Raw genomic sequence first — 57,671 nt, 5'->3', positions numbered from 1 at the left:
AGTGAAACAGACCTGCAACACAAAGCACATCTGGAAGAAACGTACACAAATGGCCTTCAACGAAGTCTCGTTCTTATCGACAGCGGTTTAGCAGGGGGCGACTTTGTAGTCATGGGAAATTCGGTAGACGAACATTTGTTTTATCTTGAACAAAGAATGTCAATTTTACAATCGTTAATGAAGCAGCAGCTCGGTGCCAATAGTGTTTTAAATAATTAAAGAAATGACGAACATAAACAAGTTAACAATCGATTTATAGGAGGAAAAGATGAGCGATCTAGATCACAGAGTCGGTGTATCAGAGGCGAATTTAGTCGTACGGCATTTAAAGTTGGTTGGTATTACCGAAGATAACATAGAAGCAATTATTGCTGGCATTGATGGGACCTTTGGAATCGATGCAGTTTCATTTGAGGACGCCAAAAGTACCCTGCATATAGGCTACGATGCAACCCACTGCAATTTAGATGGCATTGAGACAATCATTCGTGACAACGGGGCAGACATTTCGGACGACTTTTGGACAAAAATGAAAGAAGGCTATTACCAATTCGTTGACGAAAACATTCGTGAAAATGCAAAACACAAACCCTGGAGTTGCCACCGTGTTCCTCCTGGGCAAACCCATAAAAAGTAATTGTTTCAATAGCAACGATCAGACTTACGTTACGCCTGATCGTACAGCCATAACAAACAAAAACAGGACAACACAGTAAAAACGAAGCGGACAGAATTAAGTTACTTAACTTGGGAATAATTGAAAGAAACCCAGCTGAGCATGAAATCCATCAAGCGGTACAAGAATTCACAGGTTCCGTTATGCCTAACGCAAAATATTCACTGGAAAAAGCATTAAAAGCGTTTTCTTCAAGCAAAGACGAATAGAAGCGTGGCAAGTTTTAGCCGCTGGAAGGGGCAATTTTTCTATTACCGGCACATGGGTAAATAAAGTGTTAGTGAGTACTTCAATAGGGGCTTTGGTAGCTGTTTTAATAATAGGATTGGCGAAGTTAAATAAATTCGATAAAGACCGAAGTTTTTATCCAACGCTCACTGTTGTGATCGCGAGTTACTATCCATTGTTTGGAGTGTTAGAAAGTCGATTTATATGGCATGAGTTGTGTGATTCATAGACATCATTTCACTTTTCTCAGTTGCAGGTCGCGTTGATAATTTGATATGAATTAGTGTGATTACCAAGGGATTATGTCGGTCTAATTACCGAGCGACTTTGTCGCATTTAAGGTAACAGTTAGTATTATCCACTTCAATAAATATGCAAATATTTCCTTTGAAGCATGAGTTAATTAGACGTTTTGTATATTATTGAATTAACCAGAATATTAAAGGTAGCCAATGTATACAATCAGTAAACTCGCCAAAGAGGCAAATGTTGGTGTAGAGACCGTTCGTTTCTATGAACGCAAAGGCTTACTTGAACAACCCATCAAACCGATACAGGGATACAGGCAATATACAGAACAAGCACTTTCAAGACTATTGTTCATAAAGCGTGCACAGTATTTAGGTTTTACATTGGCGGAAATATCATCATTATTAATATTAAGTGCTAGTAATTGTGAAGATGTTCAGCAACTCGCTGAGCAAAAGCTTGCAGTAATTGAAGATAAGTTAAGAGATTTGCTTAACCTTAAAGACAGCCTTGTCTCGCTCATTTCAGACTGTAAAACTAATCCAAGTGATAAAGATTGCCCAATCATTCAGTCACTTCAACCGTAAAATGACTCATCACTTGACTCCGTACCCATATACGGAGTTTATGCTGTGCTTAAAAGAACAGTGTAATAAACGTAAATATGGCAAAAAGTAGTCAACTATCAATCTTAGGCGGGCTTGCCGCAGCAATCGGTGCAAGTGCCTGCTGTGCCGGGCCTCTTGTTTTACTTTTATTGGGTATAAGTGGTTCATGGATTAGTCATTTAACACTCTTAGACCCTTATCGTCCTATTTTTATATTCGTGGTTGTAGTTTTATTTGGCTTTGCTGGGTGGAAGATACATCAGCCTGTTGAAAACTGTGCGGATGACGAGGCTTGTGCAGTCCCAAAGGTAAGAACACGACGAAAAGCAGTATTTTGGTTTACCACACTGTTGGCGTTTGTTTTTGTTACCAGCAACTACTGGATCATATGGGTCGTGTAGGTGCTACCACTTAACTCTAATTGGAGAGAAAAATGAAGAAGTTATTGATTACAACTTTATTGTTGATAAGCAGCACGGCGACGTTTGCAAAAGATGTAACTGTTACGTTAGAAGTTCCGTCTATGGATTGTGTAACGTGCCCGATAACAGTAGAAAAAGCACTTGAGCGCGTTAAAGGCGTTAAACAAGTGGAAGTGACATTTGAAAATAAACTTGCTGTTGTAACATTTGACGATGAGATAACAAATCCTGATGCACTAACAAAGGCTACAAAGAATGCTGGTTATCCTTCATTAGTGAAGTCGTAAGGCCGTCGCTAGTTGAACGATATTGAAACCCTCAGAGGAACACAAAACTATGGCGAAAATAGAACTCTCATCGACGATTACTTGCCCACATTGCGATTACAGCCAGCAAGAAGAAATGCCAACCACTGCATGCCAATTTTTTTATGAATGCACTAAATGTAAAACACTGCTAAAGCCTTTGAGCGGCGACTGCTGCGTTTATTGCTCATATGGAACAGTGAAGTGCCCTCCAATTCAAGAGGGCAACAGTTGTTGTAATTGAAAAGTAGTCAGTTAAACAACTGGCTATTTATTATGCTGATTCATGCAAAGCTAGTGATCTCTCAATTCTCAGTGCGGTTGTATTCATATCATTTCTCAACCACATACTGCGCACGCCATTTGGGCTAACATCAATGCCTAATGCTTCTGTTAGCTTATGTGCCACCTTCTGCTGACCAAGGTGAGGATGTTCAAGAGAGAACTCGATTACCGCTTTCTCGATTTCCATATCTACACAGTTTTTATGCCGTATGTTAGGCGTTTCTTGCCGTTTTAGCGCATCAGGGCCACCTCGCTTAACCATTCTTAAGTGCCGATGAATAGTGTCTCGTGAGACGCCACTTTGGCGTGATGCAGCACTGACGCTTCCGAGCTTTTCGATTAACGCTAATACTTCAAGTTTCTTCTGTACTGCCAAGTCTTCTGATGCCAGTTTGCTTGGCTCATTAACTTCCGAGATCTTCAGTTTGCGACCAGCGAAGTGAGCGGTAAACCCTTTTTTACTCGTGTTCCTTATCTCGATTTTCTGATTGGCAATGGAGTGCTTGAGCGGTGAATCAATGAGGTAGAATTTGTTGCCATAACTGAAGGTATGGTCGTTACGTATTTTACGATGGTCTTTAATGACGCAGATATCATCAAGGTTGATGTGTTTTGACAGAGGCGTAAATTCAGGTGCTTGCTTTGATTTCACTTGGACTTTCGACTGCCAGAACTGCGGAATGAAGACATGCTTAAGGTAAGCATTGGCAGCGGCGATATCGTTGATATTGTTCAACCTAAGTTCGGGCACCAACCTGTCTTGGAAGGTTTCGAACGCTCGTTCAACGCGCCCTTTACCTTGTGGGGAATTGGCAAAGATAATTTCAATGCCCAGCTCCTCACAAGCGCGTTGCATTTGTGAGAAGTTACAACGCTTAGGCCCACCATAGATTCCGGCTCTGTCCACATAAAGTGTTTTAAACACACCTTTCTTTTCAAGGCAGTCACGCATGACTTTCAAACATCCAACGGTGGTCTCTGATGGGAAGAATTCAGCATAAACTTCACTGGTGGCATCATCTATCATCGCAATGAGACAATGCTTTTTGTTACCAAACCAACGGTGCGGACTACCATCCATTTGCATCATTAAGCCCGGTGCGGCCATACGTTCTCTGCGTTTACGAACATGGCTACGACGACGCTTAGCTCGCTTTACATGATGAATATCGTGCGCCCAACCACGTAAGGTCTCACGCTTAACAACAATGTGTTCATTCTCAGCCAACTGCTCGGCTAAGTGCAGTAAATTCAAATCAAAATACTTATCCTTAATTAACGCTTGAACGGCTTTTTTTATCGAAATAGGCGTTTTATTCGGGGGTGATTTACCGCAATTACCATGCACCACAAACTGAATACCGACTTCTTGATAGCGTTTTATATAGCGTTCAATTGAACGTCGGGATTTATTGAGTAACTTGGTAGCATTGGCAATCGATATTTTACCTTCAACCACTTTAGCTATTATATCAACGGTGAGTTGAGCTTTAGAATCCATCACAATCATCCTCAACATGCCTTCTAGTATTCAAAAAACAAAACACTAACAGGCACATAAAAAAATGACCGACAGAATCGCTTGGTAATTAAGATACGACAAAGTCGCTTGGTGTTAACAAATTTGATATGAATTAGTCTCGACTTAATCTGACACTTCTTCTTGAAAAGATGAGAGTTACCCGTTTTGATAAAGGTGTCGAATCTTCAATCAAAACAAAATAGGTAACTCTCATGTTGCATACTAACAATCCAATCATTAAACACAAAGCAGGTTTGCTTAATCTCGCCGAAGAACTCGGAAATGTATCAAGAGCGTGTAAAGTTATGGGCGTTTCGCGAGATACTTTTTACCGTTACCAAGAACTTGTTGAAGACGGAGGAATTGACTCGTTAATCGATAAAAGTCGCAGAGCACCAAATCTTAAGAACCGCGTCGATGAAGTAACAGAACAAGCTGTCATTGATTACGCTATTGAGTTTCCAGCGCACGGCCAGCACAGAACCAGCAACGAACTTAGAAAGAGAAGTATATTTGTGTCTGGCAGTGGTGTTAGATCCATTTGGCTTCGTCATGACTTGGAGAACTTCAAGAAGCGGCTGAAAGCGTTAGAAGATAAAGTCGCCAATGATGGCATCATACTTACAGATTCGCAGGTTGCTGCGTTAGAGAAAAAGAAGAATGATGACGAGGCTTGCGGTGAGATAGAAACCCTTCACCCAGGCTATTTAGGCTCACAAGACACGTTTTATGTGGGGAACTTGAAAGGTGTTGGTCGTATCTATCAGCAAACCTTCATCGATACCTACAGCAAGGTGGCCTTCGCCAAACTGTATACCACCAAAACGCCGATAACAGCTGCTGACGCTCTCAATGACAAGGTACTGCCTTACTTCGAGCAGCATGACTTACCGATGCTCAGAATACTTACAGATCGCGGTACAGAATATTGTGGGAAGGTAGAGCACCATGATTACCAGCTTTACCTTGCGATAAATGATATCGACCACACGAAAACTAAAGCAATGTCACCGCAAACAAACGGTATCTGCGAGCGCTTCCACAAAACGATATTGAATGAGTTCTATCAAGTTACGTTCCGTAAGAAACTGTACGCGTCGCTAGAAGAGCTTCAAAAAGATCTGGACGTGTGGATGGATTACTACAACAATGAAAGGACTCATCAGGGTAAAATGTGCTGTGGCAGAACACCACTAGAAACATTAATCGATGGGAAACAGACTTGGGCTGAGAAGAATCTAGCTCAAATCTAATCTGACAGCGGCACCTTGAAAATCGGGTAACTGTCAGATCAAGTCTGAGCTAATACATTTGATAGCTGAATGCGCTCGTCCTCAGTTATATAATCCTCGTGAACCTCTTCTCAAAGTGGGGCTTGTTCAAGTCTTTCACAGACAATATCCATTGGCGTTTTTCCCTTTAACGAACCATGTGCCCGTTGCCAGTTGTAGTAATGCTGCCATTCGGGCAATGTTTCGTTTTTTAGTTCGTCTAGATTCAAGTTTACTGTCGAATAAAACTCTTCTTTGTCGGTTCTTTGCGACCTTTCAACCTTACCATTCAGGTGAGGAGAACCAGGCTTGTTAGGACGAAATTTGATGCCATAATCCATCAGCTTTCGCTGAACTTTCTCTGCGAAGAATTCTGTACCACGGTCGGTTTGTATTCGCTGTATTGGAAATGGCATTTCCTCGATTACCTTATCGATAAAAATAAGGGTGTTTGCTGCCGACCTCCGGTTAAACACATCCAGTACGCGATATCTAGAGCAGTCATCAATAGCAGTATATTGGTAAATTCCAGGAGCGATTTTGCATGTATCCATCTGCACTCGATCACCTGGAATGGGTCTTTGGTAACGGATGAAGTCTTTTTTCTTCCGTTGAAATACTATTGGTTTAACGTCATGTCTGGTCAGCACCTTATGTATGGAAGCAAGCGATAATTGAACACTATGCTCGCGAAGAAGTTCATTTTGGATTCTCCGCGCACCAAGCTTCCTGTCTTTTTTCAGGCTTAGAATCCATTCCTCTATCTGATGGTTTATTTTAGCATTTGGCGAGGTATGAGGGCGTTTAGAAACGTCCTGAAGACCGTCTAGACCATTTTCTTTATATCGTTTTAACCATTTACGAAGAGTGGGTCTGGACATACCACACCTGCGGCAAACCAGACCTGCATTTTTAGTTTCTTCGTAAAGCTCAATCCACTTGAGTCGCTGTCTAATTTCTTTGTTCATAGAGTCGTATTATGTTGAAACGATCTCTATGAATCACACACATAAACGTCCTTGTTGTCTTAAATATTCTGACTACTGTCTTCGAAGACCGTAATTAAAGATTCATCCAAATAGGGACCGATCTCGCTAAAATCGTAAATGCTATTTATGTTCTTATTGCTAATGATCCTTCTGCATTTTAATTTAGTTAAAAATGAATCACTACTAGCAACGGTGAGAATATCTTGTTCAAGATCTCCAGCTAGTTTTTCAGCCAATTTAGATTCTAATCTTCGCGAAATATTCTCAATAGAAGGCAAATGCTCTTCGTTAGCGTTATCGACCCAATCTTTGGTCCTCGTTAGATGATTCTCAATTACCTCGAAAGTTTTTTCAATTTTTATGTTTTTCTGCAACCGGTAAGCAAGTATTGGGTCATGTTTTGAAAGCTCTAAAATAGCGCTGTCAAACTGAGAGGAGAAATCTACTCGCAGTTCTTTCTTCATACCAATGATTAACGAATTAAATGCTTTTTCAAGGGCAATTCGTAGCTCTGCTTCGAATGCTGATTTATCTTTAGGCGAGAATGCTTGGTCATTCAATTTCTCTAAATACAGCTTCAAGTAACCGTCAATCGCGCGATCTGTATTAATTACTGAATTGATAAATACATTGCGTAACTCAAGGAGTAAATAAATTATTGTTCGATTACTTTCTTTTTTTCTCTCTGAATTTTCCATATATATGTTGCTAAGGCTACTAAAATAGTTGCACTAGCGGTAATAAAGGATCCCAAAATCTTAAGTTCTATCATGTAACTCTCGTGCGATAAACTCATCAACTAAAGATGCTAACAAATGCAAAATTAGTTTTTGTTTATGAAGTAGATTAATAAGTATCAGCAATTTTGTAATACTGTGAAGATAGCGTTTTGCGCAGACTCTCTAAATTCACGACCAATTCTTGGTGTGTATGAAGGGTGGGGGGCTGATATTACAGTTGTTTTAAAATCGCCTTTTTGCAGGCTACCTACTGAAAACTTGAACGTTACTCTACCTCTCACTTCGTGATGTTGTATGTCCGTTAAGTTTGAAGAGTGTAGTAGCCAATTCTTTGATGATGGGCTATTAAAGCTTTTGGGAACAAGAACAACCTTTGGCTTGAAGTACTCGATTATCTGATTGTTCAGCTCGTAGGAAAACTGAATAGCTCTCTCTAAAAGCGCTTTATCGTATTTAGCCAACTGAGAAGTGAAGCTTTTAAAATCCTTACTTCCCCACAGCACTATGTTAGCCATGAGCGTTTTGTGTTCACCAAACCGCTTATTGAATATCTCTGAGTAGAATTGCCACTTGTTGTTTGGCTTGTTAATAGGATCCCACAATGGGACATTCGCACCGTCGCTATTTTTGTACGCTTCGCTGAAATTGTCGTTCATGGCTTGTTGCACAAACCCCTCGTAGTGAGAAGGGGAGGAAGGAGACAAAATAGCGTCGAGAGATTCAGGAACATTAGGATTTGAGCCTAACCAAATTACATCGACTGATTCGGCATTGAGCTTACTTAATACTTTTGCTGTCTCGATTTCCCCGAAGATAGAGCCTCTAAACGGTATCGAATAAGAGCCTGTACCTCTCTTGAGCGCTTTATTTTCTTGGTTTTCTACAAAGTCAGAAATACTATTGTTTATTTCTTCAAATATATTCAACGTCATGTCCCTATGGTTTGCTTGCGTATTCTTTACTGAGCGACTTTTTAACTTTTTCGTATGCTTTTTATGAACTAAAGATGCGGTAATGCTTATCTTGCTTCCAAGTGCATTGACTCGGTATAAGGTTAAATTTATCACATACCAAGGTTTGAAGCTCAACGCTCTGTACCACTTTTCTGTCTGCATATATTTTAAAGAACTTTGAGTTTCCAGAGTAGATCACTCTACCCCTGCTGACTTCTTGATATTCAACAGCAATGAGCTCAGGAAAACACCGAAGGTATATTCTATGCTCTTCCCACTCTACTAAATGGCTAAAGTCACTGTCATAGAGTGAAAGGCTATCAGGCTCTGCACTATTCAAAGGCATTACTTTAGCAAGTACAGTCGACTTGTAGACCCAAAAAATACCAATATGAGGCAGCTTAGCTTTCATCTTGTATATCTCCAATATGTTGACGTCATCCAACTGTCTTTACAGAGATTTACAACCCTTGAATTATCTAACATTTACTGCTGACGTGAGCGCTATTCGCTTGCATGACATATCGTAGTAATAAACGGAAAGCTAACTTCTTATCTTTACTCGAATAGGTAACGTTAATATAGATTAACGTTACCTGTCTCAATCAATGTTCCGAGATCGATGAAATAATTAGAAACAGCATAAAAGTGTTATTCAATTGATACTAGGGAAGATGCAAATAAGTTCCTAACGTGAGATCATGACTGCATGTTAAGTTACATTCTCTACTGCTCGTGAGCCAACAGTTAATTATTGCCAGTAGTCAGCTAAAGCAAGCGCTGATAGCCCTATAAAGAGGTTTTCCTATCACGGATAGACAACTTATTACCGTGCTCACAATTGATAGAAGTGATTGAACTTTTTTATCCTAAAGCTGATATTAATCGCCTTATTCATATGCAGAAAAATAAGTGAAGCAGAGAGTATCTATAACCGCGGGGCGAGAGTCACTTATCGACCAGCGCTTGAGTGGCACTTAAGTTGAAATCGCTGAAGTTAGTTTGTGCCTCAACGATTTAAACAGAATATCTGATTTCTCTTTCAAGTTACCGATGAATTTATATTTATCGGGTGTGTTTATTTATATAGCTCCTCAAGCCTCCTCAATTTTTTTGTATTTCTGGTTAGCCCCCGTTATAACGTTAATGGAACTGGACAAAAGGGAAGTATTGGGGCGGCTACTTAAAGCGTTCAAGTTCTACCGCAATATCTGAATTATGGAGTTAGAGACGCGCCCAAAAATTTGCATGGTTGTAGGCTATCTCTCTCATCATGACTATTTCCTAAATTCTGCCGATGAACGGGTTATTCTAATCACAAATCAGCCTCAACTGTTTACCAATTCGCGAAAATCAATTATTCTCCATATTGGTTATGTTTAATGCTTAAGAAATGTTTAAATCCATATCAAAACTAGTATTAGTGTTTACAGTGCTATCTGCCCTCGTCGGGCAAGCGATGGCTGTAGATACTATGAGTTTTGAAATGGCTATTGATAACAAACATTACAATAGTAATTCTGAATCGAATTGCTCTACGAACATGAGCAATGGTATGAGAGTAGATTCTAGCAGTTCCGAAAACGCTAGTATTAAAGATTGTTGCAACACTTCGGAATGCACATGCCCACCAGGTGGTTGTACTCATGCTCCCGTCCTTATAGCTTCCATGATGATTGTTCAACACCCAGTGGTGCCGGACGCTTCATTTGGCTTGTTCTTCCAACAGCCAGTTTCAGTAACTTCCTCACTTTTTCGCCCACCGATATTTGCCTAACACAGGATCAGTGCGTCCAAATCTCACGCACAATTTGTTTCAGTTCCTATTTATTATCTAGGTGCTAGTGTACCTATATGTGCCAGCTTTGTCTGGAGGCAAAAATGTTAAAAAAAATCACCTATCAAGCTGCGGTATTACTGCTAATTCTACCTAGCGTTGCCATGGCAAATATCCACCATGGCGCAAACGACGCCTTTGAATTATTGGTCTATAAATCACCATCGTGTGGATGCTGTAAAAAGTGGATAACTCATCTAGAAAGCCAAGGGTTTCAACTACGTACAAAGGACTTTCATAACTTGAGCGACATCAAGAACGAATACGGAATTTCGCCAAATCTTCGCTCTTGCCATACCGCTGTTACAGAAAGTGGCTTTGTATTTGAAGGCCATGTCCCTTCTAAGTTTATAAAACGATTCTTGTTAGAAGAACATCCAAAGGCTATCGGGTTATCTGTTCCAGCTATGCCAGTAGGTTCACCCGGAATGGAAGTAGCAGAGCAGTTTATGCCTTATACCGTTTTCATTATATATCAAGATGGGAGCTACGAACCTTACGCGAAAGTAGAAAGCTACGAAAGTCAATTCGATTGAAGTCAAAGTTAAACAAATAAATGCGCACTTTTGACAATCAAAGCAATTTTAATTTTTAAAAACCAAAGATAGAGGTAATCATGAAAGCACTTGTTAAATCATTTGCAATATTTAGTGTACTGCTAAGCAGCGTGGCATTAGCACATGAGGCTATAGAAATTAAATCTAGCACACCAAGCAAAAATGCAATGCTGATGGAGGCCCCAATGGAACTATCAGTCAGCTTTACCAAGGGAGTTAGATTAATAAAAGTAGTTTTAAAAGATAGTGAAGGTGCAAAAGTTGATTTTGGCTTTGAACCTCCGAAAGAGGTTGCAACGGATTATTCTTGGACCTTACCTAAATTACGTCCAGGTTCATACAATGTTGAGTTCATCATGCTTGGCTCCGATGGGCACAAGATGAAAGATAGTTTTGGATTTATGGTGCACTAAAAAGGGGATTCAGCTGTGGAAATGTATATCTGGAACACTGTAATTGTAGTGACAAAGCTAATGTTTTATTTAGGTTTCGCGGCCACAGCTGGATATACATTTTTCTGGCGAGATATTAACGACAGTAGGACAAGTTATACAACGCCATCTTATAGCGCTGTATGGGTAAAGGTTTGTGTCTTTGTTGCGTTTATTTCTAATGCAGTGTGGTTTATCGCGAACACTGGAGCGATGGTAGAAGAGGGAATTCAAGGCGCACTTGACCCCTTTATGCTTAAGATAATGTTGAGTTCTCCTATCGGTGAAGTCACCTTGTATCGTGCGGGGGGGTTAGCCGTAGCTTTAATAACTATCTACTTATTGAAATTTAAACCTCTTAAACCTTTCCTAAGGTTAAAGTCTTGCTTACTTGTGCTGTGTCTATTCACTCTCTCGTACACATTTACTTTAACCGGCCACGTTTCTGAATTAGGAAGTATTGCTCGAATACTACTTATGGTTCACGTATTTGTTATGGCTTGGTGGTTTGGTGCATTGATTCCGTTAAAGCTCTCCTGCCATTACCAGAGCTACGAAAAGCTTTATAAATTAATGGATAGGTTTGGTACGCAGGCGGCCGTATTGGTTACCTTATTATTATCTGCAGGCATTTGGCTAGCTATTCAATTGGTAGGTAGTTTTGAAGGGTTATTTAGCTCCATATATGGGCAAACTCTTCTTGTTAAAATGTTCCTTGTAACTAGCATTCTAGCTATTGCTATACGGCACAAACTGAAATTAGTCCCAAAACTTAAAAGTGGCTCGGGAAGCGAAGCACTCTCAAAATCCATTTCATTAGAGTTAACAATAGCAGTTGCTATTTTAATCATTACTTCTGGGCTTACGAGTATTGTAGGTCCCGAAAGATAAAACTTAGAAGAGAAATTCAAATGAAAATTAAATTATTAGTCTTACTATTTATCATGCCCGTAATCATGAGTTTTGCTGCTAGTGCCCATGAAAAAGAACATCATGAGAAAGGTATGTTTAGTGGGTTAGATACGCCTGCAGCTAAAATAGTTATTGCATTCCATCACGCGCTTAATACGGGAGACAAAATCACTGCGAAGAGCCTACTGGCGGATGATGTGACTATTTATGAAGGAGGCGGAGTTGAGAGGAGCGCAGATGAATATGCTCAACATCATATGAATTCAGATATGGAATATCTATCGTCAGTGACAAATAAAGCGTTGGAGCATCAAGTCAAAGTTCTGGGCAACACAGCAATCTCCGCATCGCGGTTTCTGGTCAATGGGATGTTTAAGGGGGAAGAGAGAGACTACCAAAGTATGGAAACAATTGTCTTAATCAACACCGAAGGAGAGTGGAAAATCAAACATATTCATTGGTCAAATTGATTCGATTAACTACCCGAGAGAGCTCGTATGAAAAAATTTTTAATCATAATCATTTCGTCTTTGTTATCTTTTTTCACTTTCGCTCATGATAACAATGCAACTGATAAAGATCAGATAAAAGACATTATAAAGCAAATTGAATATGGCTGGGAGAATGGAGACGGTGCCCCCTTTAAAAAGCACTTTTTCGACTTTAAAGGCGCAAGATACTTTGAATCTGGCGGACAGAATGTAGGGTTAAGTGACTTGATAGAGCATCATGTTGAACCAGAAAAGGATGCCTTAGTTTTCTTAAGTTTAGATTTTTCTAACATTCAAACTCATGTAGAAGATGATTTTGCTTGGACACTCGTTGATACAACCGTTCAAGGAAAGGTTAGGAAGTCTGGAGAAACTTTCAACAAAACGGGGTTTCAAACCTTTCTTTTTAAAAAAGTTAACGGTGAGTGGCTGATAGTTCACACGCATTCCTCTAGTAGAAATCGTGCAAAAGACTAGCGAAATAAATGTATTGAAAGCTACTTTGGTAATATCAACGGTAGCTTTCCAGTTTGCTCAATATCAGAACCATCTCGGCTATCCTATTGCCAAAATGCCTTACACTTCATATTGGCACGAACTAAGCTTCCCGCCAGCCAATGAACCCTTATTATTCGTTTTTGCACAGATTTTTAATCAACATCGAATCCTTAAACACTTGTCCTCCCAACCTACATTTTGTTCCACATACGCTATTCTCAAAAGGTGCAGAGAAATATGAAAATCGTTTATTTTGGAAACGACTTATTCTCGAATTGTTTGTTACTTCTAATTAAAAATAGATTGAACATTGAACGCGTTTTTATAAACGATGTTCAGGAAAATGCGAGCTTCATCAAACGAATTTGTCGTAAATACAATATTGTTTATTCCACTGAAAAACCAAGTATCGTGACTCTTAAAGGATATTTAAATGACGAACAGACAGTCTTTGTTGTAGCCGATTACGGATACAAAGTACCCACAAACGAAATAAAATATGCGATTAATATCCACCCATCTTTACTACCCAAAAGTAGAGGCCCAACCCCACTCACCTACATTATCGACAACCCTGAGAACGCGGGTGTTAGCATTCATAAACTCACTGAGAAACTTGATGCAGGTAGCATCCTAATCCAAGAGAAATTTGAGGTCGAAAACAATGAAACGATTTCATCATTGATGGTCAAGTCTCAGTTACTCGCAGAAACTCTGTTAGAAGAATTACTTAATAACTTTAATGAACTTTATAATAACGCCACACCTCAATTGGAAAAGCTAGCGTCATTCCAAAGTCTACCTCCAGTAAAAAGAAGGTTTGTAAATTGGGATCAAAACACCGCTCAATTTAGTCATGCCCTTCGACAGTATGGGCACTTTGGGATTCTTATTTCGTTAGATAACGCGTTATATATCGCAAATGATGTCGAAGTCACAACTTTCAGTCACGATTTCACGTGCGGTAGCATAATCTTTGAGGATGCACTGATTAAAAGCATTGCTATAAATGATGGCTATGTTGTACTTTCTAAGCGTAGTTTAAGGCTATATGAATCAAGAGTACTAAACTAGTTGATTACGGCTTTAATGTTTAAAGGTCCTAAGCACTTTTTTGTGTTGTGTTGATCTACGTCAAAGTAAGAATAACGGAATACCGCTACTATTCCCTTACTCACTGATGGAGTTTATTGTGTCAGGCATTTATAAGTGGTTTAAATTAGTACTAATAGCTGCGCTGCTTTCACAGCACGGCTTTGCTATGACGAACCCAATTAAATGTGATGGTCACGACACATCAGAATCTCATATGTCCTCAAATGATTCCTTATCAAGCGTAGAACATACTACTTTAAATAATCACACACTTCATTCAGAAAAGAACCAGGATGTACAGCACTGCGAAGGAAATGATCAATCGATATGCGCGTGCTGTATAGGTGCTTACTGTGCAACTTCTTTAACCCAATTTTGTATACTTTCAAATATTGAAATTCTGATAAGTGAAAACATTAAGCAAAGCTCATTTTCAGATATAAATATTACCCCTTTAATTGGTATACACTCTCCTCCCTTCCACCCTCCGATTAAGAGCTACACATAAACTCAGTGAGGCTTTTCTCTAAGTTTTCTTTACTAATCAATTGCAATCAAAGAATGTCTTAGACGATCAACTGCTTAATTAATATACATTAAGACACTGTTTGCTATCAGTAAACGAACAGCAAGTATTATCCGCCTCACTTACAAACGCATTACATCTTAGAACCGAAAGTTTCACGAGTTACATGCCTATTGACTCGCGTCCCACACACAGGTTTAGCCTTTAGGTATAAGTAAAATTTTAGGTTAAAGACATCGGAACAACTATGAAAGTAAGAGAGATCGCAAGCGCCTTGGCTACAACGCCAGATACTGTTCGCTATTACACGCGCTTGCAGTTAATAACGCCGGCAAAATCTGACAATGGTTATAAATTCTATTCAACGAAAGATGCTTCCAGGTTGCGGTTTATATTAAGTGCAAGGCATTTAGGTTTTTCAGTTGAAGATATCAAGCAAATTCTCAGAGAAGCAGATAATGGAAAGACCGCTTGTCCCCTAGTTAGAACCTTAATTGCAAGAAGGCTAGCAGAAACAGAAAGACAATTTAAGGCAATGTTGTTACTCAGGCAAAATATGATGCTGGCAGTAAGGAAATGGGGAGCAATGGGTGACAAAGCCCCATCCTCACACGTGGTCTGTCATTTAATAGAAGAGTTTGAACACACCGTCCTGGAGGAAAACATAAATGACAGAACTTAATGCAGGTGTTTCTTCAGAAAAATTGTTGTCCGTCAAAAAACAAGTCTTCTAAAAATAGGAAAAAAGGAGAGCACTATGAGTGCAGAAGTAACACAGCGACAATTAGTGATAGAAGGCGCCGGATGTGCCAGTTGCGTTGGAAAAATAGAAGCTGCCTTGAAGCAGACGCCGGGAGTGCAGAATGCCGAAATGAACTTTGCAGACAGAACAGTACTTGTAACGGGTACAGCGGATTCTCAATTATTGGTTCAAGCAGTAGAGTCCGTTGGTTACAACGCAAAGCCTTTCGAAGATAAGCCTGACACTGATGTAGTCGATGAAAAAGAAGCAGCGGATAGGACCTATTACAAAAAGCTGATGCGAGATACTTTCATTGCGCTTTCGCTAGGTATCCCTCTAATGACTTATAGCATTGTTGTCGACGAAATGACGGTCGAGACTAATGTCGAGAGGTTGTTGTGGCTAGCAGTTGGCCTACTGACGCTGGGTGTAATGTTCTTTTCCGGCCGGCATTTTTACATCGGTGCGTGGAAGAGCTTTAAAAATCATTCTGCCAATATGGATACACTCATTGCACTTGGTACAGGCACAGCATGGTTCTATTCGATGTTGGTAGTGTTGGTACCTGAAGCAGTGCCGTTAATGGCAAGGCACGTTTATTTTGAAGCTACAGCTATGATCATTGGTCTAATTGATCTGGGGCTTGCCTTAGAACTAAAAGCCCGCGGAAAAACCTCAGAAGCAATCAAACGTTTAATTGGATTACAAGCGAAAACAGCCACGGTTATTCGCGACAATAAAGAGGTCCAGGTCGCTATCGAGCAAGTGCTTTTTAACGATGTCATCAAAGTCAGGCCTGGAGAAAAAGTGCCTGTTGATGGTGTGGTTGTTGAAGGCCATACGTCAATCGACGAGTCCATGCTAACCGGGGAACCGATGCCAGTTGAAAAATCACATGACGATGAAGTCGTTGCTGGAACTCTCAACAAGTCAGGAATGTTTCTATTTAAAGCAACTCGAGTAGGTAAAGACACGGCACTGGCGCAAATCATTGCAATGGTTAAACGCGCACAAAATTCAAAGCCGCCTATTGGGCGCTTGGCCGACGTGATATCCGCTTACTTTGTTCCTGTGGTCATGATTATATCTGTGCTCAGTGCGCTAGCATGGCTGAACTTTGGGCCTGAGCCCGCACTGGCATTTGCCATAGTTTCGGCCACCACTGTATTGATCATTGCTTGTCCATGTGCATTGGGCCTAGCCACGCCGATGTCAGTTATGGTGGGGGTTGGAAAGGCTGCTGAAGCCGGCGTGCTAATTCGCAACGGCGAAGCGCTACAAACGGCATCAAAAATCAGTGTGATGATACTGGATAAAACCGGAACGATTACGGAAGGTACACCCAAGGTCACTGACATAATTTTAGCCAATTTCAGTGATGAAAAGACAGTGCTGCAATTGGCAGCTAGTCTGGAAAATGGTTCAGAGCACCCATTAGCAATGGCGATAGTAGAAAGTGCCCACGACCAGGGCATTGAGCTGCTGAAAACCGAAGAGTTTAATGCGATTACCGGTATGGGGGTTGAAGGCCGTTGTGAAGGAAAGGCCTTATTGTTTGGTAACAGCAAGCTTATGGCTTCAAAAGGGGTGGGCATAGGTAATTATTCAGAGAAAGCACAAACACTGGCCAAAGACGCCAAAACTCCCATGTATTTCGCTGTAGATGGACAACTTGCTGCCATCATAGCGGTTGCCGACCCGATAAAACCTGACTCTGTTTCTGCCATCAAGCGTCTTCAGGCTAATGATATCCGGGTCATCATGTTAACGGGGGACAACAAAGAAACTGCTGCTGCAGTGGCAAAGAAAGCGGCAATAAGCGAGTTTTTTGCTGAAGTATTGCCCGAAGATAAGGCCAACAAAGTACATGAATTACAGCAGCAGAGAGAAGTAGTGGGTATGACTGGTGATGGAATTAACGATGCTCCGGCTCTTGCCTTGGCTGATGTTGGCTTTGCCATTGGTACAGGAACGGACGTTGCCATTGAAAGCGCCGATATCACCCTGATGCGCGGCTCGTTGCATGGTCTGGCCGATGCTATAGCGGTTAGTAAAGCCACCTTGCGCAACATTAAGCAAAACTTGTTTGGAGCCTTTATCTACAACGTAGCAGGTATACCTTTTGCGGCGGGCGTGCTCTATCCATTTTTCGGAGTATTGCTAAGCCCAGTTATCGCCGGAGCCGCCATGGCATTTTCTTCGTTAACAGTGGTATCAAATGCGAACCGGCTTCGCCTATTCAAGGCAAAGGACCACTAAGGAGTTTTCTTATGATGATAATTAATATTGTAGGACTTACGGGTATTGCACTGATTATTTGGTGGTTTTGGTTATACAAGCCTGATCAGACAGTTACTGAAAGTAACGAAATACTCATAGAAGTAAAAAATGGCGTGTACTCACCAGCGTCTATTCAGGTAAACGCAAACCAATCTGTTACGTTGAAGTTTTTGCGCAAAGATGAGTCTCCCTGTTCCGAAGTACTGCTAATTCCTTCATTAGATATCAGTGAGCAGCTAACGCTTAATGAGGTAACACCAATTCACCTCGAAAACGTCCCACAGGGCGAACATACTTTTCACTGCCAGATGCAGATGTATCGCGGTGTTCTTACGGTGGTATAGGAGGAGTCATGAAAAACAGTCACCCCAGATTTTGGTCAACACCTACAGGGTGGGCAGCATTAGCGATGATCGCTGCCGTTACTTATTTTTTAATTTTCGAACATGGTCATCATGTCCTTCAGTTTCTTCCCTATTTGATTTTATTGCTGTGCCCATTCATGCATATATTCATGCACAGTAGCCACGGTAAACACGGACACGCCCACGAACATTCTCGCGACAGTGACAATAAGCAGAAAAGTTTTCAGGAATTGAGTGATAACAACGCGGCTTATCGTGATGGATACATTCAGGGGTTGGAGGAAGGCCGAAAGGAGTCACTTAAAAAGGACAACCAAGATGAATGATACATATGATTATGGCTTATGGTCAATGGTGATACTGAACTCAGCTATTTTTATCTTTTTTGCATTCAGTTTTGTAAAGCCAAAATCTTCCACCGACTGGCGAAGTTTGGGGGTATTTTCTGCGTTTATTGTAGCCCTGTTTACCGAAATGTATGGCTTCCCACTGACTATTTATTTCTTGTCAGGATGGCTTGCTGAAACCTATCCGGAAGTAAACTTTTTTGCGCACGAAAACGGACATCTGTTGCATACTTTCTTTGGTTTTAAAGGCGACGCCCACTGGGACCCATTTCATATCGCCAGTATGGTATTTATTGTTGCAGGATTCTTTATCTTGTCCTCAGCATGGAATGTGCTGCACCACGCTCAGAAGAACCATCACTTAGCTAAGACTGGATGGTATGCGCGGTGTCGCCACCCTCAATATTTAGCCTTCATACTGATCATGTTCGGTTTTTTGTTGCAATGGCCGACCATTCCCACACTGGTCATGTTTCCAGTTTTAGTTGTTGTGTATGTGAAACTGGCAAAGCGTGAAGAAGCTCTGGCTATTGCTGAATTTGGCGATGAGTATGTGAGCTATATCAACACGACACCTGGCTGGATCCCAAACCTCAACTTTAAATTAAAAGGTGAAAACCATGAAAAAATTCACTAAATCAATCATTTTTTCAACCACATTAGTAATGGCTGCAACATCGCAAGCTCAACAAATGGAAGAGCATGAGCATAAGGGCTCAGACAAGCCAGAGATTCAAACGGGAATGCCTATGCGTGGCCAAGATATGCATATGATGAATGCAAAAATAAAGTCGATGAAGGAAGAAGTTAACGCTATCAAAGAAGAAAAGAATCCCAGCAAGCAGCGTGAAATGATGAAAAAACACATGCAATCCATGATGGGAATGATGCATATAATGCACGAAAAAATGGAAGGGCAACCCATGCAAAACCAAGTTGATATGGCAGAAAGGCATCTTAAGATGATGGAAGTAATGATGTCGAAAATGGATGGAAGCCATTCACCCGAATCTCAGAAACATTCAAATTAACACCCGAGGAGAAAGATATGAGTGATTTAGACCACAGAGTCGGTGTCAGAGAAGCAAATTTAGTCGTTCGGATTTACGGCTCAGCAATGTCTATGAGGCAAATTGCGAGCCCCTAATTGAAGAGATTGACAAGCTCTTTGGCATTGATGAGGTGAGCTACAACATCAAAGAAGGGGCTATTCACCTGGCATATGATGCGACACATATCGATTTAGACGGTATTGAAGCGATCATTCGAAAACACGGCGCAGATCTTCACAATGACTGGTGGACACACACAAAAGAAGGTTATTACCAGTTTGTAGATCAAAATATAAAAGACAATGCGACGCACAAACCGTGGAGTTGCCACCACTTGCCGCAGGGCGCTCACAGGAAGCGTACATAACCTTATTGTGCTCTACGTTCTCACTCAACAACAATGCTGAGCGATGTCGTTACATTATGATGCTGGCTTTAAGGAGGCGTAAGATGAAAATTCGAGAAAATGTATTTGCGTTCGCGTGCGCCGCATCGTTCAGCTTCGAGAGTGTTGTTAGTTCTTTGTTCATTATTACAATGCCCGACATGATGTCACCCATGGCTGGTAATATAATGTTTTCAGACTGGCAAGGGATGATATGGAACGTGCCTTTATTGGGTGTAGTGATAGGCGGAGCTTTATGGGCTTTGTTCGCAGGTGTACTGGGTTGGCTTATTGCCAGTATTTACAATAGGCAGCTGTAGTAGTGAGGGCTAAATAAATAGTCAGTATTTGTCCTTTTAGCACAGGTACGATATTTGCTGATATCTACTGCCACATAAATTTAAACTAACGGTGAGATATTATGATAACCAATAATTCAGAATTAGCCTTACAGCAAGCCATGCAACTACCCAGTCAAACCAATACAGAGAAGCAGGGTTGTAGCCAGCCACCTGAGTCAAAAGGACAGGAGTTTGCTGAAATAATGAATACACTGAAGCAGCAAAAAAGCGGTTAAAGTGTGCCACGAGTAAAAATAACCGGCACGCTAATGCCGGTTAATTCCTTTCCTATTCATAACAACTGCGCTTACCTTTTAGGCTGCTACTCTGCCTACGCTGAATATTGTCTTACTCCGTCGATGTAGTTCATGAACAGCTTCAATGATTTGCATCAGTTATAATTTTTATCATCATCATCATACGCATGGAGCTTTAGAAACCATTTCTCAGCCGCGAATACGATAAGAAGTCCAGCCACAGAAATCCCAACAATGAAGATATCTGATTTTGCTTTCACCCACATAAAAGATAGAAGAACAATGATATCGAGAATAATTGCACTGACTAGTACCCAAGCTTTAGCTTGCACATCATCTCGTAAATGCTTGAACACTCCCCAGTGGATGAAAATATCCATTACGATATAAAAAACTACACCGATGGAGGCTATGCGGCTCAAATCGAAGAATATGGTAAGAAATATTGCGATGACTAACGTATAAATTAAGGAATGTCTTCTTATATCTCCCGGTAATGAAAAATGACGGTGAGGCACAAGTTGCATTGATGTAAGCATCGATAGCATTCTTGAAACAGCGAAGATGCTGGCAACGACACCGGAAGACGTGGCAATAATCGCGAAAGCTATAGTAAACCAAGCACCATACTGGCCGAATGCGGGTCGAGATGCTTCAGCAAGCGAATAATCTTTTGCCTGTATTATTTCGCCAATTGATAAATTTGCTCCTACTGCAACTGCGACAAAAACATAAAGTACCACACAAATGGATATAGAAATGACTATGGCCCTTCCTACATTTTTTTCTGGTTGTTTGAGCTCGCCTCCGCTGTTTGTGATTGTAGTGAATCCTTTGTATCCCAAAATACCAAGTGCCACGGCTCCGAGAAAACCGGTTGCGCTGGTATCTTGCGGTTGAGCTGAAACGCTCTCAAACGACAAACCGGTTGCCCACAGCCCACCAATTGCCAAAACTGCAAGTCCTGCTATTTTGATAAAAGCCATAATAAATGAGAGGGTCTGTATGAATTGATTACTCAAAATATTAACAATGAATGCCACAATAAGAAGACTCACGCCAAGCGCTGGTATAAGCCACTCAGCGCCCTGAGAGTCAAACAATTGTAGGACATAAGTGCCAAAAGTGCGGGCTACCAAACTTTCATTGATAACCATGGAAAAAAACATTAGCAATGCACAGGCACCAGTCAGCAGACCTCTACCATAGGCTTTTTTCAGAAACATGGCGATACCACCTGCAGAGGGGTATTTCTGTGCCATTTTGATGTAACTGTATGAGCTAAACCCTGCAATTATCGCTGCAACTAAAAACGCAAAAGGAAACCATGTGCCTGCCAGCTCTGCTATTTGCCCGGTTAAAGCAAATATACCAGCACCTATCATTACACCAGTTCCCATCGATACCGCGCCCCAGAGGCTTAACGAATCTTTCCTGTTTGAATGCTCGTGTTCATTCATATTGGTTACTCCTTTATGTCATGTGAGCCTGAGTAACAACAAAAGCAACCTGCAGCAAATATAAGGACACAGGCCCATTACAAAACAAATTCGAAGACGTGTAGAAAGAAATAACTGGCAATGGCATACCAGTTATTTCATTTTTAGCGTAGGGCGTTTAAAACCAAATCCTTGCACCTAACACTACACCAGTTTCACTGGTTGACTTGCCTTCAGCCTTTAATGCATCAGCTGTATTTCCCAAAGCTTTGCTGTAATAAACACCGACATAAGGTGCTACCTCCCTCACTATTTCATGCCGATATCGCAAACCAACACGAATATTACTCAGCCCGCTTTGACGGTCATACTTTTCAGAATCGGTGAGGTTGGCAACAACTTCCAGTCGCGGTTGCAGATAGGAAACTTGACTTAGTTGCCAGTCATATTCGGTTTCATTGATGAACTGCATGTCACCGTCTTCGTTAATACGCAGTGAATTTTCCATTTCAAACCAGTACGGCGCTAGACCTTGATAACTGACCACCGCATAGTTCTCCATATCCGCATCTGATGACAGCTCTCCCTTTGTGCCCACACCAAATTGTATAGACCAAAAAGAAGAAACTAGATAACCGTACAACAGTTCTGCTCGTTCCAGATCAGTAGGCTTTCCATCGTTTTGTGTATTTTCGCCTTCACTTTTAAAAACAAGACGATGGTAATCTCCGCCATACCACGCTTGCATGTCCCAGACCGCTATATTTTGCTGCTCATCAGTGCGAGTATATTCAAGCCGGTCAAATAGAACTTGGCCAAAATATTCATTAGGGATTGGAGATGGCCAGTCATCTCTTGATTGAGCCAGAGCATTGTTAACGCTCAAAGTTAATGTTATGAGTCCTGCTATTAATATCTGTTTCATTTTGATCTCCTATGCGACCTGTACAACACGAAACATCCCTGCTTCCATGTGGTATAGCAGGTGACAATGAAACGCCCACTCACCGGGGGCATCTGCGCTGATTTGTAAAGAGACCTTCTCTCCAGGCTTGAGGCTGATCGTGTGTTTACGAGGTCTTGGATATTGGCCGTTTTCAAGCTCCATCCACATACCATGTAAATGAATAGGGTGATCCATCATAGTGTCATTAACCAAGATCAGACGTAGTCTCTCGCCATAATTGAAACGTACATATCCGTCTACTTCACTAAACTTTTTGCCATCGAACGACCACATGTACCTTTCCATATTGCCTGTTAAGTGAAGCTCAATTTGACGTTCCGGCTCCCTTTCGTCAGGCCAAGGACTTTCACCGACTAAATCTGTATAAACAAGCACACGATGTGGGCTGTCTTCCAAACCGATCCCAGGTTCATCCAGCCTAGAGCTTGGATTTTTAGCTATCATCGCTGCACCAGCGCCGTGCCCGTCTTCACTGTGGACAATTTTTATGCTTTCTACTGGGAGCTTTTTGGAGGATTTCATTTCTCCTTCCATTTGGGTGCCATGCATTGAATGGGCGCTATGCTGACCCATTTCTTTCATATCACCTTTTGGAGTAGCCATGCCCGAGCTATCGACTTTGGACTTATCCATATTCATGCCTTTCATACCAGACATGTCCATCCCCATCGCTGCCATACCACGCTCTGTGATAACTCGCTGTGGGGGAACCTCTGCAGTAAGGCCAATTGACGGGGTTAGGGTGCCACGCGCATATCCACTTCTATCAAAACTTTCCGCAAAAAAGGTATAAGCTTTTCGCTCTTTTGGCTGAACGATTACGTCATAAGTTTCCGCTACTGCAATTCGAAATTCATCCACATTTACTGGTTTAACAGGCTGACCATCTGCAGCTACAACCGTCATTTCAAGCCCTGGGATACGAAAGTCGAAATAAGTCATCGCAGAACCATTTATGATCCTCAACCGGATTTTCTCGCCTACTTTAAACAGGGCCTGCCAATTATCTTGTGGTGTCCGGCCATTCATTAAGTATGTATATGTACTGCCTGTAACGTCAGCAATATCGCGAGGGCTCATACGCATTGCACCCCACATAGCACGCTCTTCCCATGTATCGGCAAGCCCTTTTTTCTTTACGTCTTCTAACGTGTCGAAAATAGTTCGCTTTTGATAATTGTAATAACCTTCCGCTACTTTCAGTTTTCGCATAACGTCATGGGGGTCTGAAAACGTCCAATCGCTTAAAATAATTGTATGTTCCCTATCAGCCCCAATGTCTCCATTTGCAGGGTCGATCACAAGAGGTCCTAAATGACCCAACTGTTCCTGAAGGCCTGAATGACTGTGGTACCAGTAGGTGCCGTTTTGCTCGACATCGAATTCATATTTAAATGTTTCGCCAGGTTTTATTCCGGCAAAGGAAACTCCCGGAACGCCATCCATATCTGGTGGTAAAATTATCCCGTGCCAGTGTATTGAAGTATCTTGGTTTAGGTGGTTAGTTACATTGAGGTGCGCTCTCTGTCCTTCTTTCAATCTAATCAACGGGCCCGGCATTTGACCATTGATCGTTATGGGTGAGCCCATATTTGAGCCTATTGGCAATTGCGCTTTTGACACATTGAGATTTTTAATATCACCTGTCAAAACTTGATCTTTAAAATGGCGACCAACAGGTGCTGCCCATAGAGGACTAACGTTGGTTAACGCAGCCGCAGCGCTCGAGGTTAGGGCACCGAGCACAAATCTTCTGCGACCGTTGTCGATAGAATTTTTCATAGTTTTTAGCCTTTGAATTGATACTAACTGGACGAAGGAAGTTCATCCATTTAAAAAGTATTACTAACTAAGTCAGTGCCTTAGGCTATCGGTGGACGAAAAGGTGGAGTGAAAATTTTTGGGGGAACAGCTAGAGCGATAATGTCATACTGCTCAGCAAACGTTGTTTCAAATTGACGAATGGGAACGTAAAAAAGACTTGTAAAGTGGTAGCAATTGGTAGCTATACACATACAACCATCATTGCAGCAACCTGATTGATCCGAATGCGGGGGTTGTTCATCAGTGTGAGCGCTTTGATGCTTAGAACTAGGTGAACTGCTACGTTTCTCCTCATGAGCGTCTGCTAATTTGTGAGAAACCTTAGTTAATGAGCTATATTCATCCATTTTCATTTCACACGCATCAACTGGCATGGTAAACAATACCAGTAAATATCCAATGCATAGTGTGAAAATAATAAATCTCATAACTTTGTATTTGCTCTCAACCTTTACGCTATGTTATTCCTTTAGACAAGATAAGTCTTAAGGACGCTTTAAGCAATGTCAATTGCTTGTAACTAAGATAAACAACTTCCTGTGAAGTTACACAAGTAGTCTTTTCAACCTTAAAAGCTGAAAGAGTTGCTTTTATTAAGTTTAGTCGATAAGCAGCTCTTGTAACTAATAAGATAGCATGAGTAAAGCGCCTGCAATCATAAAAATGTTTTCTGATAGTGAAACAAAACCTAACGGCACGTTACTGTCCCCACCAACACAAGCACATTTGAGCTCCCGTTTATCTACATATACTGCTTTAAAAACAGAAATTGCCCCAACGGTTCCTATAAATAGTGAAAATGGCGCAACAGTTATGGCAGGCAGTTGCGCTACCATTCCTATCCCAGCGTAGGCTTCGATAAATGGGTAGATGTAACCATATCGGAGCCACCTCATTGCCAACAAGTCGTAGGTTATGAACGAATTTGTAAAACCATACAAATCTTTCAATTTTTGAACTGCAAGTAGCGTCATTGAGAAAGCAATAAAGAGAACCAGTGTTCTTATAGATATGAAGGCTTCAGAAACAAAGAACTGGAATGCAAACGATAGCAGAGCTGCCACCGAAAAAATCGCAATAACAGGTGCATAAGTAGTTCCGTTCTGCCCCGCTTCTCCTTTCCCGAAGTATTTACGAAGCTCATCATATCCACCAATTCGCTTTTCTTCGATGAAGGTTTGAGGCGTGGTTTCTACACCATGCTTTTGCTTGAAATCATCGGTCTCGCTACGTGAAGTAAGATGATTGTCTTCTACTGAATAGCCTTCTCGCTCTAGTAGGTCCTTTGATCTTAAACCGTAAGGGCAAATGTGCTCTTCAGTAACCATTCTATATAGGATAGCTTTCTTACTCATTTTCTTCTCCTTTGTTCAATTTACCTTTAAATTGCGGAATAGGTCGCTGTAGTGCCTGCTTCTGAGTTGTTGCCTTGCCATTCTCATTTATGTCCTCTAACAACCACTCCATCTCCTTTATTTCCTTTCGCTGAGCTTTGATAATGCCGTTAGCTAACTCTCGCACACGAACGTCTTCAAGGTTCGAACGTTCACTAGTCAAAATGGCTATTGAGTGATGAGGAATCATTGCTTTCATGTAGGCGGTATCTGAAATGGTACTTTGTGAACGAACAAGATAGATACACAAGGCGAAAGTAAGTGCCGCTATTATAAAAATGGCTGTATTGAGTTTCTTGTTGCTATACATACCTAACATGAAAGCTAACATTATAATCGCCATGCCTGCCCCCATATAGAGTGCCATATAAGTCCTTGTCTCACTGAACCAGACATGCGAGATAGCGTAGGTATTTAAGTACATCATTAAAAACATCGCTACAGTTGAAGTTATTATCATTGCAGCGAACTTAGAGTATTTCATATGTAATCCTTACTTAAGAAACAGTTAATATTTGTAAATCTTTCTAACAAAAGAAAGCTTGAGAGAGGTTACAAACCAATCAATCTTAACTAGTCAAGTTTTGTACCAACAAGGAAATATTATGTTTTTGTCTATATTAATAGTTTTAACTGCACTGTTGATCTGCGTAGGGCTGCATCTTTTTAATATTTCAGTAGTCGCGGACAATATCAGCGAGAGATTGAAGGGAGCTTGGATAAAAACACTGTCGGTAGTCGTTATTGCCATTTCGAGCCAACTTTTACTAGCAGTCATTTTTACTCTGGCGTATGAAATTGGACTTTATTTCGAGCTCGGCGATTTTAAGCAACCTGCCACTTCCATGGATATTTTTTACTTTTCACTAACTACGATTACTACATTGGGTCTTGGAAGTATCGAGCCGGACGGACATCTACGAATGATAGCAGGAGTTGAATCGGCTACAGGGTTTCTACTAATAAGCTGTTCAGCATCGAAAGTGTTCAAGCATATGTAATGTAAAAACTGTAACCTGAGAAGATGTAAACCTCACCCGTCAGGACTAGTTTTTAATGAAACAATGTTTCGCAAATTATTGTCTTTTTAGATACTAAAAAGCGAACAATAGAGCACTCTTTGCTTCTCTCTTAAAGAAGTTTGAGGGTATAGCTTAGCAAACGTTTCAGAACCAAAAGCACGGTTGAAAGCTGACTTTATTATCTCAAAACTGATTTAAATCTGGGCTATGATCTTGGCGCTTTTATTCGAGTCGCTTATGCAGATATATTTGGGATTACTATAGGAGCATACGCACAACTTCGGTAATTCCTTCATCCCTGATAACTCTAGTTTCCAAAAGCAGTTACAGCTTGAGTTCAAACAGATTCACATTAATCTATTCTATTGATTCAAACCAAAGTCGACTTAAAAGTATCAGTTCTTCTGGAAGCAAAGCAAAAGCCTATGGTTACTTTAACTACGATACTCGTGGCAATATTATTCATAACAGTCACTTTAGTATGAGTTACAACTTGGCGAATCAGATGACTGCGGCGAACGGATTTTCATTTACCTATGATGGATTCAATCGCCGAGTAAAGTCTGCGAAGAGCGGGAGCACGGCATATTATCATTACAGTCAAGATGGAAAGCTTCTCTTCAGTGAGAGTAATGGCGTTTGGAAAAACTACATTTATATTGGAAGTCGTCTCATAGCAAAAGATTCTAGTTCATCAGCAAGTTTTATTCATACTGATATTCTAGGCAGCACTACGGCGCAATCTAACAATAGTGGAACACTTATTAACAATAGTCGACGACACTATAAGCCATTTGGGGATACCTATGAGACTGCTAGTAATGAAATAGGCTATGCGGGACACAAGTTCGATAGTGAATTGGGCTTAAGCTATATGCAGGCACGATACTATGATCCAGTTATAGGTCGTTTTTACTCGAATGATCCTGTTGGATTCAAACTCTCTGACATATCTACATTTAACAGATACTCATACGTAAGCAATAATCCCTATAAATACGTTGACCCTGATGGTAGAGAAAAACATACTGTTAGCGTAACAGGTGAAGCGATAGCTGTTGCTGGAGCGAGAGTCTCTCTTTCATTGTCGTTCGATGATCAGACATTGGAGTTGTCGGCTTCTGTTAGTGCAAGTCCTAGACTGGGGGCTGGTTTATCATTAACACCTAGCTATCAACAGTCACCAAGTGGCGATGTGGCCAAAAACGAAACAATAGTAGAGACTTCAGTGAATGCAGACGCGGCTGTTGGGCCATTTGCGGTTGCACAGGACTTAGTTTCTGAAAAAACAATCAATGGTGACATACAACCGCAAGGAAGCGTCTCTGAACCGCAAGGTGATGCTAAAGGAAAGATTGGTGTTTCTGCCTCTGTAGGAGTGGAGGTTAAAGTCACACAATCAACAACTGCAATAGCGGATGCTGTAAATGCGGTCAAAGAAATTTTGGAGTAACTATTGAAATCAAAACTTTATGCAGTAAACAGCTCGAAATTGATGGCAATTTCGTTTGCTACTCTTGGGCTGTTTAACATTTATTACTATTACAAAAATTTTAGTAGGAAAGCTAAAGTCGAAGAATTCGACTTGGTTATCTTTGTAAAAAGTATTTTATATCCGTATTTTAGTTATTCATTTTTGGTTGATGTAGGTAGCACGACTAAACGTTCAAACTCCTTTGTGAAGTTTGTTTTTGTACTACAACTTGTATTTGTTGTCGGGGGAGTCGCGGTTGCTCATCCACTGAATCTATTGGGCTTTTTAACATTTATTCCACTCACAATAGTAAATAGTATGCTTCTTGAGGGAGATGCAGAAGTGGATGAGCTAAAGAAGTTTCCAAATGTGTTGATTTACTTAGGCTTCGCTATCGTTTCTACAATTGTTCTTTCAAGGATAGTCGATTATTTCTGATTTGAATTTGAAAACCCAAAAAGCTCGAGACTTGAGAGCTGCCAGTGAAGTTTGTGGCCAATATCTACGTCTCTAGTACGCTGAGACTGTAAAATAAATGCTCAGCGTTTTCGATTCAGAGATAAAACTTGTTGGTAAAGAACGGTGCGAATTGTAAAAATCTCTACGGGTCAATGGCAGAAAATCGTACACGGTAGACTACAAACGCTGAATATCAGGCTATTGATTTTTGCCTTATAAATCTATACGCATGAAGAATGTTAGCCGATAGATACACGTTGAGGCGAGTGCGCACAGTGAAACTGTGTGCTTCTTACACTTTTAAGTGTGTAAATAATTTAAAATACCACAGTCCCTAATGGTTTTGTTTTGATCACACTTTGACGCCATATTTTCGAGTGATGACTTTAATGCGTTTAGCTCTTCAATGCGAATAATGACGTCTGATAAATGCTTAGCTATTAACGTATTGATATTTGAACAGCTCTGATCTGGCCTCGAACGACTGTCCATTAGCGTTTTTACTTCCATGATAGACATATCTAATGAACGACACTGTTTGATAAACAGGAGTTGTTCAATAGTCCCCTTGTCGTAGACACGATAATTTCCACTTGAGCGCTTAAGCTCAGGCAAGAGCCCCTTCTTTTCATAAAAACGAATGGTCTGAATACTACAACCTGTCGTCTTTGCGACATCACCAATTTTCATTTTTTTCTCCTAACCGTTGACTCTATACCAAGTATAGACTTTATACTCATACTATTCATCAGTAAAGAGTGTGTTTCTAATGAGCGGATGTGGGTGCGAAGTTGAAATAAAAGACCAGTCTCAACGACAGGTTTTGTATTGGCTTTTGGGAATAAACGCGACAATGTTTGTTATAGAAATGGGGATCGGGTTGCTTGCTGATTCAACCGCATTAATAGCCGATTCACTTGATATGCTCGCCGACGCAGTTGTCTATGGTGTTGCCCTTTATGCTATTGGTAAATCGCTATTGCACAAAGCCAATGCGGCTAGAATTAGCGGCTTTTTTCAGATGGCACTGGGTGTGTTGATTATCATTGATATTGTAAGACGGTCAATTTACGGTAGCGAACCTGTATCGGGACTAATGATGGCTATGGGGGCAGTTGCACTGGTTGCTAATGTCATTTGTCTTGTGATCATACGCAAACAAAGAAATGAAGAAGTGCATATGCGGGCAAGCTGGATATTTTCAGCCAACGATGTGATTGCCAACTTAGGTGTTATCTTTGCTGGCGTTTTGGTGTTTTGGCTCGATTCTCGATGGCCTGATCTGGTTATCGGTGTGATAGTTTCGTGCGTTGTGTTGCGCGGGGCAAAAATGATCCTCGAAGATGCTGGAAATGAAAGACAGCGAGCGCTTAATGCGCAAAGTTGATAAGAAAATGCCAATTTTTAATTGCACATCAAAACTGCGTAGGTTGGCATGGCTACTTATTACTTTGCTCATGTGTCAATCGGGCTTTTCGTTCGCCGCTCAATGCGATGACTACCCTGCGGAGGTATCGTCAGTCCCTGAACAATCAAAGTCGATAGGCACTTATGATGTTCCCGAAAAAAATGTAAATGCTGGTGATAATACGTCGAGTGAAGAGTCTAAGTGTTTCCATTGTGTGCTGTGTCAATGTGGACAGATTAAGTTTCTGGCACAACACCCAATAAATGACGTATCTAAACCGTTATATACCAATCAATACAGTTATTCCCGCAACGTCACTGACGGCCTAGTCGAAGGCCTTTTGCGCCCACCTCAACATTAATCCATTCCCTCCTATATGTTTGCATGGGTGCTTTCCATGTATGTCGTTATCTTATGAACAAAAGGTTCTTTTATGAGTTCTTCACGCCCATTGGGCATAAAAAAAGCTAGCTCAGCGTATCTGAAATTGATATCTGCTGCACTGGTAACCATGAGCATATCTGTTCAATCTGCCAATGCGCAAAAGTCTTCAATCACGCTTGAAAATGCGCTCAAACGCACATTATCAAACAACCCAGATTTAGTTGTGTTCGAATTTAAATCTTCGGCTTTGGATGGTGAATCAAAAATGGCCAGCTTACGACCTGAAATGTCTGTTGGGGTTGAAGTTGAAAATGTGTTGGGAACAGGCGAAGTGTCTGGTATCAAAGATGCCGAATTGACACTGACCTTATCGTCGGTCATCGAGCTTGGAGATAAAGTCAGCGGCCGAATGAATGTGGTGAGTTCAAAAAAAGCACAACTGCTTACACAACGGCGCATTCGTACGCTGGACATCTTGGGTGAAACAACTCGACGATATATCAATGTCATTGTCCAACAAGCGTTGCACAAGACTGAGCAACGAGCTGAAATGCTGGCTCGCACAATGCTTCAGACAGTCTCTACACGGGTTGAAGCGGGGGCTTCTTCACCACTTGAGAAAAAACGTGCAGAGTCAGCGTTGTCGCAGGCGCGTTTGTCGTTATTGATAAGTGAACAAAAACTCAATGAGTATAAACGCGACCTGGCCATCATGTGGGGTGACACTAACGCTGCGTTTGCGGAAGTTGAAGGGACACTGTTATCGTTTCCAAATTCACTATCACTTGAACATATGCTTTCACAGCTTCAAAGCAATCCACACGTTCTGCTTTATGCTGATAACTATCGGGTACAAGAGGCCAGATTGAGAGTGGTTCAGGCCAGTCAGCAGTTCGACATTGCGTGGGAAGCCGGTATCCGAAGAATGCAGGGAATTAATGACACAGCGTTAGTCGCCAGTATTTCGGTGCCGTTAAATACCAAGCAGCGGAATCTAGGAGAATACGAACAACAGCGCGCATTGCTTGACAGTATCGACTATCAAAAACAAGCGAAAATTCGTGAACTCACTCGCCAATTAAATCAAGTCATTAGCGCAAAAGACCAAGCCTTGCTCACTGTTACGACCCTTCAAGACAATGTCGTTCCCACATTGGAATCTGCATTGAAATTGGCGCGGGATGGCTATGAAAGTGGTCGCTACAACTATATAGAGTGGGTGACAACGCAACAGCAACTCATAGATATGCAACGAACACTGATAAAAGCCGCAGGCTTAGTCCACCTTCGAAGCGCAGATCTAGAGGCACTTACGGGAATTCCCGTGTTTTCTGACTCTCCCTCGACGTCTGCTCAATCATCAGAATTACTAGAGAAAAAATAATGAATACATCACAATTTACATTACTCACTAGCGCACGTTACTTGCTTGGCGTGTTAGCCATGCTACTTACTTTATTGTTTGCTACTGTCGCCCTGGCTGATGATGACGATGAGGAAGCCGAAGAAAGACCCGAGTACGTAGTATTATCTCAAGAACGGATGCTTAAACACGATATCGTGACTGCTTCAGCCGCGTCAGGATCATTATCGCTCACAACCAGAACGTTTGGGCGGATAGTTCATGATCCTGCGTCACTGAGTCATATTCGTGCCCGCTTCGACGGTGTTGTAAAACGTATCATGGTGAATATTGGAGATAAAGTAGAAAAAGGTGACACGCTGGCAATCATTGAGTCAAACGAGAGTTTAAATCAATACTCAATCACCTCACCGATGTCTGGAAAAATCATAGCTAGACACGCCAATGATGGTGAGCTCACCAACGGTCAAGTGCTGCTTTCTGTTGCTAATTACTCTCGCGCAATTGCTCAATTGGCTATTTTCCCCAAACAACGTACTCATATTGCCGCTGATATGGAAGTCACTTTAAGGCTTGAGGAATTGCAGCAACAATCAAGTATAAGCCACATTACGTCCTCACCGGATGACAAACCCTATTCTATCGCGTTTGTGAACGTTGATAATGGCAGTGGTTATTGGCCTTTAGGCGCTATGGTAGAGGGTTATATTCAGATTGGTTTCCAAGAAGTCAATCTGGCACTCCCCAAAAGTTCAATACAAGAGTTAGATGGGCAAACCATTGTTTTTGTCAAAGAAGGGGAACGATTTTACCCCCGCCAAGTAAAACTTGGGAACACGGACAACCGTTTAGTAGAGATTGTGAAGGGCGTTCAAATAGGCCAGCAAGTCGTTGTAGAAAATAGCTATCTACTAAAAGCTGATTTATTAAAAATGGAGGCGGGCGATGATGACTAATTACCTGCGAATTTATTGTCAAAAGCAAAGCCAAGTCCATAAAAACGGTGAGGTGAGAGCATGATTGCACGAATACTCCGTCTGTCGATTGAGCGCCGTGGTGTCATGATGTTGTTCGCCTTGTTTGTCGCCTTTTTTGGTATGTACAGTTACAAACAACTGCCGATTGATGCTGTGCCTGATATCACCAACGTGCAAGTGCAGATAAATACCGCAACCCCAGGTTACTCGCCTTTGGAGACTGAGCAACGCATAACGTTTATAGTTGAAACCTCGCTGGCCGGTTTGCCTAATTTATCGTATACCCGCTCGATATCACGCTATGGCTTGTCGCAAGTCACAGTCGTGTTTAAAGAGGGCACCGATTTATATTTCGCACGAAATCTCGTCAACGAGCGTCTCACCGCCATCGCGGCGCAATTGCCAACAGGGTTAACCCCTGAAATGGGCCCTATCGCCACAGGCTTGGGTGAAATTTACATGTACTCGTTAAGTGCTGAGCCTCAGGCGCGACAGGACAACGGTCAACCCTATGATGCTATGGCATTAAGGGAGATCCATGATTGGGTAGTTAAGCCCCAATTGTCGCTTGTTGAGGGGGTGACCGAGGTTTATGCGGTAGGCGGATTTGAAAAGCAATATCATGTGAATCCTAATCCAGTCGCAATGATAAACTTTGGGATAAGTACAGGTGACCTTCTCAGTGCGCTAGAACGCAACAATGCGAATCAAGGCGCTGGTTTTGTAGAACAAAATGGGCAACAAGTACTGATCAGATCGGAAGCCCAACTGAAGGGCATCGACGATATCGGCCAAGTGGTTGTTAAGATCATTGATGGCGTACCGGTAAAAATTCAAGACATCGCCCAAATCAACCTCGGTAAAGAGCTGCGCTCTGGAGCCGGCACGTTAAATGGCCAAGAAACAGTGATTGGCACGACAATGATGTTAGTGGGAGAAAACTCTCGTACGGTCGCCAAAGCTGTGGACAGTAAGCTCGAAACCATTAAAACAAGCTTACCCGAGGGCGTTATCCTTGAAGCGGTTTACGATAGAACAAGCCTCGTTGACAAAACCATCGACACAGTACAGAAAAACCTCGTCGAGGGCGCTTTACTTGTCATCGTTGTGCTATTCGTTTTGCTTGGGAATGTGCGAGCTGCACTTATTACAGCCGCTGTAATACCCCTGGCAATGCTTGCCACGATATCGGGTATGGTCAAAACCGATGTGTCTGCTAACTTAATGAGTTTAGGCGCACTGGATTTTGGCTTGATTGTCGATGGCGCAGTTATCATTGTTGAAAACTGTATCAGGCGATTATCCGAATCCCAGAAGCAAAACGGCGCAACTCTACCGCTCAAAGAAAGACTGAATGTTGTATATGAAGCCACTAATGAAGTCATACGTCCCAGTTTGTTTGGTGTATTGATCATTACCATTGTTTATATCCCCTTGTTCACGCTCACTGGCGTCGAAGGTAAAATGTTCCACCCCATGGCAGCGACCGTGATAATGGCTTTGCTTGCCGCAATGGTATTTTGTTTTACCGTAGTGCCTGCGGCGATAGCAATTTTCATGAGAGGTAAAATTAGCGAAAAAGAAAGCCCAATTATTAAAGGTGCAAAGGCAGTCTATCGTCCTGTTTTAACGGGAGCGCTGCGTTTTAGATGGCTAGTGGTAGTAGCAGCGAGTGCTTTGGTTGTCGGCAGTTTATGGATGGGCAGTAAATTAGGCTCCGAGTTTATTCCCCAGCTCAATGAAGGTGATATCTTAGTACAGGCGATACGCATCCCTGGGACAGGGGTAGAACAAGCAGTTGAAATGCAAAAAACTCTTGAAGCGAAACTTATGCAGTATGAGCAAGTACAGACGGTATTCGGTCGCACGGGTACGGGTGAGGTCGCCACCGACCCTATGCCACCAAACATTACTGATACGTTTGTTATTTTAAAGCCTAGGGAGCAATGGCCCGATCCATCAATGACAAAAGCTGAGTTAGTGAAAACGTTTGAAGAGGACTTGTTTACTTTGCCCGGCAATAATTATGAATTTACGCAACCTATACAAATGCGTTTTAACGAATTGATTAGTGGCGTAAGGGCAGATTTGGGGATAAGGCTATTTGGGGATGACTTAGATACGCTCTTTGCATCTGCTTCTGACATTTTGACCGTTATTTCAACGATTGAAGGAGCTGATGACGCGAGGCTTGAGCAGGTAGAAGGCATTCCAATCTTCACCGTCACACCAAAGCCTGATCAATTGGCACGCTTTGGTTTGGATATAGCCGACTTGCAGTTATGGCTCAATGCTGCGACAGGTGGAGAAACCGCTGGAATGATTTTTGAGGGCGACAGACGCTTTAAAATTGTCGTGCGATATGCCGACGACATTCGAAATGAACTCACTCAGCTTGAAACCATTCCCATAGTCACGCCCTCTGGTGAGCATGTACCAATGAGCGAATTAGCCACACTGGCATTTAAAGAAGTACCTAGCCAAATAAGCCGGGAAAATGGCAAACGTAGTATTGTTGTCACAGCAAATGTGCGTGACAGAGATATTGGCACTTTTGTTGAGGAAGCTCAGGCGAGAATTAATGATGAAGTAAATTTACCTGCTGGTTATTGGCTCGACTATGGTGGAACCTTTGAGCAGCTCGAAAGTGCGAGTCAACGATTGACGATTGTGGTACCGGTTACGTTGTTTGTGATTTTGACTATGCTGGTAATTGCGTTTGGTTCAATACGTGATGCGTTAATTATCTTCACAGGTATCCCTTTGGCATTAACAGGCGGTGTAATGTCTCTTTGGTTAAGGGATATGCCTTTATCCATATCCGCGTCGGTAGGGTTTATCGCACTGTCTGGGATTGCCGTATTAAACGGATTGGTAATGCTGTCATTCATCAAGCAACGTTTGCTAGAAACCGGAGAATTAGTGAATAGCATTGTTGAAGGGGCTCTTATTCGCTTGCGTCCGGTATTAATGACAGCATTAGTTGCAAGCCTTGGATTTGTGCCCATGGCGCTGAATACGGGCATAGGTGCAGAAGTGCAAAGACCGTTGGCCACTGTTGTGATTGGCGGCATTTTGTCCTCGACACTGCTTACTTTGGTTGTTCTACCAGTTCTCTACAGAATTGTGTATGGGAGACATCTAACTAAATTGACGATTAATCACGCTAGTTAATAATAGTTATGGAGAAGGTCGATTCCTAGTATCGACCTTTGAAATACAAACGCTGAAAAGTAATAGTTGATGGTGTCATTGGTTTTTTATAACTATATCGGTAATACTGTTAAGAAAATGAATAGGACGCTCCAAGCAACTACATTAGATATGTAGGAGGGGCTTTATGAACTTTAGTAAAGAAGCAAAACATCATGTGTTTAAAAGGTTAAATCATGCACAGTCACAATCATAGTCACGACCATTCACATGGGCGTTCGAGTGATGCGTCAAAGCGTATTGGTTGGGCGTTTTTCCTAAATGTGGTGTTCACCATTATCGAGTTTATTGGTGGCTGGCTAACGAACAGTACCGCTATTATGGCGGACGCTGTTCATGATTTAGGCGATAGTTTATCGATTGGCACCTCATGGGGCTTAAACAAGCTCAGTGATAAAGATGCTAATCGTACATTTTCGTATGGCTATAAACGATTTTCACTTCTGGGGGCGTTAATTAATGGTGTTGTGCTGACTATTGGTTCCGTTTGGATACTATTTGAAGCCATTCCCAGGCTGGCCGAGCCTGAGATGCCGCAAGTGGAAGGAATGCTGTTATTGTCGATTTTTGGCATGGCAGTGAATGGCTTTGCTGCTTATAAACTCAGTGAGGGTAACTCGCTCAACGAGCGCGTGCTCAATTGGCATTTGCTCGAAGATGTCCTGGGTTGGGTGGCTGTATTTATTGTATCGATTGTTCTGATATTCAAGCCGTGGCCAATACTCGATCCCATCTTATCCATAGGGTTTACGCTGTTCATTTTGTTTAATGTCTTTCGCAACCTAAAAGAAACTTTGATGCTGTTTTTACAAGCCACCCCTGATCAAGAGCAACTTGCAAATATTCGGGATGATTTGTTATCAAACGAGAATGTCAGTGATTTACATCACTTTCATATTTGGTCACTTGATGGAGAGCGCAATGTGATGACCGTTCACTTAGTGTTAGTTGGAGATGTGTCCACAGAGCATATTCAAACGCTTAAAAATGACGTACAGAACTCACTCAAGAAATATAATTTTGAGCATACGACAGTCGAGTTTGAGTTTGCGGATGAACAATGCCGTGACGAGGCGTAAAGAAACTGATAGACTACTTTAGATGAAAAAACTTAAACGAACAAGCTACATCATGATCATGCTGATCGTATTTCAGTCGTTTTCTGCTGTAGCTAATTCATTGGATTTTCATGCAATAGACACTGAACACCTGCAACACGATCATGATCATGCCGAGCATAGCATCAACGCCTCGGTAAGCCCTGAAATAGATATCAGTGAAGATGACGCAAAGGTTCACCATAATCCTGCCGATTGCCACCACTGCGGACACTGCCACGGCTCACATGCCCAATGGGTAGGTCACCACAGCATCAATAACCTTAATGAGTTGGCGTCCGGCCACAACTTCAACTATTTGGATGCCGTCATTGACGCACCCATCAACCGCCTGTTACGACCACCAAAATACCAATCCTAGGAAGTATATTGATTGCATCGCGGAACGTGTATCCGCGTTGACCGTTTTTATCATATTTTAGGATTTATTATGAATTTCACTCATCGTAATGAGCGTGACCAATTATTCACGTGGCCACTTTTCGTCGCGCGATGTACTTTCACGCGAAACACTCAGGCAGAATCAACCAATGTATACAAGGCTCTTGATTCAACGACATTTAACAGACTTAAACTTTTATGCGCTTGCGTATTGTTTCTTCCACTTTTTGCTCACGCTCAAAATCAAAGCTGGGAAAACTGGTTATCATCGCAGATAAATAAACATCCCAACATTATAGCGGCTAAAGAACAATTGTTTAGTACTGGGGCGCTTGCGGAAGCTTCTGAGCAAGCACTTTATAACCCTGAATTGTCAACTGATTATGCGCGAAATGGCGATAACAATGACTACAGCGTAGGTATTGAACAGACAATCGACCTTTGGGACAGGCAAGGCGCAAGGCGACAAAAAGCCGGTTTTATGCGCACTGCTGCACAAGCTCAATACCAAGAAGTCTTTTTAAACAAATCAGCCGATGCTATCGAAGCATTAATTAATTGGCATGCAGCAAAACGCGCAGCGTCTATTGCCAAATCACAACAACAGCAACTTAATTCGTTACTTGAATTAGTCGAAATACGCCAAGAAGCCGGTGATCTAGGCAGTATCGATGCAGAGCTTACCTTTTTGTCGTTGTCGAAACAATTTGCTCAGGTGGCGGGATCAGAGGCTCAACTTCAAATGGCCGAAGCAATAGTGCGTGAGTTACTCCCTGATTGGGAGCCAGAGCGAGGGCGGATACCGGACGAGTTTTGGCCTTCTAAAGTTGCATATCCGTCTGATGAAGAATTACTAAAGCACCCCAAAATAGCTAAAGCTTATGCGCAATGGCTCACGCAAAAAGAAGAAGCAGAAGTCACTAGACGTAATGCAAAAGCAAATCCTACTTTTGGTATTAATGCGGGGCGGGAAGAGCGAGAAAACGTCGTTGGACTGACCTTTTCTATACCGTTAAACATTCGTAATAATTACAGTGCAGAAACTCGTTCCGCTGAACGAATGGCGTTAGAAACCGAAGCACGTTTTAGAGCGCAGTATCAGAAACTACGTTTCGATTTACAAGGTGCGTTTGGCGCATGGCAAAGCTACAACCAGCAGTTTTCACAATGGCAATCGCTCGTAAAGAGTCGCATCGAGAGTAGTGCTAATTTGTTAGAAAAGCAGTGGCGAAGTGGCGATTTATCAACAACTAATTACCTGCTAGCACTGAATCAACGCGCAGAAAGCTTACTGTCTGGCATAGAGCTGGAAAAGCAAACGCGCATAGCATTGAAAAATCTCATGCTGCAATCAGGTCGCCTTATCGACTTGCCCCCAGTTCAACACGATTTCTCTATTGATCATCAGGATTAACAAAATGAATAAAACAGTATTAGCAGTTTTCATCGCCTCATATGTCGGCGCTGCACCAAGTTTCGCACAAGAGTCTGATCAAAAGCATGCTCACAATGAAACGGTAACAAGAATTGATAAAAGCATACAAGATAAGCATGACGAACATACTGATGATGGTCATGAAGAACATGAACTACAAGATGGTCAAAAGCATGATGAGCACGGAGGCGAGGGGGCCGATGAACATGATGATCACGAAAGCGAACATGCTCATGATAAAGGTGAAAGCGAGAATAAAGACGATGAAGAGCATGATGAATCTGCTTCTGCATCGCTAGACTCCAATCAAATGGCATTAGCCAACATTAAAGTAAGCACACTAAGCCCCAAAATTGTCAATTATACTTTGTATGCACCGGGTGAAATATTATCAAACGGCTATAGCAGCTATAGAGTATCACCCAGAGTGGCATCCGTTGTCACGCGTCGTCATGTGGCATTGGGAGACAGGGTAAATAAAGGCCAAGTGCTTGTCACGCTTTTTAGCGAAACCGTTGCGCAAGCACAAGCCAATTACCGAACAACATATCCAGAATGGGAAAGAGTAAAAGGACTTGGTCGAAAAACTGTTGGAGAGCAGCGCTACATTGATGCAAAAGCTAATTTTGAAGCGGCTAGTGCAGTATTAATCTCATATGGTTTATCCGATGCAGATTTGAAAACGCTCACCTCACAGCAATCAATAGCATTAGGAGAATATAGCTTACGTGCTGAAATTGATGGCGCGGTACTCAGTGACTCGTTTGAACAAGGTCAGCGTATTGATGCGGGAGAGCCGTTGATCTCGTTGGCAGATGAAAGTGAACTTTGGGTAGAAGCGCATCTACCATCGAATATTAACCTGCGGTTAGGTGCAGGTTCTCCGGCACAAATCAAAGTGGGAGACTTCACAGTTGATGCAACGGTTACACAAGAGGCACATACCATTGACCCAATTACTCGAACGAGAACGGTTCGGCTATTAGTGAGCAACCCTGAACATCGTTTGCATCCTGGTCAATTTGCCGAGGTGTATTTCCGTTTTCTGACAAAAATGCCGGTAATGGCTGTTTCAGAAAGTGCGCTAATGCGAGGGCCCGATGGAGACTGGATGGTATTTGTAGAAGATCATCCCGGCGAGTTTTTACCCGTCGAAGTTGAACTTGGAAGAGCGCTTGGTGGCTTGCGGGAAATAACCGGTGTAGAGCCGGGTTCTCGCGTAGTAAGCGAAGGTGCTTTTTTTGTCGCTTCACAAATCGCTAAAGGCGGTTTTGACCCACACAACCACTAATTAGGAGGAGTCTTTATGTTTAATAAATTAATTGATTGGGCTGTTACTAATCGTTTGTTAGTGGTGATTGCTCTGACAACGTTAATAGTCAGCGCGGTTTTTGTTATTCCAAAACTGAATTTGGATGCATTTCCAGATGTCACCAACGTGCAAGTATCTGTCAATACAGAAGCACCGGGGTTAGCTGCCGAAGAAGTAGAGCAGTTAATTACTTATCCAATAGAAGCGGTGATGTATGCCTTACCGGATGTGATGGAAGTGCGCTCTATTTCCAAAACAGGTCTTTCAGGTGTGACCGTTGTGTTTAGCGAGGACACAGATATCTATTTTGCACGTCAATTGGTATTCGAGCGTCTGCAAGCGGCTAAAGAGTTAATTCCCGAGGGCGTCGGTACGCCAGAAATGGGACCCAACACATCAGGATTGGGGCAAGTGTATCAGTATCTATTGTTGGCTGAGCCCGATTCAGGCCTAGACGCTATGGCGTTGCGTAGTTTAAATGATTGGGTGGTGAAATTGCTGCTGCTTCCTGCCGATGGCGTAACGGATGTGCTCTCTTTTGGTGGGGAAGTACGCCAATACCAAGTTAACCTCAATCCATCTCAATTACTTGGATATGGCTTGACTCAAGATATAGTGATGGAAGCACTTGAGCGGAATAATACCAATGTGGGGGGGTGGTATATGAACCGAGGGCAGGAGCAACTTGTGATAAGAGGCACTGGCTGGTTAGATCATGGCGAGGAAGGGTTAGAGCAATTACGTCAGGTACCTTTAAAAACCGTAGACGGAACAACGATTACTGTATCCGATGTGGCGAACGTTGAGTTAGGTAGCGAAATTCGTCAGGGTGCTGCCACCATGACCAGAAAAGACGCCGACGGTAACATTCAAAACTTAGGTGAAGTCGTCTCAGGCATTGTACTTAAGCGCATGGGAGCTAACACGAAAGCCACAATTGATGGCGTCAATGCTCGTATTCAGCGAATTAACCAAGCATTGCCTGATGGCGTGAGTTTTGAAGTATTCTACGATCAAGCTGACTTAATTACTCAAGCCGTGGATACGGTTGTAAATGCGCTAATGTTAGCGTTCGTATTTATTATTGTTATTCTAGCTTTATTTTTGATGAATCTACGAGCCACGTTTTTAGTCCTGATTTCGATCCCTATTTCTATTGGTATTGCCTTAATGGTCATGTCGTGGTTTGGACTTTCTGCCAACCTTATGTCGCTTGGGGGCATTGCAGTGGCAATCGGCATGCTAGTAGATGGCTCAGTGGTAATGGTTGAAAACATGTTTAAACACTTGACTCACACTGATGCTGAGCATGATCACAAGAGACAATTGGGTGAACATGTTGAAGATGATGATCCATTAGACTCGTCCCATGATACGCACGGTATCGCTTTGCGATTACAAGAAGCGGGCAAGGAGGTAGCCCGGCCTATCTTCTTCGCAACAGCCATAATCCTTGTGGTATTCATGCCTTTGTTTAGCTTTGAAGGCGTTGAAGCAAAATTATTTCAACCAATGGCTATTAGTATTATGTTGGCCATGCTTTCGGCGGTATTAGTTGCACTGATTATTGTACCGGCATTGGCGACGTATCTATTTAAAAAAGGCGTGAAACCACGAGAAAGCGTTGTGTTGAAACCTTTAGACGCGGGGTATCGCAAAGGGCTATCGTGGGCAATTTTGCATAAAAAAGTAGTGATTGGAATTGCTGCAATTATGGTAGTCGCTGCTGGTGTAGTGCTTCCTCGGCTTGGCACAGAGTTTGTACCAGAACTGGAAGAGGGCACCATTAACTTGCGTGTTACTTTAGCGCCTTCATCTAGTTTAGATACTGCCCTAGAGGTCTCCCCTAAGCTTGAGAATATATTAATGGGGTTTCCAGAAGTCACCTATACATTGTCGCGTATCGGTCGCGCCGAAATAGGAGGCGATCCTGAGCCTGTAAACAATATCGAAATTTATATCGGGTTAAAGCCAGTGCCTGAATGGACAAGTGCAAGTAACCGCTATGAACTGCAAGCGTTAATGGAAGAAAAAATGGAGCAACATCCGGGTTTGCTCTTCAATTTTTCTCAACCTATCGCGACAAGAGTGGACGAGTTGTTATCGGGTGTAAGAGCTCAACTTGCCATTAAATTATTTGGACCTGATCTTGACATCTTGGCTGAAAAAGGCCAAGCCATTGAAGCTTTAGTAAAAGAAGTTGAAGGTGCAAGAGATGTTGCTATGGAGCAAATTGCCGGTGAATCTCAACTGATTGTGACACCGAATCGCCGCGCTCTGTCGCGCTATGGGTTGGCCGTGGGTGATGTAATGGAGCTCGTAAGCGAAGGTTTAGGTGGAGCCAGCGCTGGCCAAATCATCAATGGTAATGAGCGCTATGATATTTATGTCAGGCTTGCTGAACAATTTCGAAATAACAGTCAAACGATAGCCGACTTGCGCTTACAAACTCCGTCAGGTGCATGGGTTCGTTTAGGAGATGTTGCAGAAGTGACGATTGCTTCTGGTCCACCGCAAGTCAGACGTGATGACGTACAGAGGCGAGTTGTTATCCAGGCAAATGTTCAAGGTCGAGACATGGGTAGCGTGGTGGCAGATATTCGTCAATCTATTGATGAGCAGCTAGCACTGCCTACTGGCTATTCAGTGGATATTGGCGGGCAATTTGAGAATCAGCAACGAGCGCAGAAGCGACTATCATTGGTTGTGCCACTTTCTTTGGGGTTAATAGCTTTATTATTGTACTTTGCTTTTGCTTCATTTGGTCAGGCAATGTTGATACTTGTAAATGTACCATTGGCTGTTATCGGGGGGGTATTTTCACTTTGGTTATCAGGTCAATATCTTTCTGTGCCGAGCTCCGTAGGTTTTATTACCCTATTCGGCGTAGCGGTGTTAAACGGAGTCGTGATGGTAGAAAGCATCAATCAGCGTGTTGCAGACGGGTTATCGGTATCTGACGCCGTATTTGATGGTGCTACATCAAGACTGCGCCCTGTATTGATGACAGCGATTACATCTGCGCTAGGCCTTATTCCAATGTTACTGTCTAATGGCGTTGGTGCTGAAATCCAAAAGCCTTTAGCGAGTGTAATCGTTGGTGGCTTGGTAACCGCTACATTTTTAACTCTATTTGTATTACCTGTGCTATTCGCCTGGTTTTCAAAAGGGAAGTTAAAAGATATGGCAAGAGCGCCTTCCTAAGCTCAGCTGGCCTGCTGTGTGCGATGAGCATCGGCAGGCTGATTATCACTTTATAAGGGGTTCACCCATTAAGCTGCCCTGTCAAGTAAACAATAATATGCGTTTCCCCTTGGTTCTGGCGGTTCAAGGGTTTTCGATGTCCAATATCCGCCTCTATTCATCTCGTTTTTTAGTCGGACAGCGTCTATTCTTGCTCGCACCAGTCTACCGCATTAATCATTGCAGAAAACGCCAATTAGATCTGTTCCAGGCTAGGGGAATTGGACACTATTCTGGCATCACTTGAACACCAGTTCAGGTGAGACTTAGCACACTTTTTCCCTGATTTCGAGAATTCAATGTTTAAGTAAATCGGAATACGACCGTCAATCTAGAACTCCCGTTTTAACGTCATACAATTCACGTGTCTAATATTACTCATTACGTGATTTACTAAAGTATAAATTATCAGTCATTGCGACATTGGTTGTGCGCCATATTGCTAATGATAGGTATTCGTATTATCATTAGCTAATTAATGCAACTTCTTTTTTACCTTATCACTACCCACCAAGGAATACTTTTTATGCAAACAAAGCTAACGCGCTTAACTTTGTCAGTTTCGACCGCACTACTATCTTTCAGTTCACTAGCTCAAGAAACACCCGATGTAGGCGAGGCGGGTGACAAAATAATGCCTGCTATAGAAGTTATTCGCGTAATAGGCGACAGCACCTCCGCTCTTTTAAAACAAACGGGTAGCGTTGTTATTATCAATCAAGATCAAATTGATAAAATTCAACCCTTGTCGACACAAGATGTTTTGCGAAGTATTCCCGGTGTGAATATTAAAAGTGAAGAAGAAACTGCCATAGTGTCTAACATTGGTATTCGGGGCCTTTCAGCAAGTGAATCTAAGTCTCTACTTTTAGAAGATGGCGTTCCCGTTGCACCGGGTCTTTTTATTGGTAACGCCCGTTATTTTAATCCCCGTATTCAGCGTGTAAGTCAAATTGAAGTACTGAAAGGCTCAGCTTCACTTCGCTATGGCCCATCCACAATAGGCGGCGTAGTGAATTATAAAACTAAAACACCCGATGATGGTGTCATCCTCACTGGCCGTGCTGGTTCCTTTAATATGCAAGAAATTACTGTAGAAGCGGGTGGCAAAAACGAAGACGAGGATGCATTTGCTGGTGTTTTAGCAACCCGCGCTAGCAGCGATGGCTTTATGGATAAAGGCTATGATATGACCGATGTAATGGCAAAAGCTGGTGTTATTTTTGACAATGGTCAAAAGTTAGGCATTAAACTATCGCGTTATGAAAATGACGCAAATATCTCTTATCGTGGATTATTACTAGCTGAGTATGAAGCGGGTGAAGACTACAACCCTGCACCAGACGATTACTACTTAACCGAGCGTACAGCGTTTGATATTAATCACGAATGGTCATTATCTAACGACGCAACCCTAAACACCCTTGTTTATTGGAGTGACGTGAGCCGCGATTATTGGCGTTATAGTGTTGATACTGAGGCCTCAAACGAGGCCAATAGTTGGGTATATACCGACAGTTTAACCGGAAATAATCGCTCGTTTGAGCGCGTTGGAATAGAAACTCGCTTGACTTTAGAACACAGCCTTATGGGTGTAGAAGCCAACAGTGAATTTGGCTTACGTTTCATGCAAGAGGAGTCAAACGACACCCGAATTCGAGCGCTGCGCAGCTCCGATCGCACAGGAGCAAACGATCGCCACCGTATTGATTCGGCGCAAAGCTATGCCGGCTATGCCCAAAGCCGTATTCAATTAAGCAATGCTTTTGCTTTTACACCCGGCCTTAGAGTAGAGTCCTATGAGCAAAAAAGAATAATACTAACCAACGATAATGCAGAAGCAACAACCAGCAACACCGAAATTCTACCCGGTGTTGGCGCAACTTACGACTTGAATGATTCGGCACAAATTTATGGTGGTGTTTACCGCGCTTTCTCGCCCGCTTCAAACGGTGTGGCACTTGACGGGCTGAGCGATCAAAACTTAGATGGAGAGCGTTCAACTAACTATGAGCTAGGCCTCAGAGGAAAGCAGGGCGACATTACTTATGAAGCAGCCGCTTTTATCATGGACTTTAGCAATCAAGTGGTAACGGGTAATAGCGACCCTAATTTGTCTCAGTCCAACGGCGGTGAAACTGAACATTTAGGTATGGAATTGCTGTTAGCCTATGATATTGGTAGTGGCTTTTATATTGATACTAACGCTACGTTTATCCCAACTTCAGAATTTAAAACAGGAGAAAATAGTGGAAACCGACTTCCGTATGCGCCAAAAGTAATTGCCAATGTTGCTTTGAGTTATGAAAGTGATAAGTTAAGCGGGGCATTAACCGTGCATCATCGAGGCGAACAATATGGTGATGCAAGCAACACAGTAGACATACCTGATGATGCCGCGGGTGGCATTTGGGGTGGCTTGTTACCTGCTTATACCTTGTTAGATGTAAACGCTAGTTATACCGTTAACAAAAATATGAAGGTATTCGGCGCTATCAAAAACCTAACTGATAAACGCTACATCACCGGCATGCGACAAGGTATTTATGTTGGCCCTGAGCGTTCGTTTGAAATTGGCGTAAATTATCGGTTCTAGTGTATACTTTTAGACAGAAATGCACTAATTCCGCATTATTGTTGCGGGATTAGTGTTATGCACCTTTGGTAACCGTTAATTTGTATGTAAAACTAAAACACGGTTAGCAGCTGGAACAAATACACGCAACATGATCAGCCGCCAATACCGAAGAGACTTTTCTTAGTAAGTTCAGCATCGCTTTATTATGGCTTATCGTTGTATCGATAAATCGCTTATTATCATTTTATGTGTCTCTCAGATTTACGCTCTAGCCAAGCTAGAGTGCTTAAACTATTGAGTCATGTCACCTATTCATTGTTCATATCAGACAAATACTGGAAGAAACAGGGGAATTGGTTCGTTCAATTATTGACAGCGCACTAACGCGGTTACGGCCGATATTGATGGCCGCATTGGCAGCAAGCCTTGTGTTCGTGCCCATGCCGATCAACGTGGATACTGGCGCAGAGGTATAACGGCCTTTGGCCACAGTGGTCATCGGCGGATAATATCGTCAACCTTGCTAACACTGGTAGTGCTGCCTGTTTTGTTTCGATTGGTTTACAAAAAGCTTGTTGTGTACTGAGCTGGGGCATTCGATATGAGTTCGAGTGCCCTCTTATTAATTGCGCTGTTTATATTACAGTTTAGAACATTCTCGAGACTGACAATATAGCGCAAAAAGGCCTAATCCGACGAGAATAATCAGAGGATGAAATAGCAAGTTGTGTACAACCGATTGTTCCCAAATAAAGCTATGTGATATAGCGCTGATAATGAATATCAGGCCAATTACCAGCAACCAAATGCGGTTAAAAATGGCATGTGAAATAAAGACTTTACTCTTACGTTGTTGGTTATTCATTGTGCTCTCCTAAAGCTTGTTTGAACGGATGTAGTCGATTCGCCGGTTCAAACTATGCCGTAAAATATTTTCATATAAAAAGGATTTGAATCCCTTTAAATTATTACCATGGGCTTGATAAAACGTATCGGGAGAATCAAAAATGCCAAAATCATCGACAATCCCTTCACTTTGAATGAAAGTGTTTTTTCCACACCAAGCAATGTTAGGTGATTGCAGGTTTTTAGTGGCGATGGCGTAACCTGAAAACGTCGTAGCTTTTGGGAATCGCTTTTGAACACTGTTTAAATAGCCGTTATCGAGAATAAAGCCTTCCAACGAGATCCACTCTTTGTCATGTTGTACTTCTACCCAGCTATGAATGATTAGCCGTGGGGCGAGTATATACAGTAAGCCCGTGATAGCACCTTTTTGCAATCGCTTATCGATGGTAAACCCATGCAAACGACATGCAATACCGGTTGCCCTTAACAGTGCCATCAGTAAGGTTGCCTTGGTATTGCATTGACCAAGACCATCTTTAAGCACCTCCGAAGCAGCTATATCATCACGTTTGTTATACCCAAATGCGACATCGTTTTGTATAAAGTGGTAAATAGCACCAATACGCTCAGAGGTAGTCAGTGACTGCCACTCCTTTTCGGCAATAAGCGTCTGAATAGCGGGCGTATCGAAATCAAGTAGGGGAGTGGCTTGTAAATAAGTGGCGTTGATAGGTGACATTAGCGTGCCTCCTCTAGTCTTGTAACAAACTCATCAAAATGTATGGGTTTACCGGCGCGAACGGGTATGAATTCGCCGGTAAAGTGTTCCTCAACCAATACCAATGCTTGGTCGCTTGTATCGTGAGCACCTAACGCAACTATGTCGAATTTTTGTGACATTAACGCAATATCATTAAGTACATCTTGTTTACTGATGGGAGAAAAAAGCCCGCTACCTGACGCCAAACGACGCTGTATATCTATACCAGCAATATGCAGCCGGCCTGTTTCAAGTGGAAAATGTACATCGCCGATTAACGCATATAGAGGAGCCTCAAAATGTGTTTCAATATGGGTTATCAGCGCAGTCAGTGTTTGATGACCACACCCGACAACTACCACGAGTCCTTTGTTTTCGAGATGGATCACCAAGGCTTGTTCGTCAACTCGGCCCAAGACTAGCTGTCGAGGAATGGGGCCGGTTGACGCCAGTGAATCCATGAGTATCGTCGGCTTGTCGATAGTCGTTACATCCTTGCCAGGATAGCTAAGTGGGATGGGGGCAAAAATAGACGTATTCACCAGTGCTGGTTGGTTAAAACCAAAGCCTATACTGCTTTTTTCTTCCCATGTACGCCCACCAATATGATCACGATGGAAATGACTAATAAAAACAGTATCAAGTTCATCAGTGTTTACATCAAGGCGCTGTAAGTTTTGCTCAAGTGGAGATTCTTGTGCTTGTTGTCGGTTGTGTCCCAGATCAAATAACACGGTGTGCTTATCCGTTTGCACTAAGTATGAAACACCAGCCTCTGTGGCAAACCCCGGCTCCCCATAAAAATTAACCACGGGCGTGACACTCAGTCTGTGTGTACTTTCTCCAATCGATATGGGTGTAAAGCGCTGAGATGTCCAGTATTGCGATAATGCACTAGCGGATGACTGGTGGCGAGCGTCAAAAATAAACAATGAAGCAATCACGCACAGTGCGATCACACAAAAGATTATTGCTCGCTTCATCACATCACGCCATACATTGTAATCGGCTAAAACCGGCGCGAGATCGGGAGGGAGGGGCATAGGTTTGAGCGCCGATACGTTACTACCTCCGGTATTACCTTTTGGCACCCACCCCAAAAGATAGCCTGGGATTGTTGCAACGATCCTGAGCAGTTGTCCAAAAATTTCACGGACATCCCGTTGTTTTAGTCCGATCTTCAACATTAAAAGATGAGCGTGTATATGAGGAATAAGATAACGTTGACCCAGAATATGCGCACGCTCTAACGCGATGAAGGCAGATGATAAATCTCCTGTTGCTTCGAGTTCCCGAGCCAATTTCTTTGAGCGTTCATATTCACGTTTTAGAAGTGGTTTCATAATTTTGCTGCCTTCAAACTGTCTATGAACCGGAATTATTCAAGGTTTTAGTCGAAGGGTATTGAACAAATCGCCTGTATTAAGCAAAAGCGCCTATTGTTTATCCATATTTTGGGTTTGTCCTGGTGTTACGCCAATAGTGTCGCGCAGAATTCGTGTAAAATGAGCTTGATCGGCAAAGCCTGCATCATAAGCGGCATCCGCTAAGGAAGCGCCTTTTGCTAATGATTGAAATGCCAAGTTTACCTGTTTCCATACAATGATTTTTGAAAATGGGACGCCAAGGTAGTGTGTCGATAAGGCGCGAAGTCTAGAGACTGAAAGACCTACATGTTTCCCGATAAGCTCGACAGTCGGGCGCTTATCGATACTGTTGAGATAAGTCATCGCCGAGATTAGTCGTGCGTCAATGACACTGTTATTTTGATGATAAAGTGTTTCCAGCTTATTCATCATGTCACGCAAAGGAATATCCGCTAACAACGTGTCTAACATTTCCAGAGAGAGGCTTTGTACTATTAAACCTTTTTGCTGAGAGGGTTGCAGAGCGTCGGCAAAAAAAGAATCTGGTTCAATAAGTAGAATGACGATGGGTGATGATGTAGTAATTCTATGTTTAACACCTGAGGGAATTAACCACCCATTACCTTGTTTTTCAAATGTGTTGTCATCGGTAACAGTAATGCCTGCGCCTGCAACCAACTGCAGAGCGGCATGGGCATGCAAATTATTTTCTGCGCTCATACCTCGAAACGCAATCCAGGTTTCACCAAAACAATATTCGCCTTGCCATTTCAAATTAAATTTACCTTTGTTCGTCAGAGAGGAAAGGTTTATTATCACCGTCGAACATCCTATCTTTAAAATCCTCCTATGTCTAATACGGTTTAGTATTAGACATAGGGTGCAAGAGTAAGTATAGTGTTGCAACCTTAACCAACAATAAAAACACATTTGGCCATCACTAAACCTACACCGTTGTTTCCCACGTATACTGAGCTGGCAGAACTCAATTTATCTGACTATCCACAACTAAGTTCATTCTTAGATAAGCAACCAACATGGATTAGACAGCACTGGGACTGGGCAAAAGATTACCTTTTGTATATCGGTCGCAACAAATCACAACACACGTATGTGCGTTTTCGAAATGACATCGAAAAGTTTCTACTGTGGGTCTTCATGGTGGATAAGCAGCCAGTGGACGATTTACGCAAAGCAGATATTTTGCGATACATTGATTTTTGTGTGGCGCCACCGGTTAAATGGATAAGTACGCAGCTCCATGACCGATTTAGCTTCAAAAACGGATACTTTGCTTCAAACCTTAAGTGGACGCCGTTCAGGCAAACGCCGCCCAAATACGATAAAGATAGAGTGCTCGATCCGAAAAAGTACCAACCGTCATTGCAGACCCTAGAATCTACCTTTGTGGCATTAAGCTCTTTTTATCGCCATCTCATCGATGAAGAAATTTGTTTCGGCAATCCTATTCCATTAGCAAAACGTGACTGTAAATATATGATAAAAGACAGTCAGGTGAAAACTATCAGTCGATTAACAGAACAGCAATGGCAATATCTCCTAGATACCGCAGTTGAAATGGCTGATAACGATCCGCTTGTGGAACGCAATTTATTCGTTATTGCTACCATGAAAACCCTATTTCTGAGACTTTCAGAGCTCTCAGAACGCCAAGACTGGACACCGTTGATGAGTCATTTTTGGACAGATGAGGACAACAACTGGTGGTTTAAGACCTATGGAAAAGGCAAAAAGATTAGAGATATCACGGTACCACCGGGTTATCTTACGTTTTTGAAACGATATAGAGAATGGCGTGGACTGTCACCGTTGCCATCCAAAGGTGAACAAACCGTGTTGGTCGAAAAAATACGAGGTCGTGGAGGTTTAACAAGCCGTCAAATATCCAGGCTCGTGCAGCAAGTATTTGACGCAGCTTTCGATAAGATGAAGTCAGAACAAGGAGTAGAAGCCGCACAGAAATTAAATGAAGCAACGACACATTACTTGCGTCACACCGGTGCCAGCATGGAGATTGAACGTGACAGGCCTTTGAAAGATTTATCTGAGGATCTAGGTCATTCAAGTAGTGCGACCACTGACACAGTTTATGTGCAAGTGGAGCGAAAACGCCGAGCAGCATCAGGTAAAGATAGAAAAGTTCAATAGCTACATTTGACATTTAGTTAGGCAATATCTCGGCTTAAGCCTTTGATATAACTACTTGTGTCTTACAATTATATTGTAGAGGTGATTCGCTTATGTCAGGGACAATCGGAAAGATTGCAAAACTAATCGGTGTGAATAAAGAAACTATTCGCTTTTATGAGCGCAATGGCTTAATCAGTCAGCCACAAAAGCCCTCTGAGGGTTATCGATTATATCCTAAGGAAACGGTTGATAGGATCCGATTCATAAAACGCGCTCAAGAATTAGGATTTACGCTTAAAGAAATAGAATCTCTGCTGTCGTTAAATAGCGAGTGCTGTAGCAAGGTAGAAGCGCTAGCAAAACAGAGACTTGCATCTGTGCAATCTAAGCTGGAAGACCTAAAACAATTAGAGCATGCGCTATTGGAGAGCATCACTAAGTGTCAGACGAATGATGATGATAGCCATTGCCCCATTATTAATGCCTTGTCACCAAAGTAAATGTATCTAACTATCTAGAGCATCCCGCTAACAAATCACAATGAAATAACTAATCAAGCTTGACTCTGTACTAAGGTACATACTTTATACTCGGTGCTATCTTATGCAATATCGAGATTAAATATGATCAACGACGACTCTAAAATGCCGATGGTGGGAGGTATTATCGCGGCGATCGGGGCAGGCATTTGTTGTGTAGGTCCGTTAGTCCTATTGTTGCTTGGAATAAGTGGCTCATGGATTAGTAGCCTAACCGCTTTTGAACCATACCGTCCAGTTTTTGTAGTGACCGTCATGCTCTTCCTTGGCTATGCAGGTTATAAAATCCATCGGCCGATTGAAAAATGCCAACCAGGCAGTGTCTGCGCAATTCCGCAAACAAGGCGTCGTCGTCAAATTGCCTTTTGGATAACGTCATTAATAGCACTTGTTTTGATCACAAGTAACTATTGGCTAGTTTGGTTAATCTGATTTCGAGAACCTTACACAATCCCTAAAACATTTTAAAACAGGAAAATATTATGAAAAAACTATTACTTACGATGGCTTTACTTTCAAGCACCACCGCGTGGGCAGAGTTAAAAACAGTCACGCTAGAAGTACCTAGCATGAATTGTGTTACTTGTCCCGTTACGGTCAAATTAGCACTGAAAAAAGTGGAAGGTGTGAAAACAGTCGAAGCCACATATGAGCCAAATGAAGCTATTGTTACTTTCGACGATACGAAAACCAATACAAAAGAGTTAATGGCAGCCACCGAGAATGCAGGCTATTCGTCTAACGTAAAAAGTAGCGATTAATCTATGAACGCACAAGGCAGCTCTAATTGTTGTGCAAGCAAGGCGAAGCAACTTCATGTTGCTATTATTGGCAGTGGATCTGCGGCATTCTCGTGCGCCATTAAAGCGGCAGAAAATGGTGCAAGGGTCACCATAATAGAAGGAGCCGACGTTATAGGCGGGTGTTGTGTTAATGTCGGCTGCGTTCCATCTAAAATTCTCATCCGCGCCGCTCAATTAGCACATCAACAACGAAGCAACCCTTTTACAGGCATTGAAGACCACGAACCTAAGATAGACCGCACGCTTTTATCGCATCAACAAATCAGTCGCGTTGACGAATTGAGAACTGCCAAATACCAAAATATACTGAAAAACAATCCGGCATTAACCTTGATTAAGGGGTATGCGCGGTTTAGTAGCAAAAATGCGCTGAACATTACCCATGCTGACGGTACAGAAGTAACACTACTTGCAGACAAATTTCTTATTGCAACAGGCTCAACACCCACTTTCCCTAAAATAGAAGGACTACAAAACACCCCATATTGGACTTCAACAGAAGCGTTGTTCGAAAAAGAGCTACCTAAGAGCCTTGCAGTAATTGGCTCATCGGTTGTCGCTGTAGAAATTGCTCAGGCATATGCTCGATTAGGTTGCCAAGTTACTATTTTAGCGCGCAGTACCTTGTTGAAAAGTGAGGATCCACTGTTGGGTGATAGATTAAGTCAGTGTTTTGAGAAAGAGGGCATTGAAATAATAAATAATACCCAAGTCACTCGAATCACTCATGATGACAATGGTTTTTTCATACAGACCGAAGATGAGCAAGTGCTCTGTGAGAAGTTATTGATATCTACAGGTCGTCACGCAAACACTGTAGGACTTGATTTAGATGTAGTAGGTGTCAGGACCGATGGATCTGGCGCTGTCCTTGTTAATGAAAAGCTTGAGACAAATGTTTCTCATATCTACGCTGCAGGTGATTGCTCAACCATACCTCAATATGTGTATGTTGCGGCGGCTGCAGGCAGCCGTGCCGGTTCAAATATGACTGGTGATAACTTGAAGCTAGACTTATCAATCATGCCTGCCGTTATTTTTACCGATCCGCAAGTTGCTACCGTTGGGTTATCAGAAGGTGAAGCTGAAAATCAGGGAATAAGCGTTATTAGCCGCGTATTAGAAATGGAAAATGTGCCAAGAGCCTTAGCCAACTTTGAGACAGACGGTTTTATAAAGTTAGTGGCAGATAAACAGTCCAATAAGCTTATCGGTGCGCAAATCTTAGCACACGAAGGTGGTGAGCTAATACAAAGTGCAGCCCTTGCTATACACAATCAAATGACAATTGAAGATTTAGCAAACCAGCTTTTTCCTTATCTAACCATGGTTGAAGGTCTGAAACTGTGTGCGCAGACTTTTAATAAAGATGTGAGTGAGTTGTCTTGTTGCGCTGGATAATAAATATAATTCTATTCACGAATTAACGCTACTCGACGGAGTATTTTTATAAAGTCAGTAAGAATCCAACAATAAAATCAGTTGCTTACAAATATTCATCAAAATTTAGGGACCTAAACGGTAGTTCAGCCGGTTTAGCATTCATTGTCGGTCTCACAGAGTTAGTTAATGACGATTGTATAAATGACTGAAAGCGAAATATGAACACAGCCCGTAAATTACTAATAGGTTTGTGTTTTTCACTGTTGTAAAGAAAACACTAGTTTTACCTTCGTAAATGATTTTTTTATACCCGTCAGTACGTTACAAACATCTTTGTATACCCTTGCTTAATAACGTGAACACCGATTGAACAAGTGTTTTGTAAGATTAACGAATATAAAATATAAACCTCTGTCAGCACTGGTTTTTTCGTGAAAAAACAGATTTTTTTCTATTTTTCCTTAAGGGGAATTTTACTAGCGCTATCATGCATTAATAACCAAATTAGCACGATTTTGAAACAGCGCAATAACCGCGCTTGAAAGCGCAGCCGTTTGTGTCACCAGTGAGTTGTTAGGACAGCATTTTTCAATCAGTCTGTTGTCTTATCGTACATTGGCCATCCCAGTCTTTGTGACATCAAACTCTTCACCGTAATGCATCGGCATAGCTGAACTTGTCCACCCGCCGGCCTTTTGAATTTGATCTAATGAGATACCTCGTTCAAACATGGTTACCACCCCACCGACCCGGGTACTATGGCAGCTTGGTTTGAATTCTAAATTGAGTGTTGCCGCTAAATTCTTATATCTGGCCAAGAGTGCATGGTATTGCATCGCGTTATCTTGTACCGTTTGCTTGGGTGATAATTTTCTCAATAAGGGGCCATCCGCAATGCCCGTTCTTGTGAGCCATTTGTCGATAAGATTGATAGTGGTTGTTGAGATATAGCCGTACTGGCCTTTACCTGATTTATCGGTCTTGGAGCGAGGCGCAAAGATCCGTTGTTTAGCAAAATCGATGTGATGGATCTCAATAGCTAACAAATTGGATGCTCGGAATATCGTGTCTATCGCCGTATTAAAGATGACGGCGTCACGTAACCCAATCAGCGGATCCGTATCGAGTTTTGCATTGATGGCGTCAATAATTTCAAGGCGCATAGGCGCGGCTTGAGACTGACGACTGGGCTTTTGATTTATCTTATGGTTGGTGTATTCGGCAAAGAGTTTTGACTGTTTCCACGGGTCCGGCAATTCGCTTACACCAATGAAATAGCGCACTGACGCAATTTTTCGACGTATTGAATGATGCTTCAGTTTGGTCGACATCAAGTAGTCCAGATAGGCACGACATGTTGTTTTAGTCACATTGACATCACTGGCCATCGCCGGTAATGCATTATCTTTGCAAAACCCTAGGTACTGATTAAAGTCATACTGATAAGCGCGTTTCGTATTTTCTGACTTCAATTCCCATACATCGTCCTTTAACTCACGTAAGTTTCCAATTACGCGATCTCGATCTGATTCAGCGATCGCCATCGGTACATTTTCTACATGAATTAACATTGCGCTCATAAATAGGTGCTTTTTTATAATTTAAGATAATTCGACTTATATTGAATAATAGAGCAGGGGAGAGGGCAGATCAAGAAATCTCTTTTGCGTTACTAGTAACGCTTTATTTATATCTTATTCTTAGTACAACGATACGTAACACAAATAGCGTTACTAGTAACGCTTTCATTCTTTTTTGTTTTTAAGGTAATATGAGAGACAAGAAGAAGAAGGGGTGAACAATGTCTGACCAAAGCCTTTGGCAACAATTTCTACATGCGCAATTAAACACGTTCTTATCAACCTTACAGGAAAAGGATAAGGTTACCAACGTAAATATAGACAAGCTCGAGCGTGATGTTTTAGCGTTAGGAAAAAGCATGGGCTTCATCGCGTTGAGAAAACATATTAAGCCTCAAAAGCTAGGTGAATTTGAACAATCTTTCACCTTGTTCAAAGCACAAAAAGAGCAAGAGTTGTGGTCTGACTATCTAGCTAATCACCTATTAAAATTTTTATCTTCCATCCCCGAATCAACGTATCTGAAAGACAAAGAAGCCCTAGTAAATGCTGACAGTGTAACAATAAAAGAATGGCAAACACTGGCCCCAAAAGCCCTATATTCGGCTATGCGAGCGTGGTTACCCCAGGCCTCAATTAAGCAATTTCAAAATCGCTATCGGGCTTATAAGCACCGCGGTATCAAACGCACTGACACCATAGATGTGAGCCCCCAAACCAAAGCAAACATTGATATGGCAAAAGCTGAATTGCATGCCAGTAACTATGATGAGGTATTTGAACTCCTATTCTCAAAGCATTACAACGTCAGTGCCGACAGTGAAGTTAGAGCGGTAAAAGAACAGATTTCCAATGCATTACCTGCCTCCAAAAACCTGTTTTTGGAAGAATTCATGCTTAGATTAAACCCAAATGACAGAAATAGAGTCAAGTTACTCATCGAGAATGCTTTCAATGAAGGCTGGGATAGGGCAAAGGCATGTAGAAAGCGAAAAGGGGACCCACGCGCAGAAGCGTTAGTAGATTGCAGTATTTTCACAACTGCTGCGAACTTCTCGACTGATGAAAGTAGTGACTAAGACACCTTGGAAAATGGCCGGTATTGTAAGCCAGGTTTAACGAAGCTAAAGAAAAGGCGATACGTTTCGATTAGACCGAACCTTTTATTATTATGGAGAATGGAAGTTGTGCACCAGTAACAAAGAGTGTTACAAGGCGGGGAATCGCTCCAGCGAATACCAGGGCATAGAAAACAAACCATGATTTGTTGAGCCTTCACTCCTTACACATGGCCTTATCAATGTGTGATGAGGTGACAACGTCATTAAGCGGGTGAGCATTGCGAGCAGCTTACGGGTAAGTATCAACGTTTGTTTCCGATAATTTATTCCAGCGAATTCCCATCCCACTCATGGTTAGGATCGGGCAGAAAAGTCAATCCCATACCATCAGCATCACTAGCGCTAAGCAACCACCCTCCAGGTACCTTAGTTCGATATGTGTGCCTAAGGACACCCGAAGTACCTTCGTTTTTAAGTGGTTCCCAATAAAGTTTAGGTGAAGCTTTGGACCCACTTGTGAAAAGTCCCATTATTTCTCCTTATTTGATAATTCTGTGTAGCAGTTTTATTGAGGAATGTGCTTATAGGTAGCAAAGAACCAACACAGATTATTGCTTAGCGTGATAAAGCGGAGAGGAGCAGCTGTTGCAACTAACACGACGGCGGCTATCTGTTGCATTATGTGCACCTAAATTTCGAAGGGATTTTGAACCACAAAAAGCGCAAGCTATCCCATTTTTTGTCTTCGCTGTAGGGTTCTTGGCTAAATATTCCTGCAAATTAAGAGGGAATTTACGTTTCCAGCCAACAAAGTTATACCAAG

59 protein-coding genes and 3 pseudogenes (1 of these 62 only partly in view) are annotated in these 57,671 nt (G+C 42.1%); 45 read left to right on the top strand and 17 right to left on the bottom strand.

Annotated elements, in window-relative coordinates:
* From V7R55_RS14230 to V7R55_RS14200, 7 genes are all read left to right on the top strand, one after another.
* A protein-coding gene (locus tag V7R55_RS14230; protein ID WP_014997007.1) for a hypothetical protein crosses the window boundary here: on the top strand, positions 1 to 219 show its 3' end. 234 nt of this gene lie to the left of the window's left edge; the window shows 219 of its 453 coding nt (coding positions 235-453); the start codon falls outside the window, past its left edge; it ends in the stop codon at positions 217 to 219.
* 49 nt (positions 220 to 268) lie between these two features.
* Complete coding sequence (locus V7R55_RS14225) at positions 269 to 637, top strand: hypothetical protein (protein WP_012516876.1); 369 nt, start codon at positions 269 to 271, stop codon at positions 635 to 637.
* Between the two features lie 110 nt (positions 638 to 747).
* The gene (locus V7R55_RS14220; RefSeq protein ID WP_239302190.1) at positions 748 to 885 is read left to right on the top strand and encodes a hypothetical protein; all 138 of its coding nucleotides are present in this window, start codon (positions 748 to 750) and stop codon (positions 883 to 885) included.
* Between the two features lie 471 nt (positions 886 to 1,356).
* A complete protein-coding gene (locus V7R55_RS14215; RefSeq protein ID WP_014951206.1) occupies positions 1,357 to 1,740 on the top strand; it encodes a MerR family transcriptional regulator in 384 nt (127 codons plus the stop codon).
* A gap of 77 nt (positions 1,741 to 1,817) precedes the next feature.
* A complete protein-coding gene (locus tag V7R55_RS14210; RefSeq protein ID WP_014951207.1) occupies positions 1,818 to 2,162 on the top strand; it encodes a mercuric transporter MerT family protein in 345 nt (114 codons plus the stop codon).
* Between the two features lie 32 nt (positions 2,163 to 2,194).
* Positions 2,195 to 2,470, top strand: a complete 276-nt coding sequence (merP, locus tag V7R55_RS14205) for a mercury resistance system periplasmic binding protein MerP (RefSeq protein WP_014951208.1) — start codon at positions 2,195 to 2,197, stop codon at positions 2,468 to 2,470.
* A 49-nt stretch (positions 2,471 to 2,519) separates the two neighbouring features.
* On the top strand, positions 2,520 to 2,732 hold the full coding sequence (locus V7R55_RS14200; protein ID WP_080589192.1) for a GDCCVxC domain-containing (seleno)protein: 213 nt from the start codon (positions 2,520 to 2,522) through the stop codon (positions 2,730 to 2,732).
* 30 nt (positions 2,733 to 2,762) lie between these two features.
* Here V7R55_RS14200 and V7R55_RS14195 read toward each other — a convergent pair whose 3' ends face one another.
* Entirely contained in the window at positions 2,763 to 4,283 is a 1,521-nt protein-coding gene (locus V7R55_RS14195; protein WP_024016316.1) for an ISNCY family transposase, read from the bottom strand.
* A 224-nt stretch (positions 4,284 to 4,507) separates the two neighbouring features.
* Between V7R55_RS14195 and V7R55_RS14190 the strand changes: the two genes are divergently transcribed.
* Complete coding sequence (locus V7R55_RS14190) at positions 4,508 to 5,548, top strand: IS481 family transposase (protein WP_334059975.1); 1,041 nt, start codon at positions 4,508 to 4,510, stop codon at positions 5,546 to 5,548.
* A gap of 113 nt (positions 5,549 to 5,661) precedes the next feature.
* Here V7R55_RS14190 and V7R55_RS14185 read toward each other — a convergent pair.
* The 4 genes and pseudogenes from V7R55_RS14185 to V7R55_RS14170 form a co-directional block, all read right to left on the bottom strand.
* Positions 5,662 to 6,534, bottom strand: a pseudogene (locus V7R55_RS14185) (IS481 family transposase); the annotation flags it as partial.
* A 59-nt stretch (positions 6,535 to 6,593) separates the two neighbouring features.
* Positions 6,594 to 7,253, bottom strand: coding sequence for a hypothetical protein (locus tag V7R55_RS14180; RefSeq protein WP_334059974.1), 660 nt, complete (start codon positions 7,251 to 7,253; stop codon positions 6,594 to 6,596).
* 158 nt (positions 7,254 to 7,411) lie between these two features.
* Positions 7,412 to 8,227 (bottom strand): hypothetical protein, encoded by an 816-nt coding sequence (locus V7R55_RS14175; protein WP_334059973.1) that lies wholly within the window; start codon positions 8,225 to 8,227, stop codon positions 7,412 to 7,414.
* 61 nt (positions 8,228 to 8,288) lie between these two features.
* Entirely contained in the window at positions 8,289 to 8,660 is a 372-nt protein-coding gene (locus V7R55_RS14170; RefSeq protein ID WP_334059972.1) for a hypothetical protein, read from the bottom strand.
* Positions 8,661 to 9,641: 981 nt separating this feature from the next.
* Between V7R55_RS14170 and V7R55_RS19535 the strand changes: the two genes are divergently transcribed.
* From V7R55_RS19535 to V7R55_RS14090, 16 genes and pseudogenes are all read left to right on the top strand, one after another.
* Positions 9,642 to 10,025, top strand: coding sequence for a CopL family metal-binding regulatory protein (locus tag V7R55_RS19535; RefSeq protein WP_438823596.1), 384 nt, complete (start codon positions 9,642 to 9,644; stop codon positions 10,023 to 10,025).
* A gap of 104 nt (positions 10,026 to 10,129) precedes the next feature.
* Positions 10,130 to 10,621 (top strand): DUF411 domain-containing protein, encoded by a 492-nt coding sequence (locus tag V7R55_RS14160; RefSeq protein WP_061487085.1) that lies wholly within the window; start codon positions 10,130 to 10,132, stop codon positions 10,619 to 10,621.
* An 80-nt stretch (positions 10,622 to 10,701) separates the two neighbouring features.
* Positions 10,702 to 11,055: a copper resistance CopC family protein gene (locus tag V7R55_RS14155; protein WP_012516900.1), complete on the top strand. Its 354-nt coding sequence runs from the start codon at positions 10,702 to 10,704 to the stop codon at positions 11,053 to 11,055.
* Positions 11,056 to 11,115: 60 nt separating this feature from the next.
* Positions 11,116 to 11,964, top strand: a complete 849-nt coding sequence (locus tag V7R55_RS14150) for a copper resistance D family protein (protein ID WP_246223275.1) — start codon at positions 11,116 to 11,118, stop codon at positions 11,962 to 11,964.
* Between the two features lie 20 nt (positions 11,965 to 11,984).
* On the top strand, positions 11,985 to 12,455 hold the full coding sequence (locus V7R55_RS14145; RefSeq protein ID WP_012516902.1) for a YybH family protein: 471 nt from the start codon (positions 11,985 to 11,987) through the stop codon (positions 12,453 to 12,455).
* A 27-nt stretch (positions 12,456 to 12,482) separates the two neighbouring features.
* A complete protein-coding gene (locus V7R55_RS14140) occupies positions 12,483 to 12,953 on the top strand; it encodes a YybH family protein (protein WP_015066037.1) in 471 nt (156 codons plus the stop codon).
* A 258-nt stretch (positions 12,954 to 13,211) separates the two neighbouring features.
* Positions 13,212 to 14,048 (top strand): formyltransferase family protein, encoded by an 837-nt coding sequence (locus V7R55_RS14135; RefSeq protein WP_015066038.1) that lies wholly within the window; start codon positions 13,212 to 13,214, stop codon positions 14,046 to 14,048.
* A gap of 794 nt (positions 14,049 to 14,842) precedes the next feature.
* The gene (locus V7R55_RS14130; protein ID WP_012516906.1) at positions 14,843 to 15,277 is read left to right on the top strand and encodes a MerR family transcriptional regulator; all 435 of its coding nucleotides are present in this window, start codon (positions 14,843 to 14,845) and stop codon (positions 15,275 to 15,277) included.
* 75 nt (positions 15,278 to 15,352) lie between these two features.
* Positions 15,353 to 17,596 (top strand): heavy metal translocating P-type ATPase, encoded by a 2,244-nt coding sequence (locus tag V7R55_RS14125; RefSeq protein WP_239220318.1) that lies wholly within the window; start codon positions 15,353 to 15,355, stop codon positions 17,594 to 17,596.
* Positions 17,597 to 17,607: 11 nt separating this feature from the next.
* Complete coding sequence (locus tag V7R55_RS14120) at positions 17,608 to 17,961, top strand: cupredoxin domain-containing protein (protein ID WP_012516908.1); 354 nt, start codon at positions 17,608 to 17,610, stop codon at positions 17,959 to 17,961.
* An 8-nt stretch (positions 17,962 to 17,969) separates the two neighbouring features.
* Positions 17,970 to 18,308 (top strand): DUF2933 domain-containing protein, encoded by a 339-nt coding sequence (locus V7R55_RS14115; protein WP_012516909.1) that lies wholly within the window; start codon positions 17,970 to 17,972, stop codon positions 18,306 to 18,308.
* Positions 18,301 to 18,966, top strand: a complete 666-nt coding sequence (locus V7R55_RS14110) for a methyltransferase family protein (RefSeq protein ID WP_024015555.1) — start codon at positions 18,301 to 18,303, stop codon at positions 18,964 to 18,966. The genes V7R55_RS14115 and V7R55_RS14110 overlap by 8 nt, the downstream gene beginning before the upstream one ends.
* On the top strand, positions 18,950 to 19,360 hold the full coding sequence (locus tag V7R55_RS14105) for a hypothetical protein (protein WP_012516911.1): 411 nt from the start codon (positions 18,950 to 18,952) through the stop codon (positions 19,358 to 19,360). The genes V7R55_RS14110 and V7R55_RS14105 overlap by 17 nt, the downstream gene beginning before the upstream one ends.
* Positions 19,361 to 19,377: 17 nt before the next feature.
* A pseudogene (locus V7R55_RS14100) lies at positions 19,378 to 19,748 on the top strand (cation transporter).
* A gap of 83 nt (positions 19,749 to 19,831) precedes the next feature.
* A complete protein-coding gene (locus V7R55_RS14095; protein ID WP_156141719.1) occupies positions 19,832 to 20,086 on the top strand; it encodes a DUF5676 family membrane protein in 255 nt (84 codons plus the stop codon).
* Between the two features lie 101 nt (positions 20,087 to 20,187).
* Complete coding sequence (locus tag V7R55_RS14090; RefSeq protein WP_012516914.1) at positions 20,188 to 20,343, top strand: hypothetical protein; 156 nt, start codon at positions 20,188 to 20,190, stop codon at positions 20,341 to 20,343.
* A 155-nt stretch (positions 20,344 to 20,498) separates the two neighbouring features.
* Here V7R55_RS14090 and V7R55_RS14085 read toward each other — a convergent pair whose 3' ends face one another.
* From V7R55_RS14085 to V7R55_RS14065, 5 genes are all read right to left on the bottom strand, one after another.
* Positions 20,499 to 21,824 carry an APC family permease gene (locus tag V7R55_RS14085; protein WP_012516915.1) on the bottom strand — a complete coding sequence of 442 codons (1,326 nt, stop codon included), beginning with the start codon at positions 21,822 to 21,824 and terminating at the stop codon, positions 20,499 to 20,501.
* 157 nt (positions 21,825 to 21,981) lie between these two features.
* Positions 21,982 to 22,728 carry a copper resistance protein B gene (locus V7R55_RS14080; RefSeq protein WP_156141720.1) on the bottom strand — a complete coding sequence of 249 codons (747 nt, stop codon included), beginning with the start codon at positions 22,726 to 22,728 and terminating at the stop codon, positions 21,982 to 21,984.
* A 9-nt stretch (positions 22,729 to 22,737) separates the two neighbouring features.
* Positions 22,738 to 24,552, bottom strand: a complete 1,815-nt coding sequence (locus V7R55_RS14075; RefSeq protein WP_334059971.1) for a copper resistance system multicopper oxidase — start codon at positions 24,550 to 24,552, stop codon at positions 22,738 to 22,740.
* A gap of 665 nt (positions 24,553 to 25,217) precedes the next feature.
* Complete coding sequence (locus V7R55_RS14070; protein ID WP_334059970.1) at positions 25,218 to 25,949, bottom strand: glutaredoxin; 732 nt, start codon at positions 25,947 to 25,949, stop codon at positions 25,218 to 25,220.
* Entirely contained in the window at positions 25,942 to 26,472 is a 531-nt protein-coding gene (locus V7R55_RS14065) for a DUF305 domain-containing protein (protein WP_334059969.1), read from the bottom strand. Before V7R55_RS14065 ends, V7R55_RS14070 begins: the two co-directional genes overlap by 8 nt.
* A gap of 121 nt (positions 26,473 to 26,593) precedes the next feature.
* Here V7R55_RS14065 and V7R55_RS14060 point away from each other — a divergent pair, with 121 nt between their 5' ends.
* The 3 genes from V7R55_RS14060 to V7R55_RS14050 all read left to right on the top strand — a co-directional run bounded on the left by V7R55_RS14060 (position 26,594) and on the right by V7R55_RS14050 (position 28,922).
* Positions 26,594 to 26,989, top strand: coding sequence for an ion channel (locus V7R55_RS14060; RefSeq protein ID WP_015066041.1), 396 nt, complete (start codon positions 26,594 to 26,596; stop codon positions 26,987 to 26,989).
* Positions 26,990 to 27,341: 352 nt separating this feature from the next.
* The gene (locus tag V7R55_RS14055; RefSeq protein WP_061487024.1) at positions 27,342 to 28,463 is read left to right on the top strand and encodes an RHS repeat-associated core domain-containing protein; all 1,122 of its coding nucleotides are present in this window, start codon (positions 27,342 to 27,344) and stop codon (positions 28,461 to 28,463) included.
* A 3-nt stretch (positions 28,464 to 28,466) separates the two neighbouring features.
* A complete protein-coding gene (locus V7R55_RS14050) occupies positions 28,467 to 28,922 on the top strand; it encodes a hypothetical protein (RefSeq protein ID WP_139125469.1) in 456 nt (151 codons plus the stop codon).
* Between the two features lie 321 nt (positions 28,923 to 29,243).
* Here V7R55_RS14050 and cadR read toward each other — a convergent pair whose 3' ends face one another.
* Complete coding sequence (cadR, locus tag V7R55_RS14045) at positions 29,244 to 29,633, bottom strand: Cd(II)/Pb(II)-responsive transcriptional regulator (protein WP_105937005.1); 390 nt, start codon at positions 29,631 to 29,633, stop codon at positions 29,244 to 29,246.
* Positions 29,634 to 29,712: 79 nt separating this feature from the next.
* Between cadR and V7R55_RS14040 the strand changes: the two genes are divergently transcribed.
* The 12 genes and pseudogenes from V7R55_RS14040 to V7R55_RS19530 form a co-directional block, all read left to right on the top strand.
* A complete protein-coding gene (locus tag V7R55_RS14040; RefSeq protein ID WP_015065928.1) occupies positions 29,713 to 30,330 on the top strand; it encodes a cation transporter in 618 nt (205 codons plus the stop codon).
* Positions 30,296 to 30,712, top strand: coding sequence for a hypothetical protein (locus V7R55_RS14035; protein ID WP_015065927.1), 417 nt, complete (start codon positions 30,296 to 30,298; stop codon positions 30,710 to 30,712). The genes V7R55_RS14040 and V7R55_RS14035 overlap by 35 nt, the downstream gene beginning before the upstream one ends.
* 72 nt (positions 30,713 to 30,784) lie before the next feature.
* Positions 30,785 to 32,119 carry a TolC family protein gene (locus tag V7R55_RS14030; protein ID WP_029937684.1) on the top strand — a complete coding sequence of 445 codons (1,335 nt, stop codon included), beginning with the start codon at positions 30,785 to 30,787 and terminating at the stop codon, positions 32,117 to 32,119.
* Positions 32,119 to 33,054, top strand: a complete 936-nt coding sequence (locus V7R55_RS14025) for an efflux RND transporter periplasmic adaptor subunit (RefSeq protein ID WP_061093929.1) — start codon at positions 32,119 to 32,121, stop codon at positions 33,052 to 33,054. Before V7R55_RS14030 ends, V7R55_RS14025 begins: the two co-directional genes overlap by 1 nt.
* Before the next feature lie 60 nt (positions 33,055 to 33,114).
* Positions 33,115 to 36,249, top strand: coding sequence for an efflux RND transporter permease subunit (locus tag V7R55_RS14020; RefSeq protein ID WP_334059968.1), 3,135 nt, complete (start codon positions 33,115 to 33,117; stop codon positions 36,247 to 36,249).
* 215 nt (positions 36,250 to 36,464) lie between these two features.
* Positions 36,465 to 37,367, top strand: a complete 903-nt coding sequence (locus V7R55_RS14015; protein ID WP_334059967.1) for a cation diffusion facilitator family transporter — start codon at positions 36,465 to 36,467, stop codon at positions 37,365 to 37,367.
* Positions 37,368 to 37,389: 22 nt separating this feature from the next.
* On the top strand, positions 37,390 to 37,767 hold the full coding sequence (locus V7R55_RS14010) for a hypothetical protein (RefSeq protein ID WP_334059966.1): 378 nt from the start codon (positions 37,390 to 37,392) through the stop codon (positions 37,765 to 37,767).
* Between the two features lie 69 nt (positions 37,768 to 37,836).
* A complete protein-coding gene (locus tag V7R55_RS14005) occupies positions 37,837 to 39,201 on the top strand; it encodes a TolC family protein (protein WP_334059965.1) in 1,365 nt (454 codons plus the stop codon).
* A 4-nt stretch (positions 39,202 to 39,205) separates the two neighbouring features.
* A complete protein-coding gene (locus tag V7R55_RS14000) occupies positions 39,206 to 40,513 on the top strand; it encodes an efflux RND transporter periplasmic adaptor subunit (protein ID WP_020744072.1) in 1,308 nt (435 codons plus the stop codon).
* A 15-nt stretch (positions 40,514 to 40,528) separates the two neighbouring features.
* Complete coding sequence (locus V7R55_RS13995; RefSeq protein WP_020744071.1) at positions 40,529 to 43,738, top strand: efflux RND transporter permease subunit; 3,210 nt, start codon at positions 40,529 to 40,531, stop codon at positions 43,736 to 43,738.
* A 565-nt stretch (positions 43,739 to 44,303) separates the two neighbouring features.
* The gene (locus tag V7R55_RS13990) at positions 44,304 to 46,373 is read left to right on the top strand and encodes a TonB-dependent receptor family protein (protein ID WP_012518524.1); all 2,070 of its coding nucleotides are present in this window, start codon (positions 44,304 to 44,306) and stop codon (positions 46,371 to 46,373) included.
* Positions 46,374 to 46,678: 305 nt separating this feature from the next.
* A pseudogene (locus V7R55_RS19530) lies at positions 46,679 to 46,941 on the top strand (efflux RND transporter permease subunit); the annotation flags it as partial.
* 54 nt (positions 46,942 to 46,995) lie between these two features.
* On the opposite strand, the gene V7R55_RS13980 reads toward V7R55_RS19530, so the two are convergent.
* The 4 genes from V7R55_RS13980 to V7R55_RS13965 form a co-directional block, all read right to left on the bottom strand.
* The gene (locus V7R55_RS13980; RefSeq protein ID WP_012518526.1) at positions 46,996 to 47,220 is read right to left on the bottom strand and encodes a hypothetical protein; all 225 of its coding nucleotides are present in this window, start codon (positions 47,218 to 47,220) and stop codon (positions 46,996 to 46,998) included.
* Positions 47,221 to 47,229: 9 nt separating this feature from the next.
* Positions 47,230 to 47,943, bottom strand: coding sequence for a transglutaminase-like domain-containing protein (locus V7R55_RS13975; RefSeq protein WP_012518527.1), 714 nt, complete (start codon positions 47,941 to 47,943; stop codon positions 47,230 to 47,232).
* Positions 47,943 to 49,307, bottom strand: coding sequence for an MBL fold metallo-hydrolase (locus tag V7R55_RS13970; protein WP_012518528.1), 1,365 nt, complete (start codon positions 49,305 to 49,307; stop codon positions 47,943 to 47,945). The genes V7R55_RS13975 and V7R55_RS13970 overlap by 1 nt, the downstream gene beginning before the upstream one ends.
* Positions 49,308 to 49,400: 93 nt before the next feature.
* The gene (locus V7R55_RS13965; protein ID WP_015067768.1) at positions 49,401 to 50,105 is read right to left on the bottom strand and encodes a helix-turn-helix domain-containing protein; all 705 of its coding nucleotides are present in this window, start codon (positions 50,103 to 50,105) and stop codon (positions 49,401 to 49,403) included.
* A 156-nt stretch (positions 50,106 to 50,261) separates the two neighbouring features.
* On the opposite strand from V7R55_RS13965, the gene V7R55_RS13960 reads away from it, so the two are divergent.
* The 5 genes from V7R55_RS13960 to merA all read left to right on the top strand — a co-directional run bounded on the left by V7R55_RS13960 (position 50,262) and on the right by merA (position 54,225).
* Positions 50,262 to 51,500 carry a tyrosine-type recombinase/integrase gene (locus V7R55_RS13960; protein ID WP_012518530.1) on the top strand — a complete coding sequence of 413 codons (1,239 nt, stop codon included), beginning with the start codon at positions 50,262 to 50,264 and terminating at the stop codon, positions 51,498 to 51,500.
* Positions 51,501 to 51,592: 92 nt separating this feature from the next.
* A complete protein-coding gene (gene merR / locus V7R55_RS13955; protein WP_015067767.1) occupies positions 51,593 to 51,982 on the top strand; it encodes an Hg(II)-responsive transcriptional regulator in 390 nt (129 codons plus the stop codon).
* Positions 51,983 to 52,105: 123 nt separating this feature from the next.
* Positions 52,106 to 52,453: a mercuric transporter MerT family protein gene (locus V7R55_RS13950; protein WP_015067766.1), complete on the top strand. Its 348-nt coding sequence runs from the start codon at positions 52,106 to 52,108 to the stop codon at positions 52,451 to 52,453.
* A 50-nt stretch (positions 52,454 to 52,503) separates the two neighbouring features.
* Entirely contained in the window at positions 52,504 to 52,782 is a 279-nt protein-coding gene (gene merP / locus V7R55_RS13945) for a mercury resistance system periplasmic binding protein MerP (protein ID WP_012518533.1), read from the top strand.
* Positions 52,783 to 52,785: 3 nt separating this feature from the next.
* Positions 52,786 to 54,225 carry a mercury(II) reductase gene (gene merA, locus V7R55_RS13940; RefSeq protein WP_012518534.1) on the top strand — a complete coding sequence of 480 codons (1,440 nt, stop codon included), beginning with the start codon at positions 52,786 to 52,788 and terminating at the stop codon, positions 54,223 to 54,225.
* 587 nt (positions 54,226 to 54,812) lie between these two features.
* Here merA and V7R55_RS13935 read toward each other — a convergent pair.
* Positions 54,813 to 55,787 (bottom strand): tyrosine-type recombinase/integrase, encoded by a 975-nt coding sequence (locus V7R55_RS13935; protein WP_061487031.1) that lies wholly within the window; start codon positions 55,785 to 55,787, stop codon positions 54,813 to 54,815.
* A gap of 221 nt (positions 55,788 to 56,008) precedes the next feature.
* On the opposite strand from V7R55_RS13935, the gene V7R55_RS13930 reads away from it, so the two are divergent.
* Complete coding sequence (locus V7R55_RS13930) at positions 56,009 to 56,866, top strand: hypothetical protein (protein ID WP_061487032.1); 858 nt, start codon at positions 56,009 to 56,011, stop codon at positions 56,864 to 56,866.
* A 305-nt stretch (positions 56,867 to 57,171) separates the two neighbouring features.
* Here V7R55_RS13930 and V7R55_RS13925 read toward each other — a convergent pair whose 3' ends face one another.
* Positions 57,172 to 57,378, bottom strand: a complete 207-nt coding sequence (locus V7R55_RS13925) for a hypothetical protein (RefSeq protein ID WP_262404710.1) — start codon at positions 57,376 to 57,378, stop codon at positions 57,172 to 57,174.
* Positions 57,379 to 57,671: the final 293 nt, after the last annotated feature.

Source organism: Alteromonas sp. S005, from assembly GCF_036864475.1.
Lineage (GTDB): Bacteria > Pseudomonadota > Gammaproteobacteria > Enterobacterales > Alteromonadaceae > Alteromonas.
Note: the sequence above shows the minus strand (reverse complement) of the source record. Positions and strands in the feature narration are given on the sequence as shown.

Excerpts from the sequence above, each read along its gene's own strand:
- V7R55_RS14020 (WP_334059968.1), top strand. The coding sequence starts at position 33,115 with ATGATTGCACGAATACTCCGTCTGTCGATTGAGCGCCGTGGTGTCATG.
- V7R55_RS14175 (WP_334059973.1), bottom strand. The coding sequence starts at position 8,227 with ATGACGTTGAATATATTTGAAGAAATAAACAATAGTATTTCTGACTTT.
- V7R55_RS14035 (WP_015065927.1), top strand. The coding sequence starts at position 30,296 with ATGAAAGACAGCGAGCGCTTAATGCGCAAAGTTGATAAGAAAATGCCA.
- V7R55_RS14200 (WP_080589192.1), top strand. The coding sequence starts at position 2,520 with ATGGCGAAAATAGAACTCTCATCGACGATTACTTGCCCACATTGCGAT.
- V7R55_RS14150 (WP_246223275.1), top strand. The coding sequence starts at position 11,116 with ATGTTTTATTTAGGTTTCGCGGCCACAGCTGGATATACATTTTTCTGG.
- V7R55_RS14210 (WP_014951207.1), top strand. The coding sequence starts at position 1,818 with ATGGCAAAAAGTAGTCAACTATCAATCTTAGGCGGGCTTGCCGCAGCA.
- V7R55_RS13970 (WP_012518528.1), bottom strand. The coding sequence starts at position 49,307 with ATGAAACCACTTCTAAAACGTGAATATGAACGCTCAAAGAAATTGGCT.
- V7R55_RS14130 (WP_012516906.1), top strand. The coding sequence starts at position 14,843 with ATGAAAGTAAGAGAGATCGCAAGCGCCTTGGCTACAACGCCAGATACT.
- V7R55_RS14195 (WP_024016316.1), bottom strand. The coding sequence starts at position 4,283 with ATGATTGTGATGGATTCTAAAGCTCAACTCACCGTTGATATAATAGCT.
- merR (WP_015067767.1), top strand. The coding sequence starts at position 51,593 with ATGTCAGGGACAATCGGAAAGATTGCAAAACTAATCGGTGTGAATAAA.
- V7R55_RS14190 (WP_334059975.1), top strand. The coding sequence starts at position 4,508 with ATGTTGCATACTAACAATCCAATCATTAAACACAAAGCAGGTTTGCTT.
- V7R55_RS14010 (WP_334059966.1), top strand. The coding sequence starts at position 37,390 with ATGAAAAAACTTAAACGAACAAGCTACATCATGATCATGCTGATCGTA.
- V7R55_RS14015 (WP_334059967.1), top strand. The coding sequence starts at position 36,465 with ATGCACAGTCACAATCATAGTCACGACCATTCACATGGGCGTTCGAGT.
- V7R55_RS13950 (WP_015067766.1), top strand. The coding sequence starts at position 52,106 with ATGATCAACGACGACTCTAAAATGCCGATGGTGGGAGGTATTATCGCG.
- V7R55_RS13995 (WP_020744071.1), top strand. The coding sequence starts at position 40,529 with ATGTTTAATAAATTAATTGATTGGGCTGTTACTAATCGTTTGTTAGTG.
- merA (WP_012518534.1), top strand. The coding sequence starts at position 52,786 with ATGAACGCACAAGGCAGCTCTAATTGTTGTGCAAGCAAGGCGAAGCAA.
- merP (WP_012518533.1), top strand. The coding sequence starts at position 52,504 with ATGAAAAAACTATTACTTACGATGGCTTTACTTTCAAGCACCACCGCG.
- V7R55_RS14105 (WP_012516911.1), top strand. The coding sequence starts at position 18,950 with ATGAAAAAATTCACTAAATCAATCATTTTTTCAACCACATTAGTAATG.
- V7R55_RS14180 (WP_334059974.1), bottom strand. The coding sequence starts at position 7,253 with ATGGAAAATTCAGAGAGAAAAAAAGAAAGTAATCGAACAATAATTTAT.
- V7R55_RS14160 (WP_061487085.1), top strand. The coding sequence starts at position 10,130 with ATGTTAAAAAAAATCACCTATCAAGCTGCGGTATTACTGCTAATTCTA.
- V7R55_RS13980 (WP_012518526.1), bottom strand. The coding sequence starts at position 47,220 with ATGAATAACCAACAACGTAAGAGTAAAGTCTTTATTTCACATGCCATT.
- V7R55_RS14005 (WP_334059965.1), top strand. The coding sequence starts at position 37,837 with ATGAATTTCACTCATCGTAATGAGCGTGACCAATTATTCACGTGGCCA.
- V7R55_RS14070 (WP_334059970.1), bottom strand. The coding sequence starts at position 25,949 with ATGAGTAAGAAAGCTATCCTATATAGAATGGTTACTGAAGAGCACATT.
- V7R55_RS13925 (WP_262404710.1), bottom strand. The coding sequence starts at position 57,378 with ATGGGACTTTTCACAAGTGGGTCCAAAGCTTCACCTAAACTTTATTGG.
- V7R55_RS14000 (WP_020744072.1), top strand. The coding sequence starts at position 39,206 with ATGAATAAAACAGTATTAGCAGTTTTCATCGCCTCATATGTCGGCGCT.
- V7R55_RS19535 (WP_438823596.1), top strand. The coding sequence starts at position 9,642 with ATGTTTAAATCCATATCAAAACTAGTATTAGTGTTTACAGTGCTATCT.
- V7R55_RS14170 (WP_334059972.1), bottom strand. The coding sequence starts at position 8,660 with ATGAAAGCTAAGCTGCCTCATATTGGTATTTTTTGGGTCTACAAGTCG.
- V7R55_RS14075 (WP_334059971.1), bottom strand. The coding sequence starts at position 24,552 with ATGAAAAATTCTATCGACAACGGTCGCAGAAGATTTGTGCTCGGTGCC.
- V7R55_RS14110 (WP_024015555.1), top strand. The coding sequence starts at position 18,301 with ATGAATGATACATATGATTATGGCTTATGGTCAATGGTGATACTGAAC.
- V7R55_RS14090 (WP_012516914.1), top strand. The coding sequence starts at position 20,188 with ATGATAACCAATAATTCAGAATTAGCCTTACAGCAAGCCATGCAACTA.
- V7R55_RS14080 (WP_156141720.1), bottom strand. The coding sequence starts at position 22,728 with ATGAAACAGATATTAATAGCAGGACTCATAACATTAACTTTGAGCGTT.
- V7R55_RS14215 (WP_014951206.1), top strand. The coding sequence starts at position 1,357 with ATGTATACAATCAGTAAACTCGCCAAAGAGGCAAATGTTGGTGTAGAG.
- V7R55_RS14030 (WP_029937684.1), top strand. The coding sequence starts at position 30,785 with ATGAGTTCTTCACGCCCATTGGGCATAAAAAAAGCTAGCTCAGCGTAT.
- V7R55_RS13935 (WP_061487031.1), bottom strand. The coding sequence starts at position 55,787 with ATGAGCGCAATGTTAATTCATGTAGAAAATGTACCGATGGCGATCGCT.
- V7R55_RS14065 (WP_334059969.1), bottom strand. The coding sequence starts at position 26,472 with ATGAAATACTCTAAGTTCGCTGCAATGATAATAACTTCAACTGTAGCG.
- V7R55_RS14085 (WP_012516915.1), bottom strand. The coding sequence starts at position 21,824 with ATGAATGAACACGAGCATTCAAACAGGAAAGATTCGTTAAGCCTCTGG.
- V7R55_RS13975 (WP_012518527.1), bottom strand. The coding sequence starts at position 47,943 with ATGTCACCTATCAACGCCACTTATTTACAAGCCACTCCCCTACTTGAT.
- V7R55_RS14155 (WP_012516900.1), top strand. The coding sequence starts at position 10,702 with ATGAAAGCACTTGTTAAATCATTTGCAATATTTAGTGTACTGCTAAGC.
- V7R55_RS14135 (WP_015066038.1), top strand. The coding sequence starts at position 13,212 with ATGAAAATCGTTTATTTTGGAAACGACTTATTCTCGAATTGTTTGTTA.
- merP (WP_014951208.1), top strand. The coding sequence starts at position 2,195 with ATGAAGAAGTTATTGATTACAACTTTATTGTTGATAAGCAGCACGGCG.
- V7R55_RS14120 (WP_012516908.1), top strand. The coding sequence starts at position 17,608 with ATGATGATAATTAATATTGTAGGACTTACGGGTATTGCACTGATTATT.
- V7R55_RS14060 (WP_015066041.1), top strand. The coding sequence starts at position 26,594 with ATGTTTTTGTCTATATTAATAGTTTTAACTGCACTGTTGATCTGCGTA.
- V7R55_RS14040 (WP_015065928.1), top strand. The coding sequence starts at position 29,713 with ATGAGCGGATGTGGGTGCGAAGTTGAAATAAAAGACCAGTCTCAACGA.
- V7R55_RS14140 (WP_015066037.1), top strand. The coding sequence starts at position 12,483 with ATGAAAAAATTTTTAATCATAATCATTTCGTCTTTGTTATCTTTTTTC.
- V7R55_RS14125 (WP_239220318.1), top strand. The coding sequence starts at position 15,353 with ATGAGTGCAGAAGTAACACAGCGACAATTAGTGATAGAAGGCGCCGGA.
- V7R55_RS14225 (WP_012516876.1), top strand. The coding sequence starts at position 269 with ATGAGCGATCTAGATCACAGAGTCGGTGTATCAGAGGCGAATTTAGTC.
- V7R55_RS14025 (WP_061093929.1), top strand. The coding sequence starts at position 32,119 with ATGAATACATCACAATTTACATTACTCACTAGCGCACGTTACTTGCTT.
- cadR (WP_105937005.1), bottom strand. The coding sequence starts at position 29,633 with ATGAAAATTGGTGATGTCGCAAAGACGACAGGTTGTAGTATTCAGACC.
- V7R55_RS14095 (WP_156141719.1), top strand. The coding sequence starts at position 19,832 with ATGAAAATTCGAGAAAATGTATTTGCGTTCGCGTGCGCCGCATCGTTC.
- V7R55_RS14115 (WP_012516909.1), top strand. The coding sequence starts at position 17,970 with ATGAAAAACAGTCACCCCAGATTTTGGTCAACACCTACAGGGTGGGCA.
- V7R55_RS14145 (WP_012516902.1), top strand. The coding sequence starts at position 11,985 with ATGAAAATTAAATTATTAGTCTTACTATTTATCATGCCCGTAATCATG.
- V7R55_RS13990 (WP_012518524.1), top strand. The coding sequence starts at position 44,304 with ATGCAAACAAAGCTAACGCGCTTAACTTTGTCAGTTTCGACCGCACTA.
- V7R55_RS13930 (WP_061487032.1), top strand. The coding sequence starts at position 56,009 with ATGTCTGACCAAAGCCTTTGGCAACAATTTCTACATGCGCAATTAAAC.